Below are 49,479 nucleotides of genomic sequence, written 5' to 3'. Positions count from 1 at the left end.
AAGTCGGCACGCGCTTCAGACGGCCAGGCCGAAGGCGATGCCGTCGAGGATGTCGTGCTCCGAGGCGATCACGAAGTCGTGCCCGGACCGCTCACCGATCAACTTCATGATCAGGGCGCCGGCCCCGATCACGTCGGCCCGCCCCGGATGCATCACCGGCAGCTCCAGCCGCTCGGCCACCGTCATCGCCAGCAGCTCATCGGTCACCCGGGCCACCACCGGCGCGTCGACCCGGCTGTGGTGGATCCGCTCCGAGTCGTACTCGTCCAGCCCGTGCGCCAGCGCGGCCACCGTGGTCACCGTCCCGGCCAGCCCGACCAGCGTCTTCGCCTCCCGGCCGCCGACCGCCGCCAGCGCGGTGTCGATCGCCGCGACGATGTCCGCCTCGGCCGCCGCCAGCTCGGCCGCCGTCGGCGGGTCACCGTGCAGATGCCGCTCGGTCATCCGGACACAGCCGATGTCCATCGAGATCGACCGCTCGACCGTGGTGGTCCCGGTGACGAACTCGGTGGAGCCGCCACCCAGGTCGTACACCAGATAGGGCCCGTCGGCGTCCAGCCCGCGGACCGCCCCGTCGAAGGAGAGCTGCGCCTCCTGCGCGCCGGTGATCACCTCCGGGTCGATGCCCAGCACCCCGCGGACCATGTCCCGGAAGTCCTGCGCGTTCGAGGCGTCCCGGCTGGCCGAGGTGGCGCACATCCGCACCCGGGTGACCCCCAGTTCGGCGATCTCGGCGGCATAACCGAGAAGAGCCTTGCGGGTACGCTCGATCGCGCCCGGCGCCAGCATCCCGGTCCGGTCCACTCCCTCACCCAGCCGGACGATCTCCATCCGGCGGGCCACGTCGACCAGTTCGTCCCCGCTCACGTCGGCGATCAGCAGGCGGATGGCGTTGGTGCCGCAGTCGATCGCGGCGACACGCACGCTCACAGGTGCAACAGCATTCTCGTGTTCCCCAGCGTGTTCGGTTTGACCCGTTCCAGGTCAAGGAATTCGGCGACACCTTCGTCGTACGACCGGAGCAGTTGCTCGTAGACCCCGTGCGGCACCGGCGCGCCGTCGATCTCGGTGAACCCGAACGACCCGAAGAAGCGGGTCTCGAAGGTGAGACAGAACACACGGCGCACGCCGAGTTCGCGCGCCTGGTCCAGCAGCGCCGCGACGATCCGGTGGCCGATCCTCTGACCGCGCCGGGCCGGGTCGACGGCCACCGTGCGGATCTCGGCCAGGTCCTCCCACATCACGTGCAGGGCGCCGCAGCCGGCCACCGTGCCGTCCTCCGCCTCGGCCACCCAGAACTCCTGGACCTGCTCGTACAGGGTGACGGTGGCCTTGCTCAGCAGACGCCGATCGGTGGTGTAGGTGTCCACCAGGGACCGGATCGACCGGATGTCCCCGGTCCTCGCGCGGCGAACGGTCACTCGTCGACCGTGATCCGCACGCAGGGGCCGCCCGCCCAGTAGGGCTCGATCGCGTCCCGCACCTCGTCACCGAACGGGTTGACGCCCCGCCCGGCGGCCAGCGCGTGCCCGAGGTGGACGTGCAGGCACTTCACCCGGTCCGGCATGCCACCGGCCGAGACGTTCTTGATCTCCGGCACGTCGTCGATGGCGGTCCGCCGGTCCAGATAGTCCTGGTGTGCCGCGGCGTACTTCCTCGCCAGCTCGGGATCGGTGCTCAGCCGCTCCTGCATGTCCCGCATCACCCCGGCCGACTCCAGCCGGCTGCACGCGGCGGTGGCATGCGGGCAGGTCAGGTAGAACAGGGTCGGGAAGGGCGTGCCGTCGTCCAGACGTGGCGAGGTCTCCACCACGTCGGGGTTGCCACACGGGCAGCGGTGCGCGACCGCCCGGGTGCCACGGGGGCGGCGGCCGAGCTGGGCCGCCACGATGTCGAGGTCGGCGGGTGTGGGTTGTTCCATCGGTCCGGGTTCAGTCCTGAGGCTCGGCGTTGGCGGCTTCGACACTGCTCCACAGCGTGTCGTACCAGCGGTCCGGGTCGGCCGCCGGGGCTTGCTCCGCGGCCTTGCGAGCGGCGCTCTCCTTGTCGTTCACGACCAGGAGGGGCGTCTCGCCGGGGCGCACGTAGAAGAACGTCTCACGGGCCTGGATGCGCAGGTAGTCGTCGTCGCGCCACTTGGCCAGTTCCTTCGCCGTCCGGGCGATCGCGGCACGCTGGTCGTCGGTGGCCCGCTCCATCTCGGCGATCTGGGACTCCTGCTCCAGATACACCCGAAGGGGGTACGTGTAGGCCAGTGCCAGCGCCACGACCAGCGCGATCAGGACGGTGGCCCGGCTGGTCAGCGCGCGCGGGCGGGGCGCGTCGGTGCGCTCGGCGGCGGCGCCGCCCTTCGAGGCCCCGGCCGTACGCCGTGCGGAGGGTGCCCGGACCGGTCCGGTGTTACGGGTGGTGCTGCTGTTACGGGTGGTGCCGCGGGACCGCGCGGCCGTGGTGGTCCGGGACGCCGTGGGACGCCCACCCGCACCGGCACGGCGTCGGGTCGGGCCCTGGCCGCTCGGTGTGCGGCGCTCCGTCATCCCCGACCTCCCGCCTCTGTGGCGCCCCCGAATTCGTGGCACCCGCCTGAGAACCTATTCCTCCACACGCGGGTGCCACAAACTGAGCGGTCTTCGATGCGACGAGGGCCGGGTCACCCGGCGCCGACCAGCGAATCCGGGCGGTCCGGACCCACGTCGCGTCGAAGACTGCTCATCCGATGATCCGCTATGGAATCGTCAGGCGACGCGGTAACGCGGGAACGCGCCCGCTCCGGCGTACCGGGCGGCGCTCTCCAGCTGCTCCTCGATGCGCAGCAGCTGGTTGTACTTCGCGACCCGGTCGGACCGCGCCGGGGCACCGGTCTTGATCTGGCCGGAGCCGACCGCGACGGCCAGGTCGGCGATGGTGACGTCCTCGGTCTCACCCGAGCGGTGCGACATCATCGTCTTGAAGCCGGCCCGGTGGGCCAGGTCCACGGCGTCCAGCGTCTCGGTCAGCGAACCGATCTGGTTCACCTTGACCAGCAGGGCGTTGGCGGCCTGCTCGGCGACGCCACGGGCCAGGCGCTGCGGGTTGGTGACGAACAGGTCGTCGCCGACGATCTGCACCTTGTCACCGAGCTGGGCGGTCATCGCGCTCCAGCCGGCCCAGTCCTCCTCGTCCAGCGGGTCCTCGATGGAGACGATCGGGAAGTCGGCGGCCAGCTTCGCGTAGTACGCGATCATCTCGTCGGTCGACTTCGGCGCGCCCTCGAAGACGTACGCCCCGTCCTTGTGGAACTCGGTCGCCGCGACGTCCATCGCCAGCACGATGTCGCTGCCCAGGTTGTAGCCGGCGGCCTGCACGGCCTCCGCGATCAGCTCCAGGGCCGCGACGTTCGCCGACAGGTTCGGCGCGAAGCCGCCCTCGTCGCCGAGGCCGGTGGACAGGCCCTTCTTCTTCAGCACCGACTTGAGCGCGTGGTAGACCTCGGCGCCGCTGCGGACGGCCTCGCGGAAGGTCGGGGCGCCGATCGGCGCGATCATGAACTCCTGCACGTCGACGTTGGAGTCGGCGTGCGACCCACCGTTCAGGATGTTCATCATCGGCACCGGCAGCAGCGACGCGTTCGGGCCGCCCAGGTAGCGGAACAGCGGCAGCTCGGCGGAGGCCGCGGCGGCCTTCGCGACGGCCAGCGAGACGCCGAGGATCGCGTTGGCGCCCAGCGCCGACTTGTCCGCGGTGCCGTCGATGTCGAGCATCTTCTGGTCGATCAGGCGCTGGTCCGAGGCCTCGTAGCCGACCAGCTCGTCGATCAGCTGCTCCTCGATGTTGTGCACCGCCTTCTCGACACCCTTGCCGAGGTAGCGGCTCTTGTCACCGTCGCGAAGCTCGAGCGCCTCGAACGCGCCGGTGGAGGCACCGGACGGAACCGCCGCGCGGCCGACCGAGCCGTCGTCCAGACCGACCTCGACCTCAACGGTCGGGTTGCCCCGGGAATCGAGAATCTCGCGGGCGACGATTGCTTCAATGGTGGCCATTTGTCGTGTCGCTCCCTAACAGTTGTACGAATACAGTTTCGGTCCGCGACCCTGCGGGCCGACCACACCGCCAGAGCGTATCGAGTCCGGCAATGACGTGTTCGAGGGGCCGGTCAACTCCTTCACCGGTTCGCCTCAAACCCGGGCCGCACCTGCCGAACCTCAGAGCACTATGACCAGCAGCCTGTTTCCCTCCGACGGGTCCCGTGTCGAGATGCTCCACGGCGACCGGACCGTCCCGGACGTACGGGTGGTGCGCGTCACCGACACCGCCGTGACCCTGTCCCTCGCCCTGGCCCAGGCCACCCTCAGCACCGGTGACGGCGTGTGCCTGCGCTGGCCCGCCGGGCCACGGGGCCGTTACGCGCAGCGCGGAACCGTCCGCTCGATCGACGAGAACCGGCTCGAGATCGGCTTCGACGGCGCGCTGGAGATCGAGCAGCTGCGCAACTACGTGCGCGGTGGCGGGGGCGAGAGCGTGCTGCTCGTCCGGCCCAGCCAACCGGAACGGTACGGCCGTGTGCACGACATCAGCGAACGCTCGGTGCGCGCCCTGTTCGGCGGCACCGACCTGCGGCCCGGCGACGAACTGCGGCTCCGGGTGCAGCTCGCCGACGACGAGGTGGTCGAGTTCCCGGCCACCGTGCTCCGGGCCTCCACCATCCGCCAGCAGGTTCCGGTCCGCGGGCCGCTGCTGACCGAGATCGTGGCCCTCTTCGAGCAGGACGAACGCCAGGCCAGGATCATCCGCCGGTACGTGATGCGCCTCCAGCTCCAGGCCCGCCGCCAGGCCGCGCAGGTGGAGACCACGGCCACCGAGGTGCTGGCCGAAGTCATCTCACTGCGATGAATCCGGATATGAATTCGAAAATCGCATGACGGCCCCGATGAATGGAGGACCTACGGCCCGTTAATTGTCGGGCCATTAGTCCTCGATTCATCGACGAACGCCGCCGCATACTCGATTGCGTGGGGTCGGCGGGTGCGCAAGGGTGGTCTCGTGCCCGCCACCCCGCGCCACATCCATCCCACCCACCCCACCCTCCGTTGATCACCGTCCTCCGCCGGGCGCCGGCGTCGTCACTTCTCGCCGGCACGGTGTTGCTCGCCCTGACCGCCTGCACCGGCTTGGAGGAGGCCAGCGCGGCCGGCGTCGCCGACGGTGACCTGGTCTCCGAGGCCGCCGACCGGGTCGCCGCGGCCGAACGGGAGAACTGGACCGCGGTCTACCGCCTGGCCGGCGGCCGGACCGGCCTGGTGGCCCGGTCCCGGGATCCCGGCCGCGCGGTCTACGTCTTCCCGGCCGGCCGGCTGATCCATACTCCGGCCGCCCGCATCCGCTGCACCACCGAGATCCCCACGCGCACCTCTCCTGCCGACGGCGGCGATGGTTCCGGGGCTGTCTGCACCGCCACCAGTCCGGCCGCCGAGGAACCGGACGACGTGCCGGCCTCGACCGGGATGATCAGCCCGGCGGCGATTCTCGACATGCTGGAAGCGGCGGCGATCGACCCGACCGTCGCTGTCACCTCCCGGGAGACGACGATCGCCGGGCGTTTCGCCTCCTGTCTGCGGCTGGGCGGCGTCGGCCCGGCACCCACGTCCGATTTCGACGTCTGCGTCACCGTCGACGGCACGATCGCCGCGTTCACCGGGACCGTCAGCGGCACACCGGTGGAGATGATGCTCACCGAATTCCGCACCGCTACCGACGACCGCGACTTCGCCATCCCCGCCAACGCCCGCTTCGTCGACCACCGCCCGGATTGACCCTTCTGTCCGCACAACGGAATCGGGCGGGGCGCTCCGGTCGTGTGGCGTTTTGCGGCTCGAATCGAACCGCAAAACGCCACACGGTCTGGCCTCGGCCCGGAGCTCCTCGCGGGTGGTCCGGGCGGCCGGACGCCGAGTGGGGAGTCCGGGCGGTCAGACGCCGAGGAGGGTTCGCAGGTGGCGGGGTGGTGGGGAGCCGTGCGCGAGCATGGCGTCGTGCCACGCTCGCGGAGTGGCGCCGAACGGGCGGGACGCGGCGATCGACGCCACCTCGGTGTAGCCGACGAAGTAGGTGGAGAGCTGAGTCGAGGTGAGCAGGGCGCGGCGCCACTTGCCGGCGGCCTCCCCCTCCTCCTGGAAGGCGGTCCCGGTCATCAGGGCCATCGCCTCCTCCTCGGCCAGGCCGTCGCAGTGCGCCCGCTGGTCGATGATCGCGTTGAGGGTCATCCGGAGCTGCATCTTGAGCTGCTGCAACCGCACCGGCAGGCCACCGAAGCCGAGGCCGGCCATCACCTCCTCGGCGTAGACCGCCCAGCCTTCGACGAACGGGCCGGACCAGCCGAGTGCCCGGACCCGGGTGGCGGCCCGGAACCGCCGGGAGTGGGCGATCTGCAGGAAGTGGCCGGGCATCGCCTCGTGGACGGTCAGGTTGCGCAGCATCTCGTCGTTGTACTCGCGGTAGTAGCTGGTGATCCGGTCGGCCGGCCAGTCCGCGGGGGCGGGCGCGATGCAGTAGAAGGTGGGGACGTCGGCGGTCTCCAGCGGGCCGGGCGGATCGCAGTACGCCACCGACACGCCGCGGGCGAACTCCGGCATCTCCTCGATCAGGCACGGGTCGTCCACAAGAGAGACCACGTCGTGGTGGCGGACGAAATCGGTGGCCTCGTCCATCGTCACCTTGGCCAGGCCGACGATGGTGGTGTCGTCGGGGTGGCGGTCGGCGAGCGTGTCGAGGGCCCGGCGGACGGTCTCGTCGGTGGCCGGGCCGCCGGTGAGTTCGGCGGCGGCCTCGCGGATCTCGGCGCCGACCCGGGCCAGGTTCTCCTCGGCCCGGGACAGCACCTCGGCGGCGGACAACTCGGTGTCCAGGGTGTGCCAGAGCCGGGCCTCCCAGAGCCGGCGGCCGAGCCGGGGGTCACGGCCCGGGTCGCCGCCGTCCAGCCGGGCGCGCAGCCAGCCGTCGAACTCGCCGAACGCGGTGAGGGCGGCGGCGGCCACCGGCTCGATCCGGGCGCGCATGCCCGGTTCCTGGGCGAGCAGGGCGGGCAGTTCGTGCCGGATCAGCCCGGCGGCGCCGCCGAACTGGCCGATCGCCGTCTCGGTGTGGACCCGGGGCACGTCGCTGAGCACGGCGCGGGCGGTGGCGAGGGCGTCGGGCACCGCCTCGAGCCGGCCGGCCAGGCTGGACAGCCGCTCGTCGAGCGGGGCGAACGGACGGGCGATCAGCCCGTGCAGCAGCGGGCCGGGGTGGTGGGCGAGGGGGTTCCACTCGTGCTCGCGGACGTCGGTGAGCTCGAACAGCGCCCGCTCCACCCGGGCCGACAGGATCGCGTGGTCGACCTGGTCCTCGGCGTCGAGCCCGTCGGCGTCGACACCGCTGAGCGCGTCACCGGCGTCACGCAGCATGGCGATCCGCTCGGTGACCGCCGCGGTGGAGTGGTCGGGCAGGCGGTCGTCGAAGCGGTGGTCCCCCGCGTACATCGCGGTGGTGGGGTCGCTTTCCAGCAGGGCGTCGACGATGCGCTCGGCGAGCGGTACGAACTCCGGCATGCCGTGAAAGTTACTCGGGTGATCTGACATTTTCCGCCGCACGCACCGCGTCGGCGAAACTCAGGGTGGCGGCGCGCAGCTCGGCCTCCGGGTCGAGTCCGGCGGCCCGGGCCTCGGCGACCACGCCCAGCAGCACGGTGCCGAGGCCGTCGGCGGCCGGCAGCGGGACGTCGAGCGCGCCCCGCTCCACCCGGTGCAGGATCTTGGCGGCCAGGGCGAGCGCGGGCTGGCTGAGCGCGATCCCGTCGAGCACCGAGTCGCGGGCCTTCTCCTCGCGTTTGATCCGCTCCCAGTTGGCGGTGATCTCCTCGATGTCCTCGGTCCGCTGGTCGGTGAAGACGTGCGGGTTGCGCCGGATCATCTTGTCGACCAGGTCACCGGCCACGTCGTCGATGGTCCACCGGTCGCTCTCGTCGCGGTCCTCGGCGAGCCGGGCGTGCAGGATCACCTGGAGCAGGACGTCGCCGAGTTCCTCGCGCAGCGCCCCGAGGTCGTCGCCGACGATCGCGTCGTACGCCTCGTAGCTCTCCTCCAGCAGGTAGGGCGCGAGCGTCCGGTGGGTCTGCGCGCGTTTCCACGGGTCGCCGCCGGGTGACGCCAGCCGGTCCATCACGGTCACCGCGTCGAGGAGGCGGGCGCCGGGCGGGTCCCAGGAGCCGTACATCAGCTCCAGTTCGGCCAGTCCGGGCTCCCGGGCCAGGCGCAGCCCCAGCTGGCGGGCGAACGGCTGGTCGCCGGCCGGCCCGGCCAGCCAGATCGCGGCGGGCAGCCCGGCGATCGCGTCCAGCAGGCCCTGGGCGTCGGTGTCCAGGACGGTCACCGGCACCCCGTTGGCCCGTAGCGCGTCGGCCTGGGCGCTCTCCGCACCGGCGAAGACCGGATGCGTGCGTACGGCGTCCCAGGCCTCGGCGGTGAGCAGCCCGGCCGGCAGCCGGGGTGAGGTGACCAGCAGGACGATCCGGGTGGTGACAGTGCTCAAGAAACGTCCTCCACCGGGACCCGCAGGTCTTCGCCGAGGGCGGCGGCGACCACCGAGTACGACTGTCCGGTGCTCTGGTTGGTCACGCCGAGCAGCCCGAGTTCGAACGGCTGGTAGCGCGGGCTCACCTCGACGTCGAGCTGGTCGGCGAGGGCGAGCAGGTCTTTGCGGACGGACAGGGCGGCGGACAGCGCGGTCTGGTCCTCGGGGGTGAGCATCGAGGCGAACGCGGTGAAGTCGGTGCCGGGCTGGACCCCACCGTTGTCGCTGATCCGGTCGAAGACGTCGCGCATCTCGGCCTCGGACGGCGGGGCCGGGTTGGTGACCGCCTTGGTGAGCTGGTTCTGCAGGACCGCGTTCTCGGTGTATAGCCGGACGAACGTGTCGTTGCCGGGCAGGCCGAACTGGGCGCCTGCCTCGTCGTACGGCAGGCCGGTGGGCAGTGGCACGTTCTTCTGCTCGGCCAGCCGGCCGTAGAGGTCGCGGCTGACGATGGCCCGGACCAGATCACCGCGGGTGTACGGCACGCGCACCGGCCCGGCCGACGCTCCGGGGGCCGGCTCCCGGTTGCTCAGCGTCTTGTGGGTCCCGTCCCAGATCTTCTGGACCCGGTCCTCGCTGATCGTCGTGCCGCTCCCGACCCGGGCGGCGATCTCCGGCTGGAAACCGCAGGCCCCCAGTCCGGCGACGGCGAAACAGGCAACGACGGCAGTGGATACGATTCTCCGGGCACGCTGCATGGTCAACACTCTCTCACGTCCGCTGTGATCTGCGTCGCCCCGGCCTCAGCGCGTCGCCGTGGCCGGTGCCGGGACCTCGCCGAGCACGTCCTTCAGCAGCTGGCCGCACCATTGGAGCAGGGCCTGGTCGCGGAGGAGTTCGCCGCCGATCCGGCGAGTGCTGGGGCGGGGCACGCTGACCTGGTCGGTGCCGGGCTTGTAGACCGAGTCGGGGTGGTAGCGCTTGAGCCGCATCTGCTTGGAGTCGAGCAGTGACAGCGGCGAGAAGCGCAGGTGTTTGCCCTGCAGGGAGACGTCGGTGAGGCCGTACGCCCGGGCCAGCAGCCGGAACCGGGCGACCGCGATCAGGTTCTCCACCGGGGCCGGCGGCTTGCCGTACCGGTCGGTCATCTCGGCCACCACCTCGTCGAGGCGGGCGCCGTCGCGGGCCTCGGCGAGTTTGCGGTAGACCTCCAGGCGCAGCCGTTCGACGGCGATGTAGTCGGTGGGCAGGTGCGCGTCGATCGGCAGGTCGATCTTGACCTCCGGCTCCTCCTCCTGCCGCTCGCCCTTGAACTGGGCCACCGCCTCGCCGACCATCCGCACGTAGAGGTCGAAGCCGACGCCCTCGATGTGGCCGGACTGCTCGCCGCCGAGCAGGTTGCCGGCGCCGCGGATCTCCAGGTCCTTCATCGCCACGTACATGCCGGCGCCGAGTTCGGTGTGCTGGGCGATGGTGGCGAGCCGCTCGTGGGCGTGCTCGGTGAGGGGCTTCTCGCGGGGGTAGAGGAAGTACGCGTACGCCCGCTCGCGCCCTCGCCCGACCCGGCCGCGGATCTGGTGCAGCTGGGCCAGGCCGAGCAGGTCGGCGCGGTCCAGGATCAGGGTGTTGGCGTTCGGGATGTCGATGCCGGACTCGACGATCGTGGTGCAGACCAGGACGTCGAACTCCTTCTCCCAGAACCCGACCATCACCTTCTCCAGCTGCTCCTCGCTCATCTGGCCGTGCGCGACGGCGACCCGGGCCTCGGGCACCAGCTCGCGGATCTTGGCGGCCGTCCGGTCGATCGACTCGACCCGGTTGTGCAGGAAGAACACCTGGCCGTCACGGAGCAGCTCGCGGTGGATGGCGGCGGAGACCTGCTTCTCGTCGTACGCCCCGACATAGGTCAGCACCGGGTGCCGCTCCTCCGGCGGGGTGGCGATGGTGGACATCTCCCGGATGCCGGTGATCGCCATCTCCAGGGTCCGCGGGATCGGGGTGGCCGACATGGTCAGCACGTCGACCGAGGCGCGCAGGGCCTTGAGCTGCTCTTTGTGCTCCACGCCGAAGCGCTGCTCCTCGTCCACGATGATCAGGCCGAGGTTCTTGAAACGGGTGGACTTGGCGAGCAGCCGGTGGGTGCCGATCACGATGTCGACGGTGCCGTTGCCGGCGCCCTCCAGGGTGAGCGTGGTCTCCTTCGGCGTCTGGAACCTCGACAGCTGCCTGATCTGCACCGGGAACTGGCTCATCCGCTCGGTGAACGTGTTGAAGTGCTGCTGGGCGAGCAGTGTGGTGGGCACCAGCACGGCCACCTGCTTGCCGTCCTGCACCGCCTTGAACGCCGCCCGTACGGCGATCTCGGTCTTGCCGTAACCGACGTCGCCGCAGATCAGTCGGTCCATCGGGACCTGCAACTCCATGTCGTGTTTGACCTCGATGATCGCGGCCATCTGGTCGGGGGTCTCGGTGTACGGGAAGGCGTCCTCCAGCTCCCGCTGCCACGGGGTGTCCGGCCCGAACGCGTGGCCCGAGGAGGCCTGGCGCGCGGCGTACAGCTGGATCAGCTGGGCGGCGATCTCCTTGACCGCCTTCTTGGCCCGGGCCTTGCTCTTCTGCCAGTCGGCGCCGCCCATCTTGTGCAGGGTGGGCGCCTCGCCGCCGACGTAGCGGGACAGCTGGTCGAGCTGGTCGGTGGGGACGAACAGCCGGTCGCCGGGCTGGCCGCGCTTGGACGCGGCGTACTCGATCACCAGGTATTCCCGGTCGGCGCCGTTGACCTTGCGCTGCACCAGCTCGATGTAGCGGCCGATGCCGTGCTGCTCGTGCACCACGAAGTCGCCGGTCTTGAGCTCCAGCGGGTCGATGGTGTTGCGCCGGCGGGCCGGCATCTTGCGCATGTCCTTGGTGGACGCGCCCCGGCCGCCGGAGATGTCGTTACCGGTGATCACCGCGAGACGGGACGCCTCGTCGATGAAGCCGTGGTTCAGCCCGCCGCAGGTGATCAGCAGCTGGCCGTCCTGGATCGGCTGCTCGATGCTGTCGACGGTGGTGACCCCGAGGCCGGCGTCGCGCAGCAGCTCGGCGGCCCGCTGTGCGGTGCCCTTGCCCTCGAAGACCAGCGCGATCGCCCAGCCCTGCGCGGCCCAGCCGGCCAGGTCACCGGCCAGCCGGGCGGTCTCCCCGTGGTAGAGCGGGACCGGCTGGGCGGCCAGCGCGATCGCGTCACCGAGATCGGGCGCGACGTCCACCTTCACCTCGTCCTCCCAGGGAAGCGGTTCCTCCGGGGAGACGGCCAGCCCGAACGGCGAAACCGTCCACCAGGGCTGGCTGCGAACGGTCGCCTGGGCACGGACCTCGGCGAGGGTTTTGAAGGCGACCGCGCCCACGTCGATCGGCGCCTGGCCGCCGGCCGCGGCCGCCGCCCAGGAGGCTTCCAGGAATTCGTCCGAGGTACGGGTGAGGTCGTGCGCCCGGGTCCGGATCCGCTCCGGGTCGCAGAGCAGCACATGGGTGCCGGCCGGCATGCAGTCGATCAGCAGCTCCATGCTGTCGGTGCCGCTGAGCAGCGCCGGGGCCAGTGACTCCATGCCCTCGACCGGGATGCCCTCGGCCAGTTTGTCGAGGATCTCGGCCAGCTCGGGATGCCGCGCGGCCAGCTCGGCGGCCCTGGCCCGGACCTCGGGGGTGAGCAGCAGCTCCCGGCAGGGCGGCGCCCACAGACGGGTGACCTGGTCGATGGTGCGCTGGTCGGCGACGGCGAAGGTGCGGATCTCCTCCACCTCGTCACCCCAGAACTCCACACGGGACGGATGCTCGTCGGTGGGCGGGAAGACGTCCAGGATGCCGCCGCGGACCGCGAACTCGCCGCGTTTGGTGACCAGGTCGACCCGGGCGTACGCCATGTCGGACAGCCGCCGGGCCACCGTCTCCAGCTCGGCTCCACGCCCGGTGACCAGCTCCACCGGCTCCAGATCGCCGAGGCCCTTGAGCTGCGGCTGGAGCAGCGAGCGGACCGGCGCGACGACGACCCGCAGCGGCTGGTCGCCGGGGTGGGCGAGCCGGCGCAGCACGGCCAGCCGGCGGCCGACCGTGTCGGAGCGGGGTGACAGGCGCTCGTGCGGCAGCGTCTCCCAGGACGGGTAGACGGCGACCAGCCCGGGGTCGATCAGGCAGCCGAGGGCGTCGGCCAGGTCGTCGGCCTCGCGCGAGGTGGCGGTGACCGCGAGGACCGGGCGGCCGGCGCCGCCGACGTCGGCCCGGCCGGCCACGGTGGCCACCACGAACGGCCGCAGCGAGACCGGCGCGGTGAGGTCGAGCGCGTCGGAGTCGACGAAGCCCTTGGCGGCGAGGTCGCGGGCGCGCGCGAGACCGCGGTCGCGGAGCGCGGCGGGAATCAGACCGGACAGTTGCATGACGAGCGACCCCCCGAGGGCACGACGAACGACCCCGGATCCGAAAAGGGCGGGGGTGTGCTCCCCAGCTTAGTCCGACACCCCGACAGAACCGGTATCGCGCGGCTTATCGCACAGCATGTCCGACATGTGGCCCCGCTCCGCATGGAAGAGTGCCCGGACGTTGCACGTGATTTGGGGAGGCGACGTGCTGTTTCTACCGATTTGTGCTAAATGAGCATCCTGCACACCCCGGAATCCGGGGCCACGCAGCCTGTTCCCGTCACACCCGTCGTTCCGGAACAACGGCCGCCGGTCGGGCGGACACCGATGCCGAGCGACGAGCCCAACAGCACCCACCTGCTGCCACGACAGTCGGCGTACAGCGCCTACAGCGTCCTGGCCGGGCCCGCCGAGGAGGCGCCGCCGGAGGGTGAGCCGTACCGGGTGCGGATGCGACGGATGGCCCGGCGCCGTCCGATTCGGACGATATTGATCACACTGTTCGCCTTCGCGTTCGAGAGCACCTTCTTCGGGTGGCTGATCACCTCGATCGAGATGCCGGACCACGACCTGCACACGATCCTGTACCTGGCCACCGGGTTCATGATCGTGGCGACCGCGGCGATCGAGCTGTTCCGGTTGGTCAACGTCGTGACCCTGTGTCTGGCAACGCTCTGGGCCCGGGATCCTCAGCCGGTCGTCCCGGACACCGGCCTGCGTGTCGCGTTCCTCACCACCATCGTGCCCGGCAAGGAACCGGTGGAGATGGTCGAGCGCACCCTCCGGGCGGCCCGCAAGGTCCGCTACGACGGGCACTACGAGGTGTGGCTGCTCGACGAGGGCGACGACCCGGTGGTGAAGCTGATGTGCCGCCGCCTCGGGGTGCGGCACTTCTCCCGTCGGGGCGTCGCCGAGTTCAACACCGCGAGCGGCCGGTACAAGGCGAAGACCAAACACGGCAACTACAACTCGTGGCTGACCGCGCACGGCGCCGAGTACGACGTGTTCGTCTCGGTCGACCCGGACCACGTCCCGGCGCCCAACTTCTGCGAACGGCTGATCGGCTACTTCCGGGACCCGGACGTGGCGTTCGTGGTCGGGCCGCAGATCTACGGCAACTACGACAACCGGGTCACCCGCTGGGCCGAGTCCCAGCAGTACCTGTTCCACTCGCTGCTCCAGCGGGCCGGCAACCGGCGTGGCATCGCCATGCTGGTCGGCACCAACAACGCGGTACGCATCACCGCGCTGGAGCAGATCGGCGGCCTCCAGGACTCGATCACCGAGGACATGGCCACCAGCCTGGAGGTGCACGCCACCCGCAACCCGGTCACCGGGAAGCGCTGGACCTCGGTCTACACCCCGGACGTGCTGGCCGTCGGCGAGGGCCCGTCGTCCTGGACCGACTTCTTCAGCCAGCAGCACCGCTGGTCACGCGGCACCGACGAGGTGGTGGTGACGAAGTTCCTGGCGATGGCCTGGCGGCTCGGCCCGGCCCGGGCGCTGCACTACGCGCTGCTGATGTCGTACTACCCGCTGACCGCGGCGGCCTGGATGCTCGGCGCGGTCAACGCGGCCTGCTTCCTGCTGCTCGGCGCCAAGGGCGTACAGGTGCCGGGTGAGGTCTGGTTGATGCTCTATGTGGACGCCGCGCTCTTCCAGGTCGGCCTCTACCTGTTCAACCGCCGGCACAACGTCAGCCCGCACGAGAAGTCCGGCTCGTCCGGGCTGGCCGGGATGCTCGCGTCCACCCTGTGCACCCCGGTCTACGTCTCGTCGTTCGTGTCCGCGGTACTGCGCCGGACCGCCGGTTTCGTGGTCACCCCAAAGGGCGACTCGACCAGTCCGGACCGGTTCGCCACCTTCGCGGCCGGGCTGCGCTGGGCTGCGCTCTACGCCGCACTTTTGATCGTCGCGCCGTTCATCGACCACGTCGACCCGGCCATGTACGCCTGGCCCGCCCTCAACCTGGCCATCTGCCTCACTCCGGTGGCGCTGTGGCTGATCAGCAAGCGTAAGGAGCCGACCGCATGAAGCCGCACTCCCGTCCCTCTCTCGCCCGTCGCCTGACGAGCGGTCTGGCCACGGTGGTGGTGCTGGGTGTCACGGCGGTGGCGAACCGCCCGATGGTCGCGGTGGCCGGCGAGGCGCTGCACACGTACCAGATCAATCGTCAGTCCTACAAGGAGACGCACGGGCTCTGGTCGCGGCTGCCGGTGCCGCGCGACTTCAAGGTGAACGCGATCCACGCGGCGCTGCTGCACACCGGCAAGGTGCTGATCATCGCGGGCAGCGGGAACAACAAGGACGCGTTCGAGGCCAAGTCGTTCCGGACCGTGCTGTACGACCCGCGCACCGACGAGTTCACCGACGTGGAGACGCCCACCGACGTGTTCTGCGCCGGCCACACCTTCCTGCCGAACGGGAACCTGCTGGTGGCCGGGGGGACCAAGTCGTACGAGGTGCTCGAAGCGGAGGTGGAGCACGCGGCCGGGGTCATGAAGATCAAGAACGAGTCGCCGGACCACGGGCCGCGGGAGTTCCCGAAGGGCACCACACTGGTGTCGGCGTCCGGGGAGAAGTACCGGACCAGGGCGAAGGTGACCGTCCCGGCCGCGCACAAGATGACCCACGGCGGCCGGATCACGGTGCACGCCGGCGAGGCCGAGGTCTGGGTCGACGCGGTGGCCGAGGGCGACAGGCCGGTGGTCCCGGCGCCGGCGCAGTACTCCGTCGCGGGCCTGACCGGCCTCGACGCCCGCAACCTCTACGGCATCGCCGAGAAGATCACCCGGGAGAAACAGGAGTACGGCGGGGACAAGACGTCGTACGAGTTCGACCCGCTGACCGAGCGTTATGTCCGGACCGGGGACATGACCGACCACCGCTGGTACCCGACCCTGATCGAGACCACCCGCGGTGACGTGATCGCGGTCTCCGGGCTGGACGAGTTCGGCCGGATCCTGCCCGGCCGCAACGAGCGGTACCTGACCGCCGAACGCCGCTGGGTGGCCGCGCCCGAGCTCAAGCGCTACTTCCCCACCTATCCGGGGCTGCACATGATGGCCGACGGGCGGATCTTCTACTCGGGTTCCAACTCCGGCTACGGGTCGGACACCGAGGGGCGTACCCCCGGGCTCTGGAACGTCGAGCGCAACACCTTCAAGGTGGTGCCCGGCCTGCGTGACGCCCAGATGAACGAGACCAGTTCGTCGGTGCTGCTGCCGCCGGCCCAGGACCAGAAGGTGATGATCCTCGGCGGGGGCGGGGTGGGCGAGTCGGAGCAGTCGACGGCGCGCACCGACATCGCCGACCTGGACGTCCGGAACCCGCGCTACTCCCCCGGGCCGGATCTGCCGAAGCCGGCCCGCTACCTGTCCGCGGTGGTGCTGCCGGACGACACGGTGTTCACCACCGGCGGCTCCTCCGGCTACCGGGGCGGCGTCTACCAGGGCCGGCAGCGCAGCGATCTGTTCAACGCGCAGATCTACCACCCGGGCCGGAACGCCTTCGCGACCGCAGCCGACTCCACCATCGGCCGCAACTACCACTCCGAGGCGATCCTGCTGCCGGACGGCCGGGTGATCACCATGGGCGGCGACCCGCTCTACGACAAGACCGGGAAGAACGCCGGGACCTTCGAGCAGCGCATCGAGATCTACAGCCCGCCCTATCTCTTCCGCGGTGAGCGTCCGGAGATCACCGGCGGACCGGTCGCGGTCGCCCGTGGCGGACGAGCCGATTTCGGTACGCCGGACGCCGCCCGAATCGCCACGGCCCGTCTGGTACGCCCCAGTGCCGTCACCCACGTGACCGATGTTGATCAGCGTTCGGTGGCGCTCGACCTGAAGCGGACCGCGAACGGCGTGACGGTGACTGTGCCGGAAAAGGCAGGACTCGTCCCATCCGGGTGGTACATGCTGTTCCTTGTGGACGACAAGGGGATCCCGTCGGTGGCCCGCTGGGTTCAGGTGCGCTGACCCGATGGGCCGGCACCGCTACCCCGGCGGCCGGCGGCGCCGCCGGGCGCTGCTGATGGCCGCGCTGCTCGGAGTCAGCATCGGCGCGGTGACGCTGCGCGGACCGGCCGAGCCCGCCCCGGTGCGGACCCCGGTCGACACCGAGGCCCTCCCCGGCCTCTACCTCGACCCGGGCGGGCTCGCCCCGCGCTACCTGCGCAACCTGCAACGCTCCGGGCGGCACGCCGAGGCCGCGGTCATCCGGCGGATCGCCGACCAGCCGGCCGCGATCTGGTTCACCGACGCGCGGGCCGGGTTCGCCGACCGGGCCCGCGCCGTCGTCACCGCGGCCAACCGGTCCGGCCGGCTGCCCGTGCTCGCGCTCTACTTCATCCCCGGACGCGACTGCCGGGGCTACTCCGCGGGTGGGGCGCGCACCGCCCAGGCGTACCGGAACTGGATCTCCTCCATCGCCGGGGCGCTGCGCGGACAGCGGGCCCTGGTGGTCCTGGAACCGGACGCGGTCGCCCACGCGGTCCGCGGCTGCCTCTCCCCGAAGGCCGCCGCCGACCGGCTCGCCCTGCTCGGACAGGCCGTCGACACCCTGCGGGCACACCCGGGCGTGGCCGTCTACCTGGACGCCGGGCACCCCGGCTGGCACACCCCGGCCCGGGTCGCGCCGGCCCTGCGGCGCGCCGGAGTCACCCGGGCCCGCGGGTTCGCGCTCAACGTCGCCAACTTCGAGACCACCACCGCCAACCTGCGGTACGGGACCGAACTGTCCCGCCTCCTGGCCGGCCGGCACTTCGTGATCGACACCAGCCGTAACGGCAGCGGGCCGGCCCGCCACGCCAAGGGTGACCGGCGCTGGTGCAACCCGCCCGGCCGGCGGCTCGGGCCGGTGCCGACCATGCGCACCGGGCACCGGCTGGCCGACGCGTACCTCTGGGTGAAACGTCCCGGCGAGTCCGACGGGGCCTGCGGCAGAGGCGCCCCACCGGCCGGCGAGTGGTACCCGGGCTATGCACGCGCACTGACCGGCTCATGAGACTCTTGACTCAATTCACCCCCTGACCGGGGTACGCCGATAACATCGGCGAAGTCGGGACAGCGCCGTCCTGGAGCCATCCGAGTGAAGGAGCGCCCCGATGACAGAGCTGCCTGTCCAACTCGACGAGCCGGACGGTCCCGACGCCGCTCTTCGCGCCGACATCCGCCGGATCGGCACGCTGCTCGGGCAGACCCTGGCCCGCCAGGAGGGCCGCCCGCTGCTCGACCTGGTCGAGGAGATCCGTGCCCTGGTCCGACAGGACGCCCCGGCCGCCGCCGACCGGCTCGCCGCGATGGACATCACCACCGGCACCAAGCTGGCCCGCGCCTTCTCCACCTACTTCCACCTGGCCAACATCACCGAGCAGGTGCACCGGTCCCGGGACCTGCGGCGCCGCCGCGCCCGGGACGGTGGCTGGCTGGACCAGGCGGCCAAGCGGATCGCCGAGAAGGGGGTGCCGGCCGACGAGATCGCCGCCGCCGCCCGCCGCCTCTCGGTCCGCCCGGTCTTCACCGCGCACCCCACCGAGGCGTCCCGGCGCTCGATCCTGTCCAAACTGCGTCAGGTCGCCGACTCGCTGGACGCCGAGTCGGCCGCCGCCGCGCTGTTCGGCGACACCGACACCACCGTCTCCACCAAGCGGTTCGCCGAGCTGATCGACCTGCTCTGGCAGACCGACGAGCTGCGCCTGGACCGGCCGGACCCGACCGACGAGGCGCGCAACGCGGTCTACTACCTGAAAGACCTGTACGCCGACGCCGCCCCGCAGGTGCTCGACGACCTGGCCGAGACCCTGCGCCGGCTCGGCGTGGAGACCGCGCCCACCTCCCGGCCGCTCACCTTCGGCTCGTGGATCGGCGGCGACCGGGACGGCAACCCGTTCGTCACCCCGGCGGTCACCCGCGAAGTGCTGCTCATCCAACATGAGCACGGCATCCAGGCCACCGAGAAGGCGATGGACAAGCTGATCGACGAGCTGTCCGTCTCCCGGCGGCTGCGCGGCGTCTCCCTCGACCTGTCCGCCAGCCTCGCCCAGGACCTGGACAGCCTGCCCGAGGTGCAGCAGCGTTTCCGCCGGGTCAACGCCGAGGAGCCGTACCGTCTGAAGGTCCGGGCGATCAAGGCCAAGCTGGCCAACACCCGGGCCCGGCTGATCAACGGCACCCCGCACGTGCCCGGCCGCGACTACCTCGGCTCCGACGAGCTGATCTCCGACCTGGAGCTGATGCGCGCCTCGCTGGCCCGCAACTCCGGTCAACTGCCCGCCGTCGGTGTGGTCGCCACCGCGATCCGCAAGGCCTCCGCGTTCGGCCTGCAGCTGGCCACCCTCGACGTGCGCGAACACGCCGAGAAGCACCACGAGGTGCTCCAGCAGATGTACGCGCAGGTCGGCGAGGTCGACGACTACGCCACCCTGGACCGCTCGGACCGCACCAAGCTGCTCGCCGCCGAACTGACCGGGCGGCGCCCGCTGTCCAACAAGGACACCCCGCTCACCGACGCGGCCCGCAAGACCTTCGACGTGTTCCACACCATCCGTGAGGCCCAGGCCCGGTTCGGTGCCGACGTCGTCGAGTCGTACATCATCTCGATGACCCTCGGCGTCGACGACGTGCTCGCCGCCGCCGTGCTGGCCCGCGAGGCCGGCCTGGTCGACGTGCACACCGGGCGCGCCCAGATCAACATCGTGCCGCTGCTGGAGACCCCCGCCGAACTCGACGCCGGCGGCGACCTGCTCGACGAGATGCTGTCGCTGCCCGCCTACCGGGAGATCGTCCGCGCCCGCGGCGACATCCAGGAGGTCATGCTCGGCTACTCGGACTCCAACAAGGAGGCCGGCATCACCACCAGCCAGTGGCGCATCCACAAGGCGCAGCGCTCGCTGCGTGACGTGGCCGCCCGGCACGGGGTGCGGCTCCAGCTCTTCCACGGCCGCGGTGGCACCGTCGGCCGCGGTGGCGGCCCCACCCACGAGGCGATCCTGGCCCAGCCGTACGGCACGCTCGACGGCGCGATCAAGGTGACCGAGCAGGGCGAGGTCATCTCCGACAAGTACACGGTGCCCTCCCTGGCCCGGGAGAACCTGGAACTCACCGTCGCCGCGGTGCTGTCCGCCACCCTGCTGCACACCAGCATCTCGGTCGACCCCGAACGCCTCAAGGTGTGGGACTCGGTGATGGACACCGCCTCCGACGCGGCGTTCACCAGGTACCGCACCCTCGTCGAGGACCCGGACCTGGCCGCCTACTTCTGGGCCGCCACCCCCACCGAGCTGCTCGGCGCCCTCAACATCGGCTCCCGCCCGGCCAAACGCCCCAACGCGGACGCCGGCCTCGGCGGTCTGCGCGCCATCCCGTGGGTGTTCGGCTGGACCCAGACCCGGCAGATCGTCCCCGGCTGGTTCGGCGTCGGATCCGGCCTGGCCGCCGTCCGGGAGGCCGGCCTCGGCGCCGAACTAGACGCCATGCACGAGAACTGGCAGTTCTTCCGCACGTTCCTGTCCAACGTGGAGATGATGCTCGCCAAGACCGATCTGTCGATCGCCCGGCGCTACGTGGAGACCCTGGTCCCGGAGAACCTGCGCCCGATCTTCACCAGGATCGAGCAGGAGTACGAGCTGACCGTCCAGGAGGTCACGGCGATCACCGGCGGCACCGAGCTGCTCGCCTCCCAGCCGGAACTCTCCCGCACCCTGGGCGTCCGCGACACCTACCTGGAGCCGCTGCACCACCTCCAGGTGGCCCTGCTCCGCCAGTACCGCGACCTGGGCGAGGCCGGCCGCCAGCTGCCCACGGCCCCCGGCGCCCGCCGCGGCCCGTCCGACTCGACGGCCCTCGAACGAGCCCTCCTGACCACGGTCAACGGCATCGCCGCCGGCATGCGCAACACCGGCTGATCTCTTCCACGCGAATATGTGTTGGCCCCGCACCGAATGTCGGTGCGGGGCCAACGCCATCAAGAGGTGGAGTCTGGCTTCTCGGCCAGTTGCTGCTCGGTATCCCGGATCAAGTTTCGCAGACTCTCTGGCATCCAACTGTCGTCGGCGTCCATCGCGGCCTCCATCTCTCGGGTATAGGCCTCCACATCCTCCTCGGACGGGTCCACGAAGTAGTCGTATGGGGCGATGGAGATACCCTCACAGACGATCCGCGGGTCATCCTCGGGCGCACTCGGGTCAAGGTCCTTCGCCGAGCGCGATCCCATGGAGAAGAGAGCAAATCCCACCTCGAAGCGGTAACCGATGTCATCGGGCTCGTAGCGATAACCCTTGGCCGCTAGGTCCGCCACCAGTTCACCCATGAAACGGTGGGTGAATCTCACACCGTCGAGGAAGACATCCGCCGCCCCGCTTCCGGCAAGCGGGATCTCGACGATCTCGACTAAGCCGTCACTGGTGTAGCTGACAACCAACCACTGGTCACCCAGGTACAACGCTCGGTCCCGAGCGCCGGAAGGCTCGGGTGCTCCAAGTCGACCTTCGACGACCTCGCGTGCCTCCCCAACCTTCACCATCGCTACACCCACACCGGGCAGGATCTCCATGCCATTCATTGTGACATCAACCTTCCCACATGCAGTCACCGCCCATCCGATTCATGATCACAATTTGCCCAACTTCTTCAGGTAATCTACGAACTTCGGGACACCTTCATTCAGCATCTGGTCGATGGCAGCGTCGTACTTTCCTGGCCACTGCTGTTTGATGAAGAAGACGTCGATCCGTAGCGCAAGATCGAACCTTCCACTTTTTATAAGTTCGACCTGACGCTCGCGCCAGTATTTGCTCGCAGTCCGACTTCCCCACGTAATCGTCAGGTAATGGTCAGCCTCATCCATCTCAATGGCGATACCGTTCTCGACCGCCTGAGATTCGGTCAGGCCGAACGCCTTCATCAACGAATCTTTCGGGGGCATGTGGTTCACTTCCCCGCCGGGAACCACAATCAAATTTCCGGGATTTGCCGGATCGGGAACCTTGAGTTCCTTGTAAACGCCGCCTCGATAGGCATGCGAAGGTGCCACCCGTCCGCATTTCGGCGCGTTGTGAACCAGAATCCATTCGTTCCCGGACAGCACATAGTAGGTGTGCAGGTCCGCAACCGTGAAGTTATACATGGTCTGACGGCTTGTAAAGACATTCACCGCGGACACCGTCGCGCGGCCACCTCCCGACGTGGCCAGCTCGGCGTTGGCAGCGAGATCTCCCGCGTTGACCCAGCTGCGAGTGGACGGACTCCAGAACGGGTGATGTGCCGTGGTGTGCAGCACCGTGGTGGAACCGTCTGATTGCCGAATCGTCAGGTCGGTCAGATCCGTATCGGTGCTGGCGATCAGGTTGGTGACCGGCTTCGCCGCCGTGAAGCCGAACACGGGATCCGTGGCTACCACGCGATCCCCTATCCGAATTTGTCCGATCGGTTTCCGCTTGCCACCGTCCAACAGAACAGGGGTATCCGCAGAGAAACTGTTCCGACCCACTCCAAGACACGAAATAGTGACCTCGGTAGAGATCTGAATGAACTCCGCCCGATCAAGCTGTTCCACGACGCGCTTCGCCGAATTCTCGGCCTGGATCACAGTTTTCAGGCCACGGAACGTTGCCGCCGTCAGTTTCACCGCACCGGAAAATACGAGGCCCTCGACGATGTTGACGCCCAACTCCTTCAGGGCTTCGCCGAACGTAATGTCCCCCTGGATAAGACTGTACAGCGTCGTTCCGACATCGCCGATCGTGATCAGCGCGCCCAAGGCTGCTCCGCACCCGACCAGGAGCAGGCATCCCACGCCTCCGACGACGATGCCCGGTACCAGCATCGCTCCGATCCCCAGGGAGACCTTGCCGACGAATTGGAGGACCTGCATGTAGTCGAAGCTGGGGTCGAAAACCGAATTGACGCAGCCGAGGTAGTCGCGGTTGGTATCACCCTGCGGGTAGAGGATCTTGCACTGCGCGGCGTTGCCCGCGGCACGAACCGCCAGCTCGTCCGGATCGGCGATGGCGTTCTTGAGACAGTTATCCGCGATGGTGTCTCTTTGGTTGAGCCAGTTGTCGATCCGTTTGGAGAGCTCGTTGCCCTCGGTCTCGTAGCAAATCGCGGCTTGCTTGGAAACCCCCTGCCGCCACTTTGCCTTGGCGCTGTCGGCGGCATCCTGGATCGCACCGATGTCTGCGCCGGCCTCCTCAGCGGCCTTGGCAGCCTGTAGGTAGGCCTTGCGTGCTCCAGCAGCGTTCGTCTTCGCCTGCTCGTGCAGAGCATCAGCCCAGGCTGCCGCACGAATGGCGGTACGGGCGGAGGCATTCGCCTTCATCGCGGCGGTCTGCGCGGTCTTGGCCGACTTGACCGCGCTGTCGGCCGAGGCAGCCGCCTTGTTCGCCCAGCCGACCGCCGCAACGGCGGCGTCGCTTGCCTTCTTCCCGTACGTGATCGCCAACTGGGCATGGCGAGCGGCCTCGGTGGCGTTGCCCCGGGCCTTCTCTGCCTCGGACATGGCCGTCTCGGCCTGCTGGACAGCGGTCGCGCCGGCCTGGTTGATCCGCTCCATCAAGCCCGCGACGTTGGCGAGGTGGAGGGTGTTGGCGTGGTCCCGCTCCAGTGCCTGGAACTGGCCGACCTTGAGGAACTGGGTGAGCTGCGCCGGCGGACCGTCGAGCGCGACCTGAGCCGCCGCTTTGATCTCCGGCCCCGCGTCCGGGTTCGCCATCATCTGATTGGCCTGGAGCCGGTCGTCGATGGCTGCCGCCACGTACTGGCCGTTTGCCAGGAAGTCCCGCAGAGCGGGAAGCGTCTCCGCGTCGAGGGCGGCCTGCGCCCGCTGAACGGTGTTGACCCGCCCGACCGCCTTCGCCGTGCTCAGGATCTGATTGACCTGGAGACGATCCTGAGCGAATCGACCCGTGTAGTTCTGGGTGTTGAGAAACTGGGTGACCTGAGCATCGGTGCCGTTCAAGGCAGTGATGGCGGCCCTGGACAGAGCGATGTTCTCGGACGCGGCGATCTGGGCGACGGCGAGACGATCGTCCTGGGCCGCCGCGGCAGCCAGGTGAGAGCGGGCGAAGCCCAGAACCTCGTAGTTCTCGTCCGCGCTCAGGGCATCGAGTGCGGCCTGTCGCGTCCACGTTCCGGGGCCCTGCGCGATGGTGATCGCCGCGGTGCGCGCGGCGGTGACAGCGGCCGCCTGGTCGGTCTGCGGGTTCTGCGCCAGAGCGAGGAGCCGGTTGGTCTCCGCGTCCCGTTTGCCAGCCTGCTGAGCATCCCAGGCGGCGACCTTCTTGACCGCCTCGTACTTGAGGTTGAGCTCCCGCGCGGTCTCCAGCGCCGCGTCCTTGGCGACGGCGAGCCGTTCGGCATCCGCCTCTCGGGCCGCGTTGTAGACCTCCAGCGCACGCTTACCGAGATCCACGACCTTGTTGGCAGCCGTGACGGCGGCATTCGCGTGCTCAGTCGCCTTGACCGCCGCTTCCGCGGCGGTTCCCGAGAATTTCACCGCGTCCTCGGCGGCTTTTGCTGCGGCACGTGCGTTCACGACCGCTTCCAGCGCAGCGTTCCTGGAGGCCACCGCGTTGTCGATGGCGACCTGCATGTACTTCTTGGCCGCTGCCATGGCTCTTCTGGCTCGCGCCGCCTCGGCACGGGCCTGGGCGGCGGCCGCCTCGGCTTCAGCCTTCGCGGCCCCTGTCAGATCCGCGTACTTCTGTGCCTCGTCGCTGGCCGCACCGGCTGCCTCAGCGTTGTAGGTCGCGGCATCGAAGTCGATGATGGCCGATTGCAGCAGCGCCAGGGTGTTCGCCGCCTGCTGCGCCCGCTGCGCGAGTTCCTCGGTCGAGTTCGCGATTCGCAGCGCCTCGGTCGCCGCGACCTTCGCCGCATCCACCTTGGAGCTGTCGGTCAACGACTGGTTCGCCAGGCGGTAGGCCTTCGACGTGGCGTCAGCGGCCTTACCCGCCGCCCAGTGCGCACGGTTCGCCGCGCTGATCGCCTGCTGTGACGCCCGGTAGGCGCCTGCCGCAGCATCCAGCGCCACCTGGGCCGCCGCTGCCGCCTGGCGGGCGGCCCGGGCCGCCCGCTTCGCATGCGATTTGGCCTCCGCCGAATTGGCTTGCGCCCGCTTGGCCGCCGCACCCGCCTCGTCCGCCGAACGCTTCGCGGCGGCGGCGGCGTCGGACCCACGCTTGGCCTGGTCCTTGGCGTTCGCGGTCTCCCTGTCGACGATGGCGGCCGATTCCTCCGCCAGCGAAAGCAGGTCCTCCAGCGCCGCGGTCTCCTGCTCCTGTGCCACCGCCACGTCCCAGTCGTACGACAGGAATTGCTCGTACGCGGTGGGCGTGGCGGCATCGAGCGCCTTCTGCGCAGCGGCCTTGACCTGTGCGCCACCGGACGCGGCCACCTGGTTGACGCGCAGCCGCAGATCGGTCTGCCACTGCTTCTCCCAGCCCGACTCGACGAAGTCAGCAATCAGGAGCGGATCTTCCGAGTCCAGTACGGCCTGCGCCGCCTCGCGCACCTGAGGACCGCCAGTGGCCATCAGCTGGTTGACCCGGAGGCGTGCGTCGATGTTCTGTGGCCCTTGCCGGCCGGAAGCCAGGAAAGTGTTCAGGGCTTCCGGGTCACCGGCATCGTGGGCAGCGATCGCGGCTTCCGCAGCGGCCCTCAGCGCCGGCCCGGCGACGAGGATGCTATCGGCTACCGCCTCGCGCAGGTCCACTCGGGTGGCCTGTTCCATGCCGCCGTTGAAGAAAGCACTTACCTGATCGTCATTTCCCGTCAGGGCCGCCTCGGCCAGAGCCCGGACGTGCGGACCTCCGCTCAACCAGGCATTGACAACAGTGCCGCGTGAGACTGTGGCCGACTCGATTTCATCGGCACGGACAGGTTTCCCGTGCAAGAAGCCGGCCAGCAGCATGAGCACAATGAACGCCGCCAGCAAGGAGCGGCTTCTGCGGACGGCGTGCAATGGCCCGCCGGACGCCAAGACAGGATGAGATTTCTTTATCACTCGATCTCCTCGAGAGGGTGCCGGGCTGGAACGGCAACGCCGGCGCACCGCTGTCTCGCGGGCAGGCGGCCGCAGCCCTCTCCTCAGGAATCAGGTCATACCGCTTCGTACAGGTACGGCACCCGTCGACAGCGAGAGTCGACAGGCACCGACGGGGGCCGACAACCGTTCGGATCGGTCACCGGCCCCTTCCACGTCCCACTTATCCCTTGGCCTCGATCTTCAAGAGAGTCGTCGGCACATCGTTCGGGTCCGCGCCCTGACCCACCTGGACGCTGCCGTCAGCGTCGACCGGCACCGCCTTCTGCGTGCCCCCCTCGGGCTTGATCGTGGCCGTGACCTCGTGCCCGGTACCGGTTCTCTGTCCGTCACCACGGATCTCATAAACGCCCGGGACTTCCAGGTTCAGCAGACCAGGCGCCTTAAGGATCTTGAAACAGACCCGGCCGACGCCGTCAGCACCGATCGTCTCGTCGGTCGTCCAGATCTTGAGCAGGCCGATGTCACCCTCGGCTGGGGTCGAGCAATCGACAAGCAGGATGTTGCCATCGCCCGAGATCAACTTGACGTTCTGCTCGGCCAGGATCTGCGCCGCGTTCGGGTACGAGTAGTCCTCCACCAACGACAACGGCGAAGCCGTGGCCTCCGCAGCCGAACCGGCCTGAGCGAAAGTCAATACACCAGCGGCCAGAACGGCGGCAGCGCCGGCCCATGGCAGGATCTTCTTCACGTGAATCTCAGCCTTTCTCAGTTGCGGTCTTCGGGCAGCTCGATGCTGCTGAACGCGCCGAACCCGGTGGAGTCGTAGGCCGGCTCGTCGAGATCGGGGTCAGCGAAACGGCCGCCCTCATCGGCGGTCAGGGTGTGCATGATGACGCTGTTGCCGCCGCGGCCGAACAGTGTCGCCACGTCGTCGCGGCCGTCGCCGTTGAAGTCGCCGGCGGTGAGGCGGGTCAGGTCCCAGGAACCCCATTCCGCGGTGGTGGTCTTCCAGGAGGTGAACGGCGCGTTGTAGGTGCCGTCGGCCTTGGCGGTCCAGGTGAAGAGCGACAGGCTGCCGTTGGAGTAGTTGTAGAGGCCGGCCAGGTCGCCGCGGCCGTCGCCGTTGAAGTCGCCGGCGACGAGGCGCAGGCGGTTCGGGTCGCCCCAGTACGGGGTGGCCGGAACCTCCCAGATCCGCCGGTCCTCCTCGAAGCCACCGGTGGCGGTCGACGTCCAGCCGTAGATGGCGATCGCGGCGCTGGCGAAGCCGTACATGGCGCCGACGTCGGCCCGGCCATCACCGTTGAAGTCGCCGCTGAAGACCTTCATGCGGCCGATCTCGCCCCAGTACGGGGTGGCGGGGTTGAACCATTTGCGGGCCGGTTCACTGAAGGTGCCGTCCGCACGGGCCGTCCATACGTACAGGCCCATACTGAGGTCGGTGTCGCTGAAGAAGCCGGCGACGTCGGTACGGCCGTCACCGTCGTAGTCGCCGCTGGTCATCAGCATGCGGTCGTAGTTGAAGGTGGTGCCGGTGCCGGTCCACGCGCGCTTCGCGGGCAGGCAGGCGCCGTCCGCCTTGGTCAGGAACGTGTCCAGGGTCAGCGTGCGACCGTTGGCGCCGCCGTTGAAAACGACCTGATCGATGATGCCGTCGCCGTTGAAGTCACCGCGGAGGACCTTGTTCCGGGCAGCGGTGTAGAGACCGGCGGCGGTGTTGCAGCCACCCACTGCCGACATTTTGCCTCTCGCGTTGGTGACGAAGGTGTACGCGCCGAGCGCCCCGGTGGCGTAGTTGTAGGCCAGGGTCACGTCGTCGCGGTGGTCCTCGGCGAGGCCGCCGGGCGCGTAGGTGCGGATCCAGCTCCCGATGTCGTCGAGACGGGTCTCGACCGCGTCCCGCTCGGTGGCGGTGGAGCCGAGGCAGCCGCCCTGGTCGGACAGGTGGTGGATCGCCACCAGCTCGACGGCGCCCGCGTTGTCCCGCAGCGCGGGTCCACCGGCGTCGCCCTTGCAGATGCCGGGCTGGTTCGCCACGACCCCGGCGACGTCGAGCAACCCGGCACCGACCGCGGTGACCTCGAACTGGGCCGAGTGCAGAGCACCCGGCACCCACTGGGTCGCGGTGCGGCCGTACCCGGCCAGGCGCAGCACGTCACCGGCAGCCGGGGCGGTGGCACCCACCTTGACCGGCGCGATCGTGGTCGGCTGGTTCAGCTTGACCAGCACGACATTGCGGTCGGGGTGCGGGACGAGGCGGGCCGCGGTACGGACCTGCCCGGCCGTGCCGTTGAGGTCGGCCCGGCCGATCGTCACCGTCGTGGGCACGGCCGGCTTGCCGGCGGCCGGAGCTTCTCCGAAGCACGCCTTCGCGGTGACCACCCACTGCGGGTCGACGAGTGCGCCGGTGCAGGCCTGGCCGACACCCCGCTCACCGACCGCGACGTGTGCCACGAAGCTGTAGGTGCCCTGCTCGACGAGGGCGCCGCCGGTCACACCGAGCGCCGGCGTGCTCGCGGCGGCACCGAGGACGATCGCCGCCGTGGTCACTCCGGCCCATCCGGCGCGTCGCGGCCACCGTGCCGCCACGCTCCCCGCTGCTCCTCGACCGAATATCTGGTAACGCAACTGACACTGCCTCCTACACCGAACGTCAACATAGAGCCGCGTCAGCATAGATGCATGTCTAGATTTATGGTTACAAGAGTGAGACTCCACACCGGATTCCGGTGTGGAGTCTGGCTTTCATGGCAGGTCAGAGGATGTTCAGGTCGGCCCAGCCGTAGAAGATGCGGTGGTCGGAGCAGAGCACGCCACCGCAGTAGCTCGGCGGCAGCGAGTCGCCGAACATCTGGCCGCCGAGATGGTCGTCCCGGAAGAAGATCAGATCGATCTTGGTGCCGGTCTTGCACGGCCCGCCGGTGGTGTTGCCCACAGTGGTGGCCTCGCCATAACCGGGGCACGGCCTCGGGTCGGCGTCGTCCATCTCCCGGTACGCGCCGATGTTGCCACCGTTCGCCGGAGTGTTGACCTTCGGGGAGTACCAGACGTTGAGTTCGGGCCATTCGGGAGTGGCGTTGAAGTCGCCGGCCGTCAGCACGACGTCACCTGCCGCCTCGAAGTCCTCGACGTGCGCGAGCACTTCGTTGACCTGGGCCTTACCCACCCTGGAGAACTCCATGGGACTGATGTGCGTGACGCAGTACCGCACCCGCATGGTGGTGGTCGGCGCACAGAGCAGGTGCCGTTTCTCGTCCGCGTCGAGCGCCGACTGCTCCGCCAGCTTGAAGCGGTTCGCCGTGCCGAGCGGCTGCCGGCTGAGCAGGGCGATACCGACCGGCTTGCCGTTGCAGACGTCGGGGTTGTCAGGACTGGCCGTGGCGTTACGGGTGGCCTGGAAGCGGACGAAGTTGCCCTTGTCCTGCGGCCAACCGGTCTCGTTCTGCAGCCGGCTGGTCAGGGCCGCGTACTGACTCTGGCAGACCTCGTTGAGAGCGACGAAGTCCGGCTGTACGGCATCGATCGTGTCGAAGATCTTGGCGACCAGCAGATCGGACGCGCCGGCGGTCCGATACTTCCATCCACCGCTGACGTTCCAGTGCATGGCGGTCAGTCGCACCGTCGACTCGGCCCGGGCGGGCTGCGGTGCGACCACCGGCACCACCAGGATCGCGGCGAACACCGCCAGAATGCTCCTCATCCGTACACGCAAGTTCGTCCCCCGTCTGGTTGCGGCTGAGATCGACAAGGCTCAGACCCTATCGGTCCACACCGCACGGAGCGACGGTTACGCTGAGGCTCCCCGCAGGCACCAAAAGTCAGATCGGTAGTCTCTGTCGTCGCAGATGGACATCAGACATGTCGATACATCCCTACGGCATGTCCGTCCGGCCGTCCCGTCTGCGCACAGGAGAGAGGCACCCACATGCTCATTTCTAGACACCGGTGGCTGACCGCCGCGGGGCTGTCCGTCACGATCGCGGCGGCGAGCCTGGCCGGTGGCGGGTCCGTGAGCGCGGTCGTCGGCGAGACCGTCGACCCGAGCGTTCACGCCTTCACCGCACGGGTCAACGTCGGCACCCCCGGTATCGGGCATGGGTGCTCCGGAGCATTGGTGGCGGCGTCCTGGGTGCTCACCTCACGCGCCTGTCTGAGTGTGGCGGGCGTACCGGCCGCGACCGGAGCGCCGGCCCAGCCGACCACGGTCACCGCCGGGCGTACCGTCGATGTCGCCTGGGTCGTCCCACACCCGGACCGCGATGTCGCCCTGCTGCGAACCGTCAGTCCGCTCAACGAGGTCACCCCGGTCGCCCTGGCAACGGCGGCACCGAGTGCCGGTGACGTCCTCCAGGTGGTCGGCTACGGCCGGACCGCCACCATGTGGGTGCCGGACCGCAAGCACCTCGGGACGGTGTCCGTCACGTCGGTGGGCGCCACCACGATCGACGTGGTGGGGACGGACCCGGACACGACCGTCACCTGCCGGGGCGACCTGGGCGGTCCCACGCTGCGCGAGGTGAACGGCTCCGTGCAGTTGGTCGGCATCCACCTGAGCTCCAGTCAGCACGGCTGCCTGGACGCGCCCGAGACCTCCGCACGGGGAGCCGTCGAGACCCGCGTCGACGACCTCGCCGGATGGATCAGGCAGAACAGCGCCCCCGTCCTCGTCCGCGACTTCAACGGTGATGGCAAGAGCGACATCATCGGCCGCTACACCGATGGCGTCCTGCGCCTCTACACCGGCAACGGCACCGGCGGCATCAACAGCGGCTACACCACCGTCGCCACCTCGTGGGCCAACATGAGCGAACTGTTCTCCCCCGGCGACTTCAACGGCGACGGCAAACCCGACATCATCGGCCGCTACACCGATGGCGTCCTGCGCCTCTACACCGGCAACGGCACCGGCGGCATCAACCCCGGCTACACCACCGTCGCCACCGCCTGGACCAACATGAGCGAACTCTTCTCCCCCGGCGACTTCAACGGCGACGGCAAACCCGACATCATCGGCCGCTACAGCGACGGCACCCTCCGCCTCTACACCGGCAACGGCACCGGCGGCATCAACCCCGGCTACACCACCGTCGCCACCTCGTGGGCCAACATGAGCGAACTCTTCTGACAGCTGCCACTGGCTATTCAGACTCTGAATGACGGGGGCCCACACCGATCGGTGCGGGCCCCCGTTCTCCATGGTCGGGTGGCTCCTCGGTTAAAACTGCCCTCCGCGGGAGCACCGATCCGCACCTCCCGCAGGAACCTCAGCCGACTTACGAGCCGGATGCACCGCCCTCGGCTGCTCCGCGCTGACCGCACAGGCCGCCGACACCATCAGATCGCGCATGCTCTCGTACGCCTGGGCACCATCGTCCAAACCGATCAGCCCCAGCCCCTGCCCGGCGGGAAATGGCTCGCACCGAGTGCACGTCCATCAGCACGCTGGCGATGTCGTCGAGCACCTCCAACTCGGACCGGCCCTCGGCGATCGCCGCCACCGTCAGCAGGTCACCGACCCGGGACGGGTCATCCCGCAGGCCGGAATCCAACGGCTGCAACGCCTCGAACTCGTCATCGTCGGCCGGTTTGACCCAGCTGACCGCGTTCCGATCACGATCGCGGACGACCCACTCCTTGGCGCGCAGATGCATCGCCAACTCGGAAGGCGGCCGGGAGGTCGGCGCCGCACGGTCGGTGACATGAGCCCGGATCATCGTGCCGCCCTCTCCATGTCGCCGATCAAAAGCCTGCGAAGCGCCGGCACCGTCAACAGGAGACCCGGCCCGGCGAGAGGAGTGAAGTGGGCGCCTTCAGCCGATGCCGGATCTGTGGAGAAGCCATCGGTTCGGTCCTCTTGCGCTCCGGGACGAGCGATCCGGACATCGATTCCGTCGAGGTCCAGGTTCATCCGTGAAGTGGTGAGTCCGCACGCGAGCGCGAGAAGAATTCCTCACCGTGCGGCCCTTGATGAACGCTCCTGTGCAACGCTGCCCCACACCCTCACACCTCAGCAATGCCGCTTCGGTGGACAGCGTGTGCGATTCGAGGTGGATCAGGCCGATCGGTGTTCGGCGGTGGTCAGCCAGGTGCGGTACCAGTCGGTGAAGGACATGCGGGAGCCGTCGGGGTTCTGCAACGGGTGGAAGCCGTCGGACTCGGCCGTGTAGTCGGCCCACATCTGGCCCCGGGACGGGCCCGAGAGCACCAAGACCTCGCGGAGCCCGCAGCCCACATCGCACAGATAGAGCAGGCCGTAGGTGTGGGCCGGGTCGTAGAGCAGGTCGAAATACCGCTCGTCGTCGTCGGGCAGATCGGTGGGCAGGGTGTCCAGCGGGTTGAACGCCCGGATGTGGGCGAACGGGCGGGTCAGCGTGGTCGAATCACGGTCGGCGGCGCCGCCGCCCGTCCAGCGCCAGCGGCCGGACGCGCGGCTGAGTGGGAACAGGCCGTGGCCGGGGCCTGCGCCGCCACGGCCGGCCTGAAGCAGGAACGCCCGATAGTCGGCGGGAAGGACCAGGCCCAGCTGGGATTCCAGGTCGGCCAGCTCGGTCGTGGTCAGGGGCGGTTCGAGTGTCCAGCGATCGCCGGGAGAGGCAGGGGCGGCCGCCAGCGCGGATAGGCGCGGTGCGTTGTCCGACCACAGAACCGGCGGCTCGGGCGGCTTCGGTATGTCGATCTTGAACAGCACGTCCGTCACGGCCGAAACGCTAACCGCACCCTCTGACAGTTCCGCGACGGCGTGACGCTGAGATCGCGCCGCCGGGAGAGGCGGTGCGAGGGCGGCAACAGCGGCGCGGGCAGAGAGAGCGGCCCGGGAGGGACGGCAACCCGGGAGGCCGCAGCGGGCGGCGCGGCGGCGAGAGGGGACGGCGGGAAGGGTGGGCGCTGGGAGACGACCGCGGCCTGCCGACCCGCGTGTGAGAGGCGCGGGCGGCAGGCCGTTCGGTGGGTCGGGTGCTCGGGTGGGAGGGCCGGTGGCCTGGTCCGAGGGCGACCCGCCAGCGACCGGGGGGAGCCGGCCGGAGCGGAGCGACGAGCAGGTGTGATGCAACAAACGGGTGGTGCGGTGGCCGCGGACCGTCTGGGCCGCGGCCGGAGGGTCAGCTGGTCTCGCCGGCCAGGCTGAAGGAGCCCAGGCGGTTGATGGCCAGCACGGTGCCGGCGATGACGAAGACGGCGCTCATCACGAGGGCCGTGGTCAGGCCGATCGAGGACGGGATGATCTCGGAGGGGGCGATCGTGTCGGCGATGGTCGCGACGTACTGGCCGACGGACAGGATCTTGGTGCCGCTGACGAAGGTGGCCAGCAGGTTCTCCCAGACCAGGATATACACCAGGCCGAGCAGCACCGGGCGGCGGCTGAGCAGGCTGAACAGCAGGAACAGGGCGGAGTAGGCGAGGGCGCCGACCACCGCCGCGGCCACCAGGGCCAGGCCCAGTTTCACCGAGCCGGCCAGCAGGCCGGTGATGAACAGCGGGATCGCCGAGACCACCGCGGTCACCGAAGCGGCCACCGCGTATTTCGCCAGGATGATGTCGCGGCGGGGCAGCGGCTTGGTGAGGATGTGGACGATGGTGCCGTCGTCGATCTCGGAGCCGAGGACGCCGGTGCCGACGATCAGGGCGACGACCGGCAGGACCACGTGCAGGCCCAGTTCGACGATGACGGCGCGGCCCCACATGTCGGGCGAGACGCCGTACGCCCGGGTGATGGCCGCCAGGCCGACCAGCAACAGCGGCAGGGGCAGGAGGAGCAGTGCCCGGCGGCGGCCGAAGAGTCCGCGCGCGGTGATCAGAGCGACGGTGGACATCAGCCCTCCAGCAGGTAGGCGAAGACGCTCTCCAGGGACTCGTCGGACGGCACCAGCGAGTGCAGTCGGATCCCCTGGTCGAGCGCGATGCGGGGCAGCACGCGGGTGAAGCTGCCGTAGTCGGAGGCCCGGACGGTGAGCCCGCCGGCCTCGATCTCGATGCCGGCCACCGATTTCTCGGCGATCAGCGCGACGGCGAGCCGCCGGTCGTCGGAGCTGCGGACCGCGAAGACGTGCGGCCGGTTGGTCATCAGCCGGCGGATCTTGCGGTAGTCGCCGGAGGCGGCCAGGCGGCCGGCCACGATCACCTGGACCAGGCCGGCGACCTGCTCGACCTCCTCCAGGATGTGCGAGCTGAACAGGATGGTGTGCCCGTTGTCGCCGAGGCGGTGCAGCAGCTCCATCATGTGCATGCGCTGGCGCGGGTCCATGCCGTTGAACGGCTCGTCGAGCAGCAGCACGCGCGGCTCGTGGACGAGGGCGGCGGCGACCCGGGTGCGCTGGCGCATGCCCTTGGAGAAGGTCTCGATCCGGCGGTCGGCGGCGCCGGTCATCTCCACCAGCTCGAGGGCGCGGCGAGCGGCGGCGGCCGGGTCGGGCAGTTTCTGCATCTTGGCGCAGGCGGTGACGAACTGGCCGGCGGTGAGGTAGCCGTGCACCGACTCCCGCTCGGTGACCAGGCCGAGGTCGCGGTAGACGGCCGGGTTGCGCCAGGTGGGCTTGCCGTCGATGGTGACGGTGCCCTTGGAGGGGGCGAGGAAGCCGGCCATCATGTGCAGCACCGTGGTCTTGCCGGCGCCGTTCGGCCCGAGCAGGCCGGTCACGCCGGGGCGCAGCGTCATGCTGATGTCGTTGACGGCGACCACGTTGCCGTACCACCGGGAGACGGTGGACAGCTCGACCACTCCGGTGGTGGCGGCCGTGGTCTCGGCGGGCAGGGTCTGGGTGGTCACAGCGAGGCCACCTTCCGGTAGCGGGCCAGCAGGAGCAGGAGGCTGACGGCGATCAGGCAGACCGCCTCGATGGCGTAGATCGGGCCGAAGCGGCCCAGGTCCAGCCCGAAGCCCTCGTTGCCGCCGCTGATCCACTGGCCGACGCCGGCGATCAGGGTCATCGGGCTGGCCAGGCCGGCCAGGCTGTTGGCGGTGGTGGAGGGCAGCGAGGCGAGCACGCCGACGATCGGGGTGCTCATCAGGAAGATGGCCACGATGCCGCCGGCCGCGAACGCCTGCTTGCCGGTGAAGGAGGCGACCAGCAGGCCGATCCCGGCGAACATCAGCGCCCAGAGCAGGCTGTAGCCCCAGCCGGGGATCAGGTCGCCGAGCTCGTTGAAGACGCCCTTGGCGCCGTCCTTGGTGGTGAACGCGGCACCCAGGAACATGATGAACTGCGGGATCCCGAGCAGCAGCCAGATGGCCGAGGCCATGGCGGCGAACTTGGCGGTCACGTAGTCGGCGGCGCGCAGCGGCCGGCTGAAGTAGAGCGGCAGCACCCCGGCCCGCAGATCGCGGGAGACCAGCTGGGGCGCGACGATCGCCAGGAAGAAGATGATCAGGAAGCTCATCTGGTCGGCGAAGCCGGTGTAGGTGAAGACCGTCTGGCCGATCTGGGACCGGACGGCCGCCGCGATCACCGCGACCAGCAGCATGATCCCGAAGACCAGCCACGGGAAGATCTTGGCCTTGGCCGAGCGGCCCAGGCCGAACGCCGCCCGCAGGCCGTGCACGTAGAGCGAGAACTGGAGGGCGAAGCGGCCCAGGCGCGGGCCTGAATACCGCTGGTACCCGATGTCGTGGATGACGCCGGCCTCAGACATCGGCCGTCTCCTTCGTGGTGAAGAGCTCGGCGACGCGGTGCCGACGCTGGTCCAGGCGGTGCAGGTTGAGATCGAGGTCGGCGACCGAGCGGAGGATCCGGTCGTACGCCGCGTCGGACTCCAGGGCGACCAGCAGCACGCGGCCGTCGCGGGTGACCGGCAGGCCCTGCCCGGAGAGGCTGGCGAACAGCTCGTCGGTGCCGTCGGCCACCTCGACCGCGAGCACGTCGGAGGCCGCGGTCATCGAGGAGATGCGGTCGGCGCGCAGCAGGCGCCCGCCCTCGATGGCGATCAGCGAGTCGCAGATCCGCTCGACCTCGCCGAGCAGGTGGGAGCAGACCACCACGGAGATGCCGAACTCGGTGCCGATCCGGTGGACCAGGGCGAGCATGGCGTCGCGGCCGGCCGGGTCGAGGCCGTTGGTGGGCTCGTCGAGCAGCAGCAGGTCGGGGTCGTGCACCAGCGCCTGAGCGAGTTTGACCCGCTGTTTCATGCCGGTGGAGTAGCCGCCGATCTGCCGGTAGCGCTCCTCGTAGAGGCCGACGTGCCGCAGCGCCTCGGAGGCGCGCTCGCGGGCCGCGGTCTTCGGCAGGCCGCTCATCCGGCCCAGGTGGGTGACGAACTCGGCGGCCGAGACGTCCGGCGGAAGGCAGTCGTTCTCAGGCATGTAGCCGACTCGGGCCCGCACTTTGTCCGTCTCGACCACGGGGTCGAGGTCGAAGACCCGGACGGTGCCGCCGCTGGGCGGCACCAGCCCGAGCATGATCTTGATGAAGGTGCTTTTGCCGGCGCCGTTGGCGCCGACCAGTCCGATGACGCCGGCATCGACGGCGACGGTCAGGTCCGCAAGCGCGGTCACCCCGCCGCCATACGTCTTGGTCAGCCCGTCCGTAGCGATGATGGTCACAGGCACAGCCTAGGAACCCGCCGCACTCAGATGGATCGGGAAAACCCCTTAGGCGTTCTCAGGGTTTCTCAGCGTGCTCTCAGAAAAGCGAGACCTGGAAAACCGGCAGCCGGCCCAGGCGCCGGTATTCGCGCAGCGCCGCCGGCGTGCTGTCCACCCGGGAGTCCTGTCGCTTGTGATTGGCCGGGGTCTCGAAGTGCACCATCGCCTTGATCCCCGGGAAGTGCCCGATCTGCCGGCCCACCTCACGGTAGAAGTCGGCCATGTGCCCGGGGTTGCGTTTGGAGAACCAGACGCCCCACTCGGCGATCATCAGTGGTTTGGACGGGTGCCGTTTGCGGACCCAGTTGTAGAAGCCGGGCCAGCCGGGTTTGCTCGCCGACCGGCGGTTGAGCAGTTCGGCGAAGTCGCCGTGGCCGTACCCGGGGTCGCTGTACGAGTACGTGTCGAACCCGATCCAGTCGACCACGTCGTCGCCGGGGTACATGTGCTGGAACCAGCTCTTGGTGGTGTGCGGCACGTACGCCATGTGGACCAGAACGGTCACCACGTTGGTCGCGCCCTTGGCCCGCAGCCGTTTCACCACGTGCCGGAACATGGCCGCGTAGTCGCGTGCGGTGTAGCCGGAGCCGGGCCGTTCGCGCACCTGGTCCTCGGCCTCGTGGTGCACGGCGAAGAAGAACCGTTCCCGGAAGTTCTTCTTGAGGTGCACGGCGAGCCGGTCCAGGAATTCGTCGGTACGCCGGTCGCCGCGCGCGATCCGGGCCCAGGTGGTGGTCTCCGGTTTCCAGTTGAGCAGCAGGATCCGTTCCCGGCCGGGCTCCCGGGCGATGGAGATCTCCTGTTCGGTGGGGAAGACCCGCCCGGTGCCGCGGTGGTAGCCGTGGAAGATCGCCTGATGCCGGCCGGTCTTGCGCTCGAATTCGGCGAGGGCCCGCACTCCCCTGCGTTCGGTACGCGCCCCGGGGGCGACGCCCCACAGGATGCCGCAGGTCGGCACCAGTTTCTTCGCCACCCGGCAGCCGCGCGGACTGCGGGTGGAGGATTCCCGCGGGCGCTGCCGGACCGGGATGTCGACGCCCTCGCCGGTGGCCGCGGGGAGCGGGTGCAGGGTGGGCCGCGGCTCGGTGGTGGCGGGGGACGCCGGGGGAAGAAGTGTGGCCCGGGCGGGCCGTTGAGTGACCGCGGCGGGGGCCGAGGTGGGGACCGAGGTGGTGACCGGCGCGGGGGCCCGTGAGGTGGCCGACGGTGCGGGCGACGGGGATGAGACAGGATTCGCGGACGTGGCGAGGGCGGCGGGTACGGGGCTGCCGGTCTCGGTGTCGTCGCTGGTCCGGGCCCAGACGAGCGTGGCGGTGACGGACATGGCGATCGCCGTTGTCAGTGCAACGACGTGCAGTAGTCGGGAACGGGTCTGTTTCACAAAGGCCGAGTATCAAACGATCAATCCGACTTGTCCAGTATCCGGATGATTTTCAGCATAATTAACCTTTTGTAAGTTTCATCCGGCCTGAGGAAAGATCGGAATCAGACCGTGAGCCCGACTCGACCGTCACGATCGCGCCTGGGAAACTGTCCCCCAAATACCTGCAGGGGGATTCGAAGTGAATGGTTCGGTACTGCCCGAGGACGTGCTCCGGGACGCTCCCTCCTTCACCCCGCGTCCCTACGAGCTGGCAGACCTCGAGCTGCTGCTCTCCGGCGCCTACGCTCCGCTGACCGGGTTCCTGGGCCGCGCCGATCTGGCGTCGCTGGCGCGCACCGGCCGGCTGGCCGACGGCACGCCGTGGCCGGTCCCGGTGACCTGTGAGGTGCCGGGGGAGATCGCGTCCGTGCTGGATCCGTCCGACCCGGGCCGCCGCACCCTGGTGCTGACCGACATGGAGGGCGCGCCGGTCGCCGCGATCGAGGTCGCCGACGTCTGGCGGACCGGGGAGAACAGGTTCGCCATCGGCGGGCCGGTGCGCCGGATGGGCGACGGCGGGCACGGCCCGTTCCAGCGCCTGCGCCGCACCCCGGAGGAGGTCCGCGCCCTGCTCCCACCGGGCCGGGTGCTCGGGGTGATCGCCGACCGGCCGCTGCACCGGCCGCAGCTCGCGCAGATCGCGCACGCCGCCCGTACGCTGGCGGCTCATCTGTTGATCCTGATCCCGGTCAGCGGACCGGGACCGGACGGACTGCCTCCGGAGGCGCTGGTCCGGGCGATCTTCGCGGCCCGGGACCGGATGCCCCCGGCGACGGTGGTCGCGGTCCCGCTGCTCACTCGCGGTGACGAGCTGCGGGACGCGCTGCTCCGCGCGCGGGTGGCCCAGTCGTACGGGGTGAGCCACGTCCTGTCCACCGGCGACTCCCTCTCCGGGGCCGGTCTGCGGGTGCTGCTGCCCCGCGAACTGGCCTACGACAACCGGGACGGCCAGTGGCGCTGGCGTGACGACATCCCGCCGCGCAACCGGCGCCTGGCGATGACCCCGGCCGAGATCGACGACCTGCTGGACCGGGGTTTCCCGCTGCCCGAGTGGCACACCCCGCCGGCGGTGGCCAAGGAGCTGTCCCGGGTCCGCCCGCCGCGCCGGCACCGCGGTCTGGTGGTCTTCTTCACCGGCCTGTCCGGGTCCGGCAAGTCGACGATCGCCCGCAACCTGGCCGACGCGCTGCGGGAGAACGGCGATCGCACGGTCACCCTGCTCGACGGGGACGTGGTGCGGCGCGAGCTGACCGCGGGTCTCGGCTTCAGCAAGGCCGACCGGGACCGCAACGTGCGCCGGATCGGCTGGGTGTCGGCCGAGGTGGCCCGGCACCGGGGCATGGCGGTGGCCTGTCCGATCGCGCCCTACGAGGCGGCCCGGGCGGCGGCCCGGCGGATGGCCGTGGAGGCCGGTGGCGGATTCATCCTGGTGCACGTGGCGACGCCGCTGGAGGTGTGCGAGAGCCGGGACCGTAAGGGGCTGTACGCCCGGGCGCGGGCCGGCCAGCTGCGCGGGATGACCGGGATCGACGACCCGTACGAGGTGCCCGCCGACCCCGAGCTGACCATCGACACCACCACGATGACCGTCCCCGAGGCGGTCGATGTGGTGCTCAGTTATCTGATCGAGAGCGGTTGGGTGGAGCCCAAGATGGCGTAGACCATCACTTACGGCGGGAGTGGGGCGTTGCACCCTCTGGGGCGAAACGCCCAAACCCTCACTCCTTTCCCGGAAGGGCCGCCGAAGACTGATGGAACCGTCCCGCCCCTCGTCCGATCTGTCGCACTACCTGGGTGCCTTCCGCCGCCACTGGTGGATCGCCCTGGTGGCCACGGGCGCAGGCCTGGGCGGTGGCGTGGTCCTGGCGAAGACCATGCCCAAGGTGTACGAGTCCTCGGCCTCGGTGCTGGTGCAGCCGATGGACCAGGACTCCAACGCCGAGGGTGGCCGCACCAAGAGCGCGGTCAACCTGGACACCGAGGCCCAGCTGGTCGGCTCCGGGGCGGTCGCGGTGAAGGCCGCCACGCTGCTGCGCAGCGACCTGTCGCCGATCGAGCTGGCCCGCTCGGTGAAGGTGCAGGTGCCGCCGAACACCACGGTCCTGGTGATCACCTTCGAGGCGGACACCCCGGAGAAGGCGCAGGCCGGGTCGCACGCGTTCGCCGAGGCCTACCTGCGTAACCGGGAGGAGACCGCGCGGGCCCTGCTGGACAAGCGGATCCGCTCGCTGAACCTCAAGGTCCGGCAGCTCACCACGACACTGGCCGGGATCAACGCGAAACTGGCGGCGGCCACCAAGGGCAGCCCCACCGAGAGCAACCTGCAGAGTCTGCGCAACAACTCGCAGAACCAGCTGAACTCGCTGACCGGCCGGCTCAACGAGCTGACCACCACCATGGTCGGCGGCGGCAGCATCATCAACGACTCCCGCCTGCCGGACGAGCCGACCAGCCCGAACACCTGGCTCAACGTGGGCGCCGGCGGGATGGTCGGGCTGCTGCTCGGGCTCGGGCTGGCCTACCTGCGGGAGCGGTTCGACAGGCGCCTGGTCTCGGCCACCGATGTCCGTGACCGGGGCCGGGTGACCGTGCTCGCCGCCCTCGACGAGCGCAGCACCCCGCACTTCGACGACGTGCTGCAGCCGTACGGGCCGGGTGGCCGGGTCTTCAACCGGCTGCGTAACGAGGTGCTGGCCAGCCTGCACGAGAACGACCGGATCATCGTGGTGACCGGGACCAGCCGCGGCTCGGCCAGCACGCTGGTGGCGGCGAACCTGTCGGCGGCGCTGGCCCGTACCGGAAGTGACGTGATCCTGATCGGCGCGCACCTGCCGGACAGTGTGATCGACGCGGCGCCACTGGCCCGGATGTTCGGGGTGGCCGCCGCGCCCGGTCTCTCCGACCTGCTGGCCGGCCGGGTCGGTCTGGCCCGCACGCTGCAGCGCACCCCGCGCATCCCGTCGCTGCGGGTGATCACCACCGGTGGGGCGGCCACCGCGGCCGGCCTGATGCAGTCGCAGCGTCTCAAGGACACCCTGCAGAGCCTGCGCGAACAGGGCGGGTACGTGATCATCGAGGCGCCCTCGACCAGCTCCAGCGCGGACGCGCAGAGTCTGGCCAGCCTCGCCGACGCGGCCATCCTCGCGGTCGAGCTGCGCCGGTCGCTGCGGCCCGCGCTGGTCGACGCCACCGAGCAGTTGCAGCGGGTCGGCACCCGGCTGCTCGGCGCGGTGGTGCTGCCCAAGCTGCCGGCCGTGGAGCCGGGTGAGGCGGCGGCCCCCGCGGTCACGCTGGCGCCGGACGCGCCGGTGGCAGAGGTGGCGACCCAGCAGCTCTCGTACGCCGGGCGCCAGCGCGACCAGGAGGACGAGGACACCGCGGACGGCGACGACCAGTGACCGCGGTCACGGCGCCAGCACTCGCCGGGACCACCACCCGCACCACCCGCAACCGCTCGCTGCCGGCCTGGCCGGTGGCCGGGATCCTGCTGCTCTATCCGCTCTGGTGGGCGCTCGGCCTGGGCGTGCTGATCTTTCCGCTGATGGCCGTGCCGATGCTGGTGCTGCTGCTCCGGCGCCGGTCGGCGGGCCGGCCGGTGCTGCTGCCGCCCGGCTTCGCCTGGTGGCTGGTCTTCCTGGCCGCGGCGGTGGTGAGCATCGCCGCGCTCGGCGTCGACCCGCCCGGGACGGTGGCCGAGCACGCCCGGGAACGGCTGCTCGCGGTCGGCTACAAACTCGCGATGTACCTGTCCCTGACGGTGCTGCTGATCTACGCCGGCAACCTGACCGAGGCGGAACTGTCCCGCCGCCGGATGGTCCGCCTGCTGGCCGGGATGTTCGTGCTGACCGTGGCCGGCGGGCTGCTCGGCATGGTGGCCGGGGACTTCGAGTTCACCTCGCCGGTCGAGTGGCTGCTGCCGGGCAGCGTACGCAACAAGGGTTTCGTCCGGTCGCTGGTGCATCCGTACGCCGCTCAGATCATGGATCTCGTCGGTGGTGAGAAACCGCGCCCGGCCGCGCCCTGGGGCTACACCAACACCTGGGGCAACAACTTCTGCCTGCTGGTGCCGTGGCTGCTGGTGGCCGCCTGGTGGAGCCGCGGCGCGGGCAGGAAGCTGCTGGCGGTGCTCTGCCTGGCGGTCGCGGTGGTGCCCGCGGTGGCGTCGCTGAACCGCGGTCTGTGGATCGGGGTCGGCCTGCTGGTGGCCTACGTGGCGTTCCGGTACGTCCTGGCCGGACGGCTCTGGATCCTGCTCCTGCTGCCGCTGCTCGGCACCGCGCTGGCCCTGGCCCTCGCCCTCACCCCCCTCGGCGACACGGTGTCGGCGCGGATGGACAACGGCAAGTCCAACGGCGTCCGGTCGTTCCTGATCGAGAAGGCCCTGGACGGCTTCAGCGGTTCGCCGGTGATCGGGTACGGCGGGACCCGCAACACCCTGGGCGGCCGCAACTCGATCACCGTCGGGGAGAGCGCCGGCTGCGAACGCTGCGGCAACTTCACCGTCGGCGGCAACGGCCAGCTCTGGCAGCTGCTCTACGCGCACGGCGCGGCCGGCACCGCCGGTTATCTCGGCTTCCTCGGTTACGGCCTGTGGCGGTTCCGCCGGGACCGCAGCCCGGTCGGGGTGGCCGCGAGCGGCGCGATCGTCACATCCTTCTCCGCGATGCTCTGGTACAACTCGCTGGTCACCCCCTTGGCCTTCATGTTTCTGGCATATGCGCTGCTCTGGCGCAACTGGATCGAGGGGAAGACATCATGAGCCCGGTACGTACGGCGCCGGCGGCCCTGACCGCGGGGGACGCCGCGCTGCGGACCCAGTACCTGACCGAGGTCCTCGGGCTCCTCTACCCGGACCCGTGCCGCACCGACGGCACCCCCGGCCCGCTCGTCGCGGAGTATCTGGTCGTCCCGAACGCCCACCGGCCCCGCCTGCTGGTCCCGTCGGTCTCCCCCACCGTCGCCGCGGCCGCCGTCCGCCGGTACGCCGAACCCCAGGGCCGTCTCGCCCGGCTCAAACGGGACGCGGTGGTGGCAGCGGTGCACACCCGTACCGCCGGACTGGTCTTCCGCGACCGGATCCGGGTCACCGGGCCGGTCTCCGCGGGCATCGACGGCTACCTGAGCGACGCGCTGCGCCGCGACCTGTCGGTGAGCATCCACATCGGCCCGGCCCGGGCCAACCGCAAACCGGTGCTGCAACTGCTCAGCCCGGACGGCGACACGTTCGCCTTCGGCAAGCTGGGCACCGGTCCGCTGACCCGGCGGCTGGTCAAGGCCGAGACCGCGGCTCTCACCGCGCTGGCCGCCAGCCAGCTCACCCGGCTGACCGTGCCCCGGGTGCTGCACGCCGGCGACTGGCGGGGCATGCGGGTGCTGATCCAGTCGGCGCTGCCGGTCTGGCTGCCCCGGGCCCCGCTCACCCCCCGGCGGCTCACCATGGCGATGCTCGACGTGGCCGGCTGCTGCGGGTACACCACCGGGCCGCTCACCGGCAGCGGGTACTGGCAGGAGCTGCGCAACCGGCTGGCCGCGGTGGCCGGCCGGCCGGAGGGCGCCGGGCTGGCCGCCGCGGTCGACGTGCTGGCCGCGCACAGCGGCGGGACCACCCTGCGGTACGGCGCGTGGCACGGTGACTGGGCGCCCTGGAACATGGCGAACCTGCACGACGCGCTGCTGGTCTGGGACTGGGAACGGTTCGCCACCGGGGTCCCGCTCGGCTTCGACGCCGTCCACCACGAGCTGCAGAAACGCATCCAGTCCACCGGTGACGCCCGGGCCGCGGTGGAGGCCACCATGCGGCGGGCCGACGAACTGCTCGCCCCGTTCGGGGTCGCCCCGGTGGCCCGGGAGGTCACCGCCCTGCTCTACCTGGTCGATCTCGCCGTCCGTTACCTGACCGACCGCCAGGCCGAGGCCGGCGCCCGTCTCGGTGTGCTCGGGACCTGGCTGCTGCCGGTGCTGATCCGGCGGGTTGAGGAGCTCTGAGACATCATGCGCGTACGCAATCTGCCGACGCCGGTGAAACGGGTCGTGCACATGGGATCCCGGGGGTTCGGGCGGCTCACCGCGGAGAAGCGGATGCTGCCGTCCTTCCTGATCTGCGGTGGACAGCGCTGCGGCACCACGTCGCTCTACCGGGCCCTGGCCGCGCATCCGGTGGTGCTCAAGGCCGTTCTGCACAAGGGCGTGCACTACTTCGACACGTCGTACCAGCGGGGGCCGGAGTGGTATCGCGGGCACTTCCCCCGGGTACGCAGCGCGGAACGGATCACCGACAAGTACGGCGTCCCGGCGCAGACCTTCGAGTCCAGCCCGTACTACATGTACCACCCGCAGGCGGCCGCCCGGATCGCCCGCGACCTGCCCGCCGCGAAGATCGTGGTGCTGGTCCGTGACCCGGTGGAACGCGCCTACTCGCAGCATCACCACGAGGTGGCCCGGGCGTACGAGTCGGAACGGGACTTCGGCAACGCCCTCGCCCTGGAACCGGCCCGGGTGCACCGGCAGGAGGTCCGGCTCGCCCTCGACCCGGCGCACTACAGCTTCGCCCACCAGCACCACGCGTACCGGGCCCGCGGTGAGTACGCCCGCTACCTGAGCGTGATGGCCCAGCACGTCGGCCGGGAACGCATCCACGTGGTGGAGAGCGAACGCTTCTTCACCGACCCGGAACCGGTGTACGACGAGGTCTGCGCGTTCCTCGGGCTGCCGTCCGGGCTCCAGCGCCCGCCGTTCGAGAAACACAACGCCCGGCCCCGGCAGGCCGACATGGATCCGGGACTGCGGCGCGACCTGCGCGAGTACTACCGGCCGCACGACGAGGCCCTCGTCCCCTGGCTGGGACACACCCCGCTGTGGCGCCGCGGGTGACGGCGACCGCCACCGCGACGGACCGGGGCGCGGCCCGCGGCGGACTGGCCAACATGGCCGGCTCGGCGCTGGCCGGCGGCACCGGGGTGGCCGTCACCTGGATCGTGGCACGGGCGCTCGGCACCGAACAGGCCGGCGCGTTCTTCGCCGCCACCGCCGCCTTCGTGCTCGTCGGCGGGCTGGCCAAACTCGGCACCAACACCGGGCTGGTCTACTGGCCGGCCCGGCTGCGCGCCACCGGGCAGAACCGCCTGCTCGGCGCCTGCCTGCGGGCCGGCATCCCACCGGTGGCCGTCTTCTCACTGGCCCTGGCCGTGGCGATGTGGACGGCCGCGCCATGGCTCGCCCGTCTGACCGCCGGCGAGTCCCCGCACGTGGTCGCCCAGCACACCGCCGGGCTGCGGGTGCTCGCCGTGTTCGTGCCGTTGCAGGCGCTCACCGACGTGCTGCTGACGGTGACCCGCGGCTATCGGCGGATGCGCCCCACCGTGCTGCTGGACCGGGTGCTGCGCAGTGGGCTGCAACTGGCCGCGGTCAGCGCGGCCGGGGTGGCGGCACTGTGGGCGGCGGCGTCCCTGCCGATCTTCGCGCTGGCGTGGGCCGCGCCCTACCTGCCGGTGGCGATCCTGGCCGGATTCGCGGCTCGACGGGCGTACACAAGCGGGCTCGATCGTGGCGCACCGGCGACCCGGACCGAACGGCATCGCCTGCGCCGGGACTTCTGGATCTTCACCGCCCCGCGCGCGGTCGCCGCGGTCGCCCAGCTCGCCCTGCAACGGGTGGACGTGCTGCTGGTGGCGGCGCTCGGCGGACTGGCGCCGGCGGCGGTCTACGCGGTGGCCGGGCGGTTCGTGGTGCTGATCCAGTTCGCCAACCAGGGGCTGTCGCAGTCCGTGCAACCGCGGCTGGCCGAGGCGCTGAGCACCGGCGACCACGTGGCGGCCCGGCGGCTCTACCAGATGGCGACCGGCTGGCTGGTGCTGGTCACCTGGCCGATCTGCCTGCTGGTGATCGCCTTCGCGCCGCACTACCTGCGGTTGTTCGGCGACGGGTACGCGGCCGGCGCCCCGGTGGTGTGGGTGCTGGCCGGCGCGATGCTGCTGGCGACCGGCTGCGGGATGGTCGACATGGTGCTCGCGATGGCCGGGCGCACCTCGGCGAATCTCGGCAACGTGCTGATCGCGCTGGCCGTCACGATCGGGCTGGACGTGCTGCTGATCCCGCGCTGGGGGGCGCTCGGCGCGGCGATCGGGCTGGCCGGGGCGATGGTGGTGAACAACCTGCTGCCGCTGGCGCAGGTGCATCGGGGGACCGGACTGCACCCGTTCGGGGCAGGGACGGTGACCGCGGCGTCACTGGCGACCGGATGTTTCGGATTTGTCGTTGTATTCCCGGTGGCGATCGTGGTCACCGGTCCCGCCTACATCGCGGGGGCCTGGCTGTTACGCGGCCGGCTGATGCTCGGCGCATTTAGGAGGAAGAGTTGACCAGCGACTACACCGAGGTGTTCCGAGACACCGAGGCGGTCGAGAAGTACGAGACCGTGACGTACGCCCCGGACAGCTACGCGTCGCGGATCAACGACCGGCAGCGCGACTACCTGCGGGCCCTGGTCCGCCGCGAGTACACCGCGAACCCGCCGGTGCACCACGACTTCGCGTGCGGCACCGGCCGGGTCGTCCGGGCACTGCACGGCCTGGTCCGGGAAGCACACGGGTACGACACGTCGGCCGAGATGATGGCCAAGGCCGCCGAAGTCGGCTCCCGGGCCACCTGGCACACCGTCGCCGGAGACGGGCCGGTGCCACAGCCGGTGGCCGCCGGCTTCCCGGCCCTCGTCACCGTCTTCCGGCTGCTGCTCAACGTCGACGACGCCATCCGCGACCGGGCCATGGCCTTCGCCGCCAAGGCGCTGCCGCACCGCGGATCCGGGCTGCTCGTGGTGGAGAACCACGGCAACGCCGGATCGGTACGCCACCTGCGGGCCCGCCGGCACGACGGGGAACGCTGGTTCGCCGAGTTGTCACACGCCGAGGTCGAACAGTTGATGGCCCGGCACGGCTTCGAGATCGTCGAACGGCGCGGGTTCTCCATGCTCACACCATCGATGCACGGCAACCGGGTGGCCCGTCTCGCCGACGCGGCCGCACGCCGGATGCCCGGCAGTGACGCGTACGCGGTCAACGTGCTCTACACGGCTCGGCGGGTCCATGCGTAAGGGTCTCCTGCTGCTGGTACTCGTGTTCCTCCTGGGCGGCTGCTTCAGCGATCCCCCGGATGAGCCCGCGCCCACCCCCGCACCCGACCTGTCCTCGCCACCCCGGGCCGTCGCGGTCAATCCCGGCCCGTTCCAGGCCGGGCCGTTCAAACCGCCCGCGAAAGGCGCCTACTTCGGCGCCTGGATCAAACCCGACCAGCTCACCCACGTCGGGCGGCTGGTCGCGGTCGGCTCACTGGAACAGTCGATGGGGCGGCGGCTCGACTTCATCAACACGTACCGGCGCTTCGAACAGATGATGGGCACCCCGTCGGACCAGGCGTTCCTCGCCGACAACGCGTCCCTGATGATCAGCTGGGCGACCGGCGACAACCGGTCCATCCTGGCCGGTGAACACGACGACCTGATCCGTGACCAGGCCGTCGCGATCCGGAAGATCGGCAAACCGGTCATGCTGCGGATGCGCTGGGAGATGGACCGGCCCAACCTGCGGGCGACGATGTGGTCCGGGGAGGACTACATCGCCGCCTGGCGGTACGTCCGGAAGATCTTCCGTGAGGAGAAGACCGAGAACGTGTCGTGGGTGTGGTGCCCCACCGCGGAAGGGTTCGTCCGGGGTGACGCGCCCGCCTTCTACCCCGGTGACGACCAGGTCGACTGGACCTGCGTGGACGTGTACGCCGGCTTCGAGTTCCAGCCGATCGGCAAGCTGATGGGCCCGTTCCTGGAATGGGCCGCCCAGCGTCCGAAACCGATCGTGATCGGCGAGTTCGGGGTGGCCAAGGCCTGGGGATCGGAGGCGCGGGCCGACTGGATGAAGGACGCGATCCGCACCTTCAAGGTGAACCGGCAGATCAAGGCGGTCGCCTACTTCGAGTCCGATCCCGAGGGGAACGGGCCCAACCAGCAGTTCCAGCTGACCGGGGACAAGCGGGCGTTCCGGGCCTTCCTGCGGCTGGTCAAGGACCCGTACTTCAATCCCTGATCGCTTGCAGGAACTCCAGGCGGTTGCCGTGCGCGTCCGCCGCGTAGAGCCGCCGGTGGCCCGGGAAGTGGGGATCCCACTCGACCGGGTGGCCGGCGGCCGCCAACGTCGCCGCGAGCGTGTCCAGGTCGCCGACCAGCACACCCGGATGCGACCTGCGGGCCGGGACGAATTCGGGCACCGGAGCCAGATGCACCTCCCAGCCGCCGGACCGGAACCAGCAGCCCCCACGGGCGGCCAGCACCGGCGGTTTGGGCACCTCGGACATGCCGAGCACATCGCGGTAGAACCCGCGGGCCGCCTCCTCCCCGCCCACCGGGATCAGGAGCTGGACGTGATGCAGATCTAGGAACATTCTCTAATAGTACGCGCGTACGGTTAGCCGGGGCGCCGAAAAATGTCGTACGTGTGTTCCATAGTTGGCTCAGCCAGGAAGGCCTGACCAACGGGGGTGCCACCGATGTCCTACCTCGACGACTTCTTCGACGACCAGAGCGAGATCATCGGCAAGTTCGGGTGGGCCGTGGTGCACGTGCTACCCGCCGACGACGATCCGGACGACACCGTGCCGTTCGCCTACACGGTCGGGCTCACCGGCTACGGCTTCCCCGAGCTGACCATCGCCGGGCTGCCCGCCGAGACCGGTCACGTGCTGCTCAACGAGGTGGCCGGCCGGGTCCGTGACGAGGGCCTGCTGCTCGGCCACGGCCAGCGCCTGCGCGGCCTGATCGACGGCCAGGAGCTGCGGGTGGTGGCCGGCGGGTCCGTCGAGATCCTGTTCCCCGGCGCGGCCCTGATGCGATACGGCGACGACCGGGTCAGCCTCCTGCAACTCGTCTGGCCCGACCCGTCCGGCCGCCTGCCGTGGCAGTCCGGCTACGACACGGCCGGCTACCCACAACCCACCATCGGCACCACCCACCCCCGACCGGGCATACGTTGCGCCCGCTTCCGCGGCATACCGGGAGCCCAGACCCGGCGCTCCCGGCGACGGCGGACGTCGCGCTCCCACCTGCCGGCCACACCCCCCAACGACAACAACCCCCACCCCACCTGAACCCACCCCACCCCACCCCACCCCAACACGCAGCGCAAATCACCCACAACGCGACCCACCCACACCGGCGCACAGCCTGGCCTAGCTAGCCGGGCCGGGACGGGCTGGGCTGGGACGGGCTGGGCTGGGACGGGCTGAGCTGAGCTGAGCTGAGCTCAAAGCTTCCCGACCACACCCACCCAGCGGCGTGCCGCAAACCGGTGCGGATCACACCGCAGCGCGGCACGCTGCGACCGCACCACGTTGCGTGCCGCACACCGGCGCGATTCGCACCGCAACGCGGCACACTGCGATCCCACCGCCACCACGTGCCGCACACCGGTGCGGATCGCACCGCAACGCGGCACATTGCGACCGCACCACGTTGCGTGCCGCAAAACGGTGCGGATCACGCCGCAACGCGGCACGCTGCGGGCCCGCACACACCACGTGCCACAAAACGG

38 protein-coding genes are annotated in these 49,479 nt (G+C 70.1%); 16 read left to right on the top strand and 22 right to left on the bottom strand.

Annotated features, from left to right (window positions below):
- Positions 1 to 15: 15 nt before the first annotated feature.
- From ACQ0O7_RS34495 to eno, 5 genes are all read right to left on the bottom strand, one after another.
- Complete coding sequence (locus ACQ0O7_RS34495) at positions 16 to 924, bottom strand: exopolyphosphatase (RefSeq protein WP_430788571.1); 909 nt, start codon at positions 922 to 924, stop codon at positions 16 to 18.
- A 2-nt stretch (positions 925 to 926) separates the two neighbouring features.
- On the bottom strand, positions 927 to 1,421 hold the full coding sequence (locus ACQ0O7_RS34490) for an amino-acid N-acetyltransferase (protein ID WP_430788569.1): 495 nt from the start codon (positions 1,419 to 1,421) through the stop codon (positions 927 to 929).
- Positions 1,418 to 1,921: a DUF501 domain-containing protein gene (locus tag ACQ0O7_RS34485; protein ID WP_430788567.1), complete on the bottom strand. Its 504-nt coding sequence runs from the start codon at positions 1,919 to 1,921 to the stop codon at positions 1,418 to 1,420. Before ACQ0O7_RS34485 ends, ACQ0O7_RS34490 begins: the two co-directional genes overlap by 4 nt.
- 10 nt (positions 1,922 to 1,931) lie before the next feature.
- Positions 1,932 to 2,537: an FtsB family cell division protein gene (locus ACQ0O7_RS34480; RefSeq protein ID WP_430788565.1), complete on the bottom strand. Its 606-nt coding sequence runs from the start codon at positions 2,535 to 2,537 to the stop codon at positions 1,932 to 1,934.
- 198 nt (positions 2,538 to 2,735) lie between these two features.
- On the bottom strand, positions 2,736 to 4,019 hold the full coding sequence (eno, locus tag ACQ0O7_RS34475; RefSeq protein WP_430788563.1) for a phosphopyruvate hydratase: 1,284 nt from the start codon (positions 4,017 to 4,019) through the stop codon (positions 2,736 to 2,738).
- A gap of 172 nt (positions 4,020 to 4,191) precedes the next feature.
- Between eno and ACQ0O7_RS34470 the strand changes: the two genes are divergently transcribed.
- Together ACQ0O7_RS34470 and ACQ0O7_RS34465 are read left to right on the top strand one after the other, a co-directional pair.
- Positions 4,192 to 4,869, top strand: coding sequence for a hypothetical protein (locus ACQ0O7_RS34470; RefSeq protein WP_430788561.1), 678 nt, complete (start codon positions 4,192 to 4,194; stop codon positions 4,867 to 4,869).
- A 197-nt stretch (positions 4,870 to 5,066) separates the two neighbouring features.
- Positions 5,067 to 5,789, top strand: a complete 723-nt coding sequence (locus ACQ0O7_RS34465; RefSeq protein WP_430788559.1) for a hypothetical protein — start codon at positions 5,067 to 5,069, stop codon at positions 5,787 to 5,789.
- Positions 5,790 to 5,945: 156 nt separating this feature from the next.
- On the opposite strand, the gene ACQ0O7_RS34460 is transcribed toward ACQ0O7_RS34465, so the two are convergent.
- The 4 genes from ACQ0O7_RS34460 to mfd are packed head-to-tail and all read right to left on the bottom strand — an operon-like array spanning position 5,946 to position 12,938.
- A complete protein-coding gene (locus ACQ0O7_RS34460; protein ID WP_430788557.1) occupies positions 5,946 to 7,562 on the bottom strand; it encodes a DUF885 domain-containing protein in 1,617 nt (538 codons plus the stop codon).
- A 10-nt stretch (positions 7,563 to 7,572) separates the two neighbouring features.
- On the bottom strand, positions 7,573 to 8,541 hold the full coding sequence (locus tag ACQ0O7_RS34455; RefSeq protein ID WP_430788555.1) for a nucleoside triphosphate pyrophosphohydrolase: 969 nt from the start codon (positions 8,539 to 8,541) through the stop codon (positions 7,573 to 7,575).
- A complete protein-coding gene (locus ACQ0O7_RS34450; protein WP_430788553.1) occupies positions 8,538 to 9,281 on the bottom strand; it encodes a hypothetical protein in 744 nt (247 codons plus the stop codon). Before ACQ0O7_RS34450 ends, ACQ0O7_RS34455 begins: the two co-directional genes overlap by 4 nt.
- 45 nt (positions 9,282 to 9,326) lie before the next feature.
- Positions 9,327 to 12,938 carry a transcription-repair coupling factor gene (mfd, locus tag ACQ0O7_RS34445; RefSeq protein ID WP_430788551.1) on the bottom strand — a complete coding sequence of 1,204 codons (3,612 nt, stop codon included), beginning with the start codon at positions 12,936 to 12,938 and terminating at the stop codon, positions 9,327 to 9,329.
- 309 nt (positions 12,939 to 13,247) lie between these two features.
- On the opposite strand from mfd, the gene ACQ0O7_RS34440 reads away from it, so the two are divergent.
- The 4 genes from ACQ0O7_RS34440 (at position 13,248) to ppc (ending at position 20,826) form a co-directional block, all read left to right on the top strand.
- The gene (locus ACQ0O7_RS34440) at positions 13,248 to 14,954 is read left to right on the top strand and encodes a glycosyltransferase family 2 protein (protein WP_430788549.1); all 1,707 of its coding nucleotides are present in this window, start codon (positions 13,248 to 13,250) and stop codon (positions 14,952 to 14,954) included.
- Positions 14,951 to 16,900, top strand: coding sequence for a galactose oxidase-like domain-containing protein (locus ACQ0O7_RS34435; protein ID WP_430788547.1), 1,950 nt, complete (start codon positions 14,951 to 14,953; stop codon positions 16,898 to 16,900). Before ACQ0O7_RS34440 ends, ACQ0O7_RS34435 begins: the two co-directional genes overlap by 4 nt.
- A 4-nt stretch (positions 16,901 to 16,904) precedes the next feature.
- Entirely contained in the window at positions 16,905 to 17,927 is a 1,023-nt protein-coding gene (locus ACQ0O7_RS34430) for a glycoside hydrolase family 6 protein (RefSeq protein ID WP_430788545.1), read from the top strand.
- Between the two features lie 100 nt (positions 17,928 to 18,027).
- Positions 18,028 to 20,826, top strand: coding sequence for a phosphoenolpyruvate carboxylase (gene ppc, locus ACQ0O7_RS34425; protein ID WP_430788543.1), 2,799 nt, complete (start codon positions 18,028 to 18,030; stop codon positions 20,824 to 20,826).
- 59 nt (positions 20,827 to 20,885) lie between these two features.
- Here the strand turns inward: ppc and ACQ0O7_RS34420 are convergent, their stop codons facing one another.
- The 5 genes from ACQ0O7_RS34420 to ACQ0O7_RS34400 all read right to left on the bottom strand — a co-directional run bounded on the left by ACQ0O7_RS34420 (position 20,886) and on the right by ACQ0O7_RS34400 (position 29,607).
- Positions 20,886 to 21,473, bottom strand: a complete 588-nt coding sequence (locus tag ACQ0O7_RS34420; protein ID WP_430788541.1) for a hypothetical protein — start codon at positions 21,471 to 21,473, stop codon at positions 20,886 to 20,888.
- A 57-nt stretch (positions 21,474 to 21,530) separates the two neighbouring features.
- Complete coding sequence (locus ACQ0O7_RS34415) at positions 21,531 to 25,856, bottom strand: polymorphic toxin-type HINT domain-containing protein (RefSeq protein ID WP_430788539.1); 4,326 nt, start codon at positions 25,854 to 25,856, stop codon at positions 21,531 to 21,533.
- Positions 25,857 to 26,127: 271 nt separating this feature from the next.
- Positions 26,128 to 26,655: a hypothetical protein gene (locus ACQ0O7_RS34410; protein WP_430788537.1), complete on the bottom strand. Its 528-nt coding sequence runs from the start codon at positions 26,653 to 26,655 to the stop codon at positions 26,128 to 26,130.
- A gap of 17 nt (positions 26,656 to 26,672) precedes the next feature.
- A complete protein-coding gene (locus ACQ0O7_RS34405) occupies positions 26,673 to 28,496 on the bottom strand; it encodes an FG-GAP-like repeat-containing protein (RefSeq protein WP_430788535.1) in 1,824 nt (607 codons plus the stop codon).
- Positions 28,497 to 28,662: 166 nt separating this feature from the next.
- Positions 28,663 to 29,607: an endonuclease/exonuclease/phosphatase family protein gene (locus ACQ0O7_RS34400; RefSeq protein ID WP_430788533.1), complete on the bottom strand. Its 945-nt coding sequence runs from the start codon at positions 29,605 to 29,607 to the stop codon at positions 28,663 to 28,665.
- 225 nt (positions 29,608 to 29,832) lie between these two features.
- On the opposite strand from ACQ0O7_RS34400, the gene ACQ0O7_RS34395 reads away from it, so the two are divergent.
- On the top strand, positions 29,833 to 31,032 hold the full coding sequence (locus ACQ0O7_RS34395; protein WP_430788531.1) for an FG-GAP-like repeat-containing protein: 1,200 nt from the start codon (positions 29,833 to 29,835) through the stop codon (positions 31,030 to 31,032).
- Positions 31,033 to 31,180: 148 nt separating this feature from the next.
- Here ACQ0O7_RS34395 and ACQ0O7_RS34390 read toward each other — a convergent pair whose 3' ends face one another.
- The 7 genes from ACQ0O7_RS34390 to ACQ0O7_RS34360 all read right to left on the bottom strand — a co-directional run bounded on the left by ACQ0O7_RS34390 (position 31,181) and on the right by ACQ0O7_RS34360 (position 37,807).
- Complete coding sequence (locus ACQ0O7_RS34390; RefSeq protein ID WP_430788529.1) at positions 31,181 to 31,621, bottom strand: hypothetical protein; 441 nt, start codon at positions 31,619 to 31,621, stop codon at positions 31,181 to 31,183.
- A gap of 338 nt (positions 31,622 to 31,959) precedes the next feature.
- Positions 31,960 to 32,604, bottom strand: coding sequence for an SMI1/KNR4 family protein (locus ACQ0O7_RS34385; protein WP_430788527.1), 645 nt, complete (start codon positions 32,602 to 32,604; stop codon positions 31,960 to 31,962).
- Positions 32,605 to 33,007: 403 nt separating this feature from the next.
- Positions 33,008 to 33,718: an ABC transporter permease gene (locus tag ACQ0O7_RS34380; protein WP_430788525.1), complete on the bottom strand. Its 711-nt coding sequence runs from the start codon at positions 33,716 to 33,718 to the stop codon at positions 33,008 to 33,010.
- Complete coding sequence (locus tag ACQ0O7_RS34375) at positions 33,718 to 34,671, bottom strand: ABC transporter ATP-binding protein (RefSeq protein ID WP_430788523.1); 954 nt, start codon at positions 34,669 to 34,671, stop codon at positions 33,718 to 33,720. Before ACQ0O7_RS34375 ends, ACQ0O7_RS34380 begins: the two co-directional genes overlap by 1 nt.
- Positions 34,668 to 35,534, bottom strand: coding sequence for an ABC transporter permease (locus ACQ0O7_RS34370; RefSeq protein ID WP_430788521.1), 867 nt, complete (start codon positions 35,532 to 35,534; stop codon positions 34,668 to 34,670). The genes ACQ0O7_RS34375 and ACQ0O7_RS34370 overlap by 4 nt, the downstream gene beginning before the upstream one ends.
- Entirely contained in the window at positions 35,527 to 36,441 is a 915-nt protein-coding gene (locus ACQ0O7_RS34365; protein ID WP_430788519.1) for an ABC transporter ATP-binding protein, read from the bottom strand. Before ACQ0O7_RS34365 ends, ACQ0O7_RS34370 begins: the two co-directional genes overlap by 8 nt.
- 79 nt (positions 36,442 to 36,520) lie before the next feature.
- Positions 36,521 to 37,807 carry a glycosyl hydrolase gene (locus tag ACQ0O7_RS34360; protein ID WP_430788517.1) on the bottom strand — a complete coding sequence of 429 codons (1,287 nt, stop codon included), beginning with the start codon at positions 37,805 to 37,807 and terminating at the stop codon, positions 36,521 to 36,523.
- A 238-nt stretch (positions 37,808 to 38,045) separates the two neighbouring features.
- Between ACQ0O7_RS34360 and cysC the strand changes: the two genes are divergently transcribed.
- From cysC to ACQ0O7_RS34320, 8 genes are all read left to right on the top strand, one after another.
- The gene (cysC, locus tag ACQ0O7_RS34355; protein WP_430788515.1) at positions 38,046 to 39,566 is read left to right on the top strand and encodes an adenylyl-sulfate kinase; all 1,521 of its coding nucleotides are present in this window, start codon (positions 38,046 to 38,048) and stop codon (positions 39,564 to 39,566) included.
- A gap of 91 nt (positions 39,567 to 39,657) precedes the next feature.
- Complete coding sequence (locus ACQ0O7_RS34350; protein WP_430788513.1) at positions 39,658 to 41,304, top strand: Wzz/FepE/Etk N-terminal domain-containing protein; 1,647 nt, start codon at positions 39,658 to 39,660, stop codon at positions 41,302 to 41,304.
- On the top strand, positions 41,301 to 42,665 hold the full coding sequence (locus ACQ0O7_RS34345; RefSeq protein ID WP_430788511.1) for a hypothetical protein: 1,365 nt from the start codon (positions 41,301 to 41,303) through the stop codon (positions 42,663 to 42,665). The genes ACQ0O7_RS34350 and ACQ0O7_RS34345 overlap by 4 nt, the downstream gene beginning before the upstream one ends.
- Positions 42,662 to 43,891, top strand: coding sequence for a hypothetical protein (locus ACQ0O7_RS34340; protein WP_430788509.1), 1,230 nt, complete (start codon positions 42,662 to 42,664; stop codon positions 43,889 to 43,891). The genes ACQ0O7_RS34345 and ACQ0O7_RS34340 overlap by 4 nt, the downstream gene beginning before the upstream one ends.
- 6 nt (positions 43,892 to 43,897) lie before the next feature.
- Complete coding sequence (locus ACQ0O7_RS34335) at positions 43,898 to 44,776, top strand: sulfotransferase family protein (RefSeq protein WP_430788507.1); 879 nt, start codon at positions 43,898 to 43,900, stop codon at positions 44,774 to 44,776.
- Positions 44,773 to 46,263, top strand: a complete 1,491-nt coding sequence (locus ACQ0O7_RS34330; RefSeq protein ID WP_430788505.1) for a lipopolysaccharide biosynthesis protein — start codon at positions 44,773 to 44,775, stop codon at positions 46,261 to 46,263. The genes ACQ0O7_RS34335 and ACQ0O7_RS34330 overlap by 4 nt, the downstream gene beginning before the upstream one ends.
- Positions 46,260 to 46,994 carry a methyltransferase domain-containing protein gene (locus ACQ0O7_RS34325; RefSeq protein WP_430788503.1) on the top strand — a complete coding sequence of 245 codons (735 nt, stop codon included), beginning with the start codon at positions 46,260 to 46,262 and terminating at the stop codon, positions 46,992 to 46,994. The genes ACQ0O7_RS34330 and ACQ0O7_RS34325 overlap by 4 nt, the downstream gene beginning before the upstream one ends.
- A complete protein-coding gene (locus ACQ0O7_RS34320; protein ID WP_430788501.1) occupies positions 46,987 to 47,979 on the top strand; it encodes a glycosyl hydrolase in 993 nt (330 codons plus the stop codon). Before ACQ0O7_RS34325 ends, ACQ0O7_RS34320 begins: the two co-directional genes overlap by 8 nt.
- On the opposite strand, the gene ACQ0O7_RS34315 is transcribed toward ACQ0O7_RS34320, so the two are convergent.
- Complete coding sequence (locus ACQ0O7_RS34315; RefSeq protein WP_430788499.1) at positions 47,969 to 48,334, bottom strand: VOC family protein; 366 nt, start codon at positions 48,332 to 48,334, stop codon at positions 47,969 to 47,971. The two genes, ACQ0O7_RS34320 and ACQ0O7_RS34315, sit on opposite strands and share 11 nt — an antisense overlap.
- A gap of 105 nt (positions 48,335 to 48,439) precedes the next feature.
- Between ACQ0O7_RS34315 and ACQ0O7_RS34310 the strand changes: the two genes are divergently transcribed.
- A complete protein-coding gene (locus ACQ0O7_RS34310; RefSeq protein WP_430788497.1) occupies positions 48,440 to 49,036 on the top strand; it encodes a DUF4262 domain-containing protein in 597 nt (198 codons plus the stop codon).
- The last annotated feature ends 443 nt before the right edge of the window (positions 49,037 to 49,479 follow it).

The organism is Actinoplanes sp. G11-F43, from assembly GCF_050589265.1.
GTDB lineage: Bacteria > Actinomycetota > Actinomycetes > Mycobacteriales > Micromonosporaceae > Actinoplanes.
Note: the sequence above shows the minus strand (reverse complement) of the source record. Positions and strands in the feature narration are given on the sequence as shown.

Excerpts from the sequence above, each read along its gene's own strand:
- ACQ0O7_RS34485 (WP_430788567.1), bottom strand. The coding sequence starts at position 1,921 with ATGGAACAACCCACACCCGCCGACCTCGACATCGTGGCGGCCCAGCTC.
- ACQ0O7_RS34480 (WP_430788565.1), bottom strand. The coding sequence starts at position 2,537 with ATGACGGAGCGCCGCACACCGAGCGGCCAGGGCCCGACCCGACGCCGT.
- eno (WP_430788563.1), bottom strand. The coding sequence starts at position 4,019 with ATGGCCACCATTGAAGCAATCGTCGCCCGCGAGATTCTCGATTCCCGG.
- ACQ0O7_RS34470 (WP_430788561.1), top strand. The coding sequence starts at position 4,192 with ATGACCAGCAGCCTGTTTCCCTCCGACGGGTCCCGTGTCGAGATGCTC.
- ACQ0O7_RS34460 (WP_430788557.1), bottom strand. The coding sequence starts at position 7,562 with ATGCCGGAGTTCGTACCGCTCGCCGAGCGCATCGTCGACGCCCTGCTG.
- ACQ0O7_RS34450 (WP_430788553.1), bottom strand. The coding sequence starts at position 9,281 with ATGCAGCGTGCCCGGAGAATCGTATCCACTGCCGTCGTTGCCTGTTTC.
- mfd (WP_430788551.1), bottom strand. The coding sequence starts at position 12,938 with ATGCAACTGTCCGGTCTGATTCCCGCCGCGCTCCGCGACCGCGGTCTC.
- ACQ0O7_RS34440 (WP_430788549.1), top strand. The coding sequence starts at position 13,248 with ATGCCGAGCGACGAGCCCAACAGCACCCACCTGCTGCCACGACAGTCG.
- ACQ0O7_RS34435 (WP_430788547.1), top strand. The coding sequence starts at position 14,951 with ATGAAGCCGCACTCCCGTCCCTCTCTCGCCCGTCGCCTGACGAGCGGT.
- ACQ0O7_RS34430 (WP_430788545.1), top strand. The coding sequence starts at position 16,905 with ATGGGCCGGCACCGCTACCCCGGCGGCCGGCGGCGCCGCCGGGCGCTG.
- ppc (WP_430788543.1), top strand. The coding sequence starts at position 18,028 with ATGACAGAGCTGCCTGTCCAACTCGACGAGCCGGACGGTCCCGACGCC.
- ACQ0O7_RS34420 (WP_430788541.1), bottom strand. The coding sequence starts at position 21,473 with ATGGAGATCCTGCCCGGTGTGGGTGTAGCGATGGTGAAGGTTGGGGAG.
- ACQ0O7_RS34400 (WP_430788533.1), bottom strand. The coding sequence starts at position 29,607 with ATGAGGAGCATTCTGGCGGTGTTCGCCGCGATCCTGGTGGTGCCGGTG.
- ACQ0O7_RS34395 (WP_430788531.1), top strand. The coding sequence starts at position 29,833 with ATGCTCATTTCTAGACACCGGTGGCTGACCGCCGCGGGGCTGTCCGTC.
- ACQ0O7_RS34390 (WP_430788529.1), bottom strand. The coding sequence starts at position 31,621 with ATGATCCGGGCTCATGTCACCGACCGTGCGGCGCCGACCTCCCGGCCG.
- ACQ0O7_RS34380 (WP_430788525.1), bottom strand. The coding sequence starts at position 33,718 with ATGTCCACCGTCGCTCTGATCACCGCGCGCGGACTCTTCGGCCGCCGC.
- ACQ0O7_RS34370 (WP_430788521.1), bottom strand. The coding sequence starts at position 35,534 with ATGTCTGAGGCCGGCGTCATCCACGACATCGGGTACCAGCGGTATTCA.
- ACQ0O7_RS34360 (WP_430788517.1), bottom strand. The coding sequence starts at position 37,807 with ATGTCCGTCACCGCCACGCTCGTCTGGGCCCGGACCAGCGACGACACC.
- ACQ0O7_RS34350 (WP_430788513.1), top strand. The coding sequence starts at position 39,658 with ATGGAACCGTCCCGCCCCTCGTCCGATCTGTCGCACTACCTGGGTGCC.
- ACQ0O7_RS34340 (WP_430788509.1), top strand. The coding sequence starts at position 42,662 with ATGAGCCCGGTACGTACGGCGCCGGCGGCCCTGACCGCGGGGGACGCC.
- ACQ0O7_RS34335 (WP_430788507.1), top strand. The coding sequence starts at position 43,898 with ATGCGCGTACGCAATCTGCCGACGCCGGTGAAACGGGTCGTGCACATG.
- ACQ0O7_RS34320 (WP_430788501.1), top strand. The coding sequence starts at position 46,987 with ATGCGTAAGGGTCTCCTGCTGCTGGTACTCGTGTTCCTCCTGGGCGGC.
- ACQ0O7_RS34315 (WP_430788499.1), bottom strand. The coding sequence starts at position 48,334 with ATGTTCCTAGATCTGCATCACGTCCAGCTCCTGATCCCGGTGGGCGGG.
- ACQ0O7_RS34310 (WP_430788497.1), top strand. The coding sequence starts at position 48,440 with ATGTCCTACCTCGACGACTTCTTCGACGACCAGAGCGAGATCATCGGC.